This is a genomic window from Paracoccus sp. KR1-242 (assembly GCF_049446195.1).
In the GTDB taxonomy this organism is placed as follows: Bacteria; Pseudomonadota; Alphaproteobacteria; order Rhodobacterales; family Rhodobacteraceae; genus Paracoccus; species Paracoccus broussonetiae.
This window is the reverse complement of record NZ_JBMSED010000016.1, coordinates 1-56,436: the sequence shown is the minus strand read 5'-3', so window position 1 is coordinate 56,436 and position 56,436 is coordinate 1. Positions and strand designations below refer to the sequence as shown.

The window sequence follows — 56,436 nt, the reverse complement described above, 5'->3', positions numbered from 1 at the left end:
AAGGCCGGGTTGGTCGTCTCTTGCCGGGCGATGCCGCGCTCGATCTCGCCCACGGTGATGACCGACAGGTAAACTGTGGCCTCGTCCTGCCGTGAAAGCCAGGACTGGATCTGGGGGCTGCGCTCAGGCCGGCGCAGCGCCGAAAGGACGTTTGTGTCAAGGATCAGCATCGCTCAGAAGGACACGTCCCTTGGCGCGACCTGCGCCCGCGGGGCGGCGTCAGGCTCGGCAGGGAAGTTCGTCAGATGCGTGATGAACGAACCGCGCCGTTCAGTCGCGGCTGCCTGCATCCGGGCATATTCCGCAGCCGAAAGCACGACGACGGCGGGTTTTCCACGACGCGTGACCTGCTGCGGCTGTCCGGCAAGCGCTGCCTCGACCACGGCCGAGAACCGGTTCTTGGCGTCCTGAAGGGTCCACATGGCGTCCTCGATATGCTGGCTAGCTATCTGGCTAGATAGGTGCGGGATGATGCCTTGTCAAGAAAAACGCCCGGCGCAAGGTGGCGCCGGGCGTCTTCACTGCAGATTTTAAGGGCAGGTCAGGATACGCGCAGGCGAAGCTGGCGCGCGAACCACAGGGCTACCATGGTGCAGACTGCACCGGAAAGCAGGTAAAGACCCGCAGCCGGAAGGCCAAGCCAGGCTGCCAGAGCCAATGCCGCCAGCGGCGCGAAGCCCGCACCGAAGAGCCAGGCGAAGTCCGACACGATGGCCGAGCCGGTATAGCGGCGCTGCGGCTGGAACAGCGAGGCGACCGCACCCGAGCTTTGCCCGAAGCTAAGGCCCAGCAGGATGAAACCGACGATCATGTAGATCGCTTCGCCAAGCTGATTGCCAGCCAGCAGAAGGGGTGCGATCAGGCTGAAGATCGCGATGGCGACGGCGCCCCGGAACAGCAGTTTGCGGTGACCAATCCGATCCGCCAGCACCCCAGACAGGATGATCGCGACGAAGCCGAAGGCCGCGGCCAGCGACTCGATCAGCAGGAAGCTGGTCAAAGTCTCATTGGTATAAAGATAGATCCAGGACAGCGGGAACACCGTGACCATGTGGAACAGCGCAAAGCTTGCCAGGGGCACGAAGGCGCCGGCCAGGATCGTCTCGCCTTCGGTCTTGAAGGCTGCACGGAAGCTGGTCGGCTCCAGCTCGTGGTTCTGGAACGCCTCGGTATATTCCGGGGTCACGACGATGCGCAGGCGTGCGAAAAGGGCCACGACGTTGATCGCGAAGGCCACGAAGAAGGGATAGCGCCAGCCCCAGTTCAGGAAATCGGCCTGCGACATGTTCGACAGGAGATAGGCGAACAGCAGGCTTGCCACGATCAGTCCGACCGGTGCGCCAAGCTGGGGCACCATGACGTAAAGGCCGCGGCGACCTTCGGGGGCGTTCATGTTCAGAAGCGAAGGCAGGCCGTCCCACGCCCCGCCGAGGGCAAAGCCCTGACCGATTCGCAGAAGGCAGAGCACGGCGATCGAGATGCCGCCGACCTGATCATAGGACGGGATCAGACCCATGCCGACCGTCGAGGTGCCGAGGATCAGCAGCGCCAGCGTCAGCTTGACGCTTTTGCCATAGTTGCGGTCGATCACCGTGAAGAAGGCCGTTCCCAGCGGGCGTGCAAGGAATGCCAGCGCGAAGACGGCAAAGGACCATAGAGTCGCAGACAACGGATCGACAAAGGAAAAATACCTTTGCGGAAAGACGATGACCGAGGCGATCGCGAAGACGAAGAAATCGAAGAACTCGGACGAGCGACCGATGATGACGCCCACCGCGATATCCGAGGGGGAGACGTGATGACCGGGCGTCGCTTCACGGGGCAGGGTAGAGGTATTGGGAGTGGCTGCGCACATGTCTAGCTCACCTAATCAGGGGCTCCCGACAGCGTAGGGGGCGAGGGGACTTAAGGGCATTTAGTGGCTGCGTTCTTCGTCTGGTCAACGATGATGTTCAAGATGCGCAGGGTGTGGCAAATTGTCCTATGTCTGACGCAGTCACGATCCCTTAGGGGGTTGGCCCCATCTACACCTTCCCAATGCCCCCTCTTCAGGTGAGGTTACGGCTTTCATGCGTATACTCCCCCGCTTGGCGCGCTTTGTCGCGCTTGCTCCCGTTTTCCTGGCACTGTCCGCCTGCAAGTTGGAGGTTCTGAAACCCTCCGGCGATATCGCGGAACGCCAAAAGGATCTGCTTCTGGCCTCGACCGGCCTGATGCTTATCATCATCATTCCGGTGATGGTGCTGATCGTGCTGTTCTCGTGGCGCTATCGCGCTTCGAACCGCAACGCGACCTATAAGCCCGACTGGGACCACTCGACCAAGTTCGAGCTGGTCATCTGGGCAGCACCGCTGCTGATCATCATCTGCCTTGGTGCGCTGACCTGGGTCGGCACGCACCTGCTGGACCCCTATCGTCCGCTGGACCGGCTAAGCGCCAGCCAGCCGGTTCCCGACAAGGACCCCTTCCGGGTTGAGGTCGTGGCGCTGGACTGGAAATGGCTGTTCATCTATCCCGAACAAGGCATTGCCACGATCAATGAACTGGCCGTGCCGGTCGACCGCGAGGTCGAGTTCAGCCTGACCTCTTCTTCGGTGATGAACGCCTTCTACATTCCGGCCATGGCGGGCATGATCTATGCCATGCCGGGCATGGAGACGACGCTGCACGGCGTCTTCAACAATACCGGCGAATATCAAGGCCTTGCCTCGCATTATTCGGGCCACGGCTTCTCGGGGATGCGGTTCAAGACGCACGCGCTTGAACCGGCCGCCTTCGACGAATGGGTGGACGAAGCCCGTGCCGGTGGTGGAATGCTGGATCGTCAGCGCTACCTGGAACTGGAAGCGCCGTCCGAGAACGTGAAGCCGATGTCCTTCGCCGATGTCGATCCCGAGCTGTTCGACCGCGTCGTCAACATGTGTGTCGAGCAGAACAAGATCTGCATGGCCGAGATGATGGCGCTGGACGCGCAGGGCGGAACCGGCCTTGCCGGCACGATCAACGTCGCCCAGCTGACCCATGACAAGAACGTCCGCCGCGGGCTTGCCCGCCCGGTCCTGGGGCAAGAGCCCTTCATGGTCACCAGCTTCTGCACGCCCGCCGACTCGGCCCGCATGTTTGACGACCTGCGCCAGTCGCAGCCGGTCACGCGTGTGGACCAGTCGCCGATGCGCGGCATCGCGCTGCCCCGCCCCGAAAATCGCCTAGGCCTTGGCATCGACATGCCGCGGCTCATCCAGGACGCACGGCGGACCAACGCCGTCGAGCCCCAACTCTGAGCCGGAGTCCCAGATGGCCATTCCAACAAATGTCGAAACCACCTTCCTTCTGGGGCGTCTGAACTGGGACGCCATCCCGAAGGAGCCGATCGTGCTGGCGACCTTCGTGGTCGTCGCGCTTGGCGGCGTGGCGCTGCTTGCCGCGCTGACCAAGTTCAAGCTCTGGGGTTATCTCTGGAAAGAGTGGTTCACCTCGGTCGACCACAAGAAGATCGGGATCATGTACATGATCCTTGGCCTCATCATGTTCGTGCGCGGTTTCGCCGACGCGGTCATGATGCGCCTTCAGCAAGCCATGGCCTTCAACGGGGCCGAGGGCTATCTGAACGCGCACCACTATGACCAGATCTTCACGGCGCATGGCGTCATCATGATCTTCTTCGTGGCGATGCCTTTCGTCACCGGTCTGATGAACTATGTCGTGCCGCTGCAGATCGGTGCCCGAGACGTGTCCTTCCCCTTCCTGAACAACTTCTCGTTCTGGATGACGGTGGGCGGCGCGGTCATCGTGATGATGTCGCTTTTCGTCGGCGAATTCGCGCAAACCGGCTGGCTGGCTTTCCCGCCGCTGTCGGGTATCGCCTATAGCCCGTGGGTCGGCGTCGACTATTACATCTGGGGCCTTCAGGTCGCTGGTGTCGGGACAACATTGTCGGGGATCAACCTGATGGTGACGATCCTGAAGATGCGCGCGCCGGGCATGACCATGATGAAGATGCCTGTCTTCACCTGGACTTCGTTCTGCACGAACATCCTGATCGTGGCCTCGTTCCCGGTCCTGACGATGACGCTGATCCTGCTGACGCTGGACCGCTATGTCGGTACCAACTTCTTCACCAATGACCTTGGTGGCAGCCCGATGATGTATATCAACCTCATCTGGATCTGGGGTCACCCGGAGGTCTATATCCTTATCCTGCCGCTCTTTGGCGTATTCTCGGAGGTCACCTCGACCTTCTCGGGCAAGCGCCTGTTCGGCTATACCTCGATGGTCTATGCGACCGTCTGCATCACGGTCCTCAGCTATCTCGTGTGGCTGCACCACTTCTTCACGATGGGTTCGGGTGCCTCGGTGAACTCGTTCTTCGGGATCACCACGATGATCATCTCGATCCCGACGGGCGCGAAGCTGTTCAACTGGCTGTTCACCATGTATCACGGCCGCGTCCGCTTCGAACTGCCGATGATGTGGACCGTCGCGTTCATGCTGACCTTTACCATCGGTGGCATGACTGGCGTTCTGCTGGCGGTTCCCCCGGCCGACTTCGTGCTGCACAACTCGCTGTTCCTGATCGCGCACTTCCATAACGTGATCATCGGCGGCGTGGTGTTCGGGGTCTTCGCGGCGATCAACTATTGGTGGCCCAAGGCCTTCGGCTTCAAGCTGAACGTCTTCTGGGGCAAGGTCAGCTTCTGGTGCTGGGTCGTGGGTTTCTGGGTGGCCTTCATGCCGCTTTATATCCTGGGCCTGATGGGTGTGACCCGCCGGATGCGCGTCTTCGACGACCCGAGCCTGCAGATCTGGTTCATCATCGCCGGCATCGGTGCCTTCCTGATCGCTTGCGGTATCGGTGCGATGTTCGTCCAGTTCGGCATTTCCATCTGGAAGCGCAACGAACCCGAATACCGCGACGTGACGGGCGACCCGTGGAACGGGCGGACGCTGGAATGGGCGACCTCGTCGCCGCCGCCGGCCTACAACTTCGCCTTTACCCCGGTCATTCACGGGCTTGATGCCTGGGCCGAGATGAAAGAGGCGGGGGCTGCGCGTCCGCAGGCCAGCTACATCCCGATCCACATGCCGCATTACACCGGCTCGGGCGTGGTCCTGGCTGCGCTTTGCACGGTCTTCGGCATCGCGATGATCTGGTACATCTGGTGGCTTGCCATCCTGTCCTTCGTGGGCGTGGTCGGCTACGCGATCTATCACACGTTCAACTACGACCGGGATTACTACGTCCCCGCCGAAGAGGTTCGCGCGGTCGAGAATGCCCGCGACGCCCAATTGGCACAGGGAGCATGATGCGATGAGCACCGTTACCCAAATCCAGGGCCCGGCCGACTATTGGGAGACCGAGCCCCACCATCACCCGGAAGGTGCCTCGACCAATATCGGCTTCTGGGTCTACCTGATGAGCGACTGCCTGATGTTCGCAGTCCTCTTCGCGACCTATGGGGTGCTTCACGGCAACCTTGCGGCCGGGCCGGGTCCGAAGGACCTGTTCGACCTCGAGCTGGTGGCGGTCAACACCGCCATGCTGCTCTTCTCGTCGATCACCTACGGCTTCGCGATGCTTCGCATGGCCCGCGGCGACAAGGCGGGAACGCTGAAATGGTTGGCGATCACGCTGGTCTTCGGCCTGTGCTTCCTGTCGATCGAACTTTACGAGTTCAGCCACATGATCCACGAGGGGGCGGGGCCGCAGCGCTCGGCCTTCCTGTCGGCCTTCTTCACGCTGGTCGGCACCCACGGGCTGCACGTGACCTTCGGTTCGATCTGGCTGGTCACGCTGATGGTTCAGGTCACCAAGTTCGGCCTGACCGCGGCCAACCAAAGGCGCCTGATGTGCCTCAGCCTGTTCTGGCACTTCCTGGACCTGATCTGGATCGGGGTCTTCACCGTCGTCTATCTCATGGGGGTGATCTGATGGCACATTCGCATAACCATCATGGCGCGGACCATGGCGCGCATCACGGCCATGACGACCACCACGATCATGGCAGCTTCAAAAGCTACATGACCGGCTTCGTGCTGGCGGTGATCCTGACTGTGATCCCCTTCGGCATCGTCATGGGCGGGGGCTTCGACAGCCGCGCTCTGACCATCGCGGTGGTCGTGCTGTGCGCGGCGGCGCAGGTGCTGGTCCACATGATCTACTTCCTGCACATGAACAGCTCGTCTGAAGAAGGCTGGACGCTTCTGTCCACCATCTTCACCGTGATGATCGTCGTCATCATGCTGGCAGGTTCGCTGTGGGTCATGTTCCACCTGAACACGAACATGATGCCGCAGATGAACCACGAATTGCAGGTCATGCCATGATATCGCGCGCGGCCCCCCAAGGGCCGCGTCGGTCCAGGTCGCGACTGGCCTGGACCCTGATGGCGCTCGCCTCGACGGTGGGCGTCATTCTGTTTTGCGGACTGGGCATCTGGCAGGTCCAGCGCCTCGCCTGGAAAACCGACCTGATCGCCCGTGTCGAGGCGAGGCTGGCCGCCCCGGCGGTTCCGGCTCCGGCCGAGGCTGATTGGCCGGGGATCGCAAGCGGCCCAGACGAATATCGTCGGGTCGAGGTGACGGGCCAATTCGATTTCAGCCGTGACCGGCTGGTTCAGGCAGTTACGCAGCAGGGACCCGGCTTCTGGGTCATGACGCCCCTGCAAACGGATCAGGGCTGGGCAGTCTGGATCAATCGCGGCTTCGTTCCGCAGGATCGCCGCGAGGCCGCCGACCGAATCCAGCCCAGCGGCGACCAGGCCGTATCCGGACTTTTGCGGATCACGCAGCCTGACGGGGCCTTCCTTCGCTCGAATGATCCCGCGGCGGGCCGCTGGTATTCCCGCGATGTCGAGGCCCTGTCGGCAGATGCGGGCCTTGCCACGCATGCCCCCTATTTCATCGACGCCGACCCAGGGCAGGACCCGCAGGCCCTGCCGGTCGGTGGACTGACGGTGGTCAGCTTTCGCAACAGCCATCTCAGCTATGCGCTGACATGGTTCGCCATGGCCGCAGGTTTGGCGCTTGGCGCGTTCTACGTCCTCAGGGCGGATCGGCGGCTCGGAGACTAAGCCGTTCCCGCGTTTCGGGCGGTGTCAGGTCGTGCAGGAAAGATCTTGCCCAGGTAGACACCGGATAGCTTTCCAGCCGCCGCATCAGGACCGAATGCCTGTCGCGCCGCTCCTCGATCGGCATGGTCAGGGCGCGGGCGATGGCATTTGCAACCTCTTCGACGTCATAGGGATTGACGATCAGGGCCGCGCCCATCTCTTCTGCGGCCCCGGCGAATTGCGACAAGACCAGAACGCCGGGATCCTCGGGGTCTTGCGCCGCGACATATTCCTTGGCCACAAGGTTCATCCCGTCCCGCAACGGTGTGACCAGCCCGACGCGCGCCAGCCGATAAAGCCCGGCCAGAAGGCTGTGGCTGAAGGCGCGGTTGATATAGCGCACAGGCACCCAGTCCAGCGTTCCATAGCTGGCATTCAGGCGACCCGCACGCTCGGCCACCTCCTGCTGGATGCGGTCATAGCCTTCGATCCCACTGCGCGAGGCCGGGGTGATCTGCAGGAAACTGACGCGGTTGTGCAGGCCACCGTGATTGTCCAGAAGCTGCTCGATCGCGCGCAGCCGTTCGGGAAGGCCCTTCGAATAATCCAGCCGGTCCACCCCGATCACCAGATCCCGCTGCCCGAATTGCTGATAGAGGTCGCGAATACGCGGCAGGTTGCGGGCGCGGCGCGCCCGGCTGGCGAATCCTTCGGTATCGATTGAAATGGGATAGTCCCCGATCCGCGTGCCGCGCGGAGGGGTCGTCGCCTCCAGCGTGCCGCGCATCGCTTCGACCGCGTCGCGCAGGTTTCGCACATCCGCGCGGGTCTGAAGCCCGACGACGTCATAGCTGAGCATCGCGGACAGGAAGCAGCGCGCGCGGGGCAGGGCCCGGAACATGTCCTGCGCGGGCCAGGGAATGTGGTGGAAATAGCCGATGCGGTTCTGCACCCCCCTGTCGCGCAGGGCCGAGGCCAGCGGGATCAGGTGATAGTCATGCACCCAGATCAGATCGTCCGGCCGCAGCATCGGCAGCAGCGCATCTGCGAACTTGTCGTTGACCGCAAGATAGCGGTCCATGTCGCCGCGGGAATATTCCAGCAAATCCGCGCGATAATGGCAAAGCGGCCAGAGAACGCTGTTCGAGATCCCTTCATAATAGCCAGCAATATCCTCCTGCGTCAGATCCAGCGCCGCATAGGTGACCCTGCCTTCGACTTGCAGACGGGGCGGTGCGGCCGCATCGTTCGTCTTGCCCGACCAGCCCAGCCACAGGCCGTCCTCATCCTTCAGCGCCGCTTCCAGCGCCACGGCCAGCCCGCCGGCGGCGACACCCTTGCCAAGCGCGGGCAGCCGGTTCGAGACCACGACAAGACGGCTCATACGACGTCCTCCCACCGGCGCGACAGCTTGCTGGCGGCGTTGATGAGACCGACCATTGAATAGGTCTGCGGGAAGTTGCCCCAAAGCGTGCGGCTGGCGACATGGACCCCCTCGGAGAGCAACCCCAGACTGTTGCGCTGTGCCAGCACGGCGGCAAAGATCTCGCGCGCCTCGTCGGTCCGGCCCAGCCTGCTCAGCGCGTCGATGAGCCAGAAGGTGCAGGCGGTAAAGGCGGTTTCGGGCGCGCCGAAATCGTCAGGGGTCTTGTAGCGAAACAAGTGATGTCCCTGCCGCAACTCGGCCTCGATGGCCAGCACTGTGGCGCGATAACGGGGATTGGCGCCGGTCGTATAGCCGATCTCGGTCATCAGCAGCAGGCTTGCGTCCAGATCGTCGCTGCCAAAGGCCATGACATAGCTTTGGCGGGTCTCGCTCCAACCATAGGCTTCGATGGCCTCGCGGATTTTGGCGGCCTCGGCTCCCCAGCGGCTCGCGCGGTCCTCAAGCCCCAGATGGGCCGCGATCCGGGCGAGCCGGTCGCAGGCGCCCCAACACATCATGGCCGAATGGGTGTGGATGCTTTCGCGGGTCCGGAATTCCCACAGCCCGGCATCCGGCGTGTTCCAGCGGGCAACGGCCTGCTCGCCAAGCACCTCCAGCCGGTGGAACAGATCGATCCCGCCAAGCCGTGGCAGGCGTTCGTCAAAAAAGCATTGGCTGACTGCCAGGATGACCGAGCCATAGCCGTCATTCTGGACCTGCACATAGGCCGCATTGCCGCGCCGGACCGGGGCGTTCCCGGCATAGCCCGCAAGCGCGTCGCAGCTTTCCTCGACAATGACGCGTTCATGGCCAAGACCAAAAAGGGGCTGCATATAACCGTCCGGCGACCCGGTGGCGAGGTTCAGGACATATTCGAGATAGTCCTCCATCGTCTTGGTTACGCCCAGACTGTTCAGCGCCTTCACGGTGAAGAAGCTGTCGCGAAGCCAGCAATAGCGGTAGTCCCAGTTTCGTCCCGTGCCCTGGTATTCAGGGATCGAGGTCGTCAGCGCCGCGACGATCCCGCCCGTTTCCTCGTATTCGCACAGTTTCAGGGTGATTGCGGCCCGGATCACGGCATCCTGGTAATCGGGCGGGATCGACAGCGCGCGCACCCAGTCGGCCCAGTAGCTTTGCGTCCGGTCCAGAAAGCTTGCGGCCAGAACCTCGGGCGCTTCGCTGAGCGGTTCATCCGGGCCCAGCAGGAAGACCCGCGGCCGGTCCAGCAGGAACGGCGTCTCGTTCAGCACGAACTCAACCGGGGCCGAGGTGGTCAGCCGCAGCCGCTCTTCACCCAGTTCATAACGCAAGTGGTTCGACCCGCGCCGCACCGTGGCGGAATGGGCGCCATAACCGTGGCGTGGACGAAGGCGCATGGTGATGCGCGGCATTCCCTGCAGTGGTTCGATGATCCGGACCAGCGTGCGGCCCCTGAACATCCGCCCGCGGTCGCGAAAGCGGGCCAGGAAATCAATGATGCGCAGGCTGTTGCCCTGCGCGTCGATCTGCACCGTCTCTAGAATGGCGGTATTGCGGCGATAGCTTTGCCGTGTCTCGGTCAAGTCGTCACAGCGGACGGACCAGACCCCGTCCTGTGGTCCGACCTTGGGTTCCAGCAGACTGCAAAAGGCCGGGTCGCCGTCAAATCGCGGAAGGCACATCCAGACGATGTCGCCGAAGCGGTCGACAAGTGCGGCAGTGGCGGCATTCCCGATGATCCCCAGCTCTAGCGAGGGTTTCACGCTCAGATCCGTCATGCCGCCAACCTTTCGTTCAGCCATGCCGCCAGCGCTTCGGGCCCCGCAAGACGCAGATCGGCGGCAAGAGGAACCTCTCCCATCGCGACGGCAATGCCACCGGCGGCTTGCGCGGCGGCAAGCATGGGAAGGTCATTCAGGTCGTCGCCAAAGGCAATCGGGCGGCGCCCGCGAAAGGCGGGCAGGGTCAAGAAACGGCTGAGCGCGGTGCCCTTGTCATCCCCGGCCGGGCGGATCTCGATCACGCTTTTGCCGGGTTGCAGGGACCAGCCGTCGCCCAGCCGGGCAAGGGCCTCCTGCGCGGCATGGGTCAATGCGGCCTCGGCTTCGGACGCGCCGCGCCAGTGCAGGGCGAAGCCTTGCCGCTTGTCCTCCAGCAGCGCGCCGGGGTGGTCCGCAATCAGCCGTGCCAGATCGGGCAGAAGCGACCGGATGGCCGCCACGCGGGCGGCGACGATGCGGTCCGGGGTCGGCGCGGCATCGGGGAAGTCCATGCCATGCAACCCGGCGACCGGCAGATCCGGCCCGACCAGGGACACCAGTTCGCTGCTTTGGCGCCCGGTGATGATGGCGACCGCACCGCGGGTGCGAAGATATAGTTGGCCAAGATCGCGGCGAAGGCCCGGTGAAAGGACCACATCCTGCGGGCGCGGCGCGATTTCGGCCAAAGTGCCGTCGAAATCAAAGAAAAACGCAAAACGCTCAAGATCGAGCGCACAGAATTCGGCAGTGATATCCTTCAAGCCATCCGTCCTTTCAGATGATGCTCTTGCATGATGACGACGCGCCCGAAGGGGTGCGAGGTTCGGGGTTCGCGACAGACGAGGCGGCACCCACTGCGAAGTAAAGACGGCAGGCGCAGTGGCGGTTCCCGCCGATCCGGGGATGCGGCGGCGCGCGGCCCGCTATTGCCCGATGAATGCCTGCATCTGCGCGGCGAAGGGGCAATTTGACAGCAAGCAGCGGGGCGTATCGGTCGAAGCGATCGCCTAGGCTCTGCCCATCATGAACGGGAAGGGCTATATCATGTTGATGGACCAAGATCAAAAGACCGCGCTCGATCCCCGCTGGCAGGCCGTGATGTCACGCGATCGCAGCGCCGATGGCACTTTCGTCTATGCGGTGCGCACGACCGGCGTCTATTGTCGGCCGTCCTGTGCGTCACGTCGCGCCAATCCCCGGAATGTCGGCTTCTTCGCAAGCCCCGACGCAGCCGAGGCGCAGGGGTTTCGCCCCTGCCTGCGCTGCAATCCGCGCGGCCAGTCCCCGGCGCAGGCCAATGCCGTGCTGGTCGCCGCCGCCTGCCGCATGATCGAAGAGGCCGAGGAGATGCCCTCGACCGAGGATCTGGCCCGGCGGATCGGCCTCAGCACCTTTCATTTTCACCGCCAGTTCAAAGCCGTGACAGGGATGACGCCGCGCCGCTATGGGGCGGCGCATCGGGCGGCGCGGGTCCGCGATGCCCTTGCCTCGGGCGCAAGTGTCACTGCGGCAATTCATGAGGCAGGGTTTGGTTCGGCCAGCCGTTTCTATGATGGTGCCGACAGCGCGATCGGCATGGCAGCATCGGCTTTCCGCAAGGGCGGAGAAGACGCGGTGATCCGCTTTGCGCTGGCCCAAAGCGCGCTGGGGGCGATCCTGGTCGCCAGCACCGACCGGGGCATCTGCGCGATTTCGATGGGCGACGATCCCGAACCTCTGCTGGCCGAGCTGCAGGACCGTTTCCCCAAGGCGCAGCTGATCGGCGGGGATGACGCATTCGAGGCGCTGGTTGCTCGCGTCGTCGCATTTGTCGAGGCGCCGGGGCAGGGGCTGGATCTGCCGCTGGACATTCGCGGGACAGCCTTTCAGCAGCGCGTCTGGCAAGCCCTGCGCGACATCCGGGCGGGCGAGACTGTCAGCTATGCCGAACTTGCCGCGCGGATCGGTTCACCCGCGGCGGTGCGGGCAGTGGCCGGGGCTTGCGCGGCGAACAAGCTGGCGGTGGTGATCCCGTGCCACCGCGTGGTGCGCAATGACGGCGCCCTTTCTGGCTATCGCTGGGGCGTCGAACGCAAGCGCGAACTGCTTGACCGCGAGGCGACGCCCTAGCGTCCGCGCTGCCAGAACAGGGCATAGGCGAGATAAAGCCCGGCCGCGGCAAAGCCCGCGGCCCAAAGCTGTGCGCCGTTAATATACTCAACCCCGGCCCAGGCCAACGGGCCCAAGACGCAAAGCAGGCGTACCCAGAGACGGTCGAAGAAGGGGTTGTTCGGATCAACAAGCATGGCCCTGTCTAGCGCAGTCGGGAACCGGGATGAAGGGGGGCTGCGTTCCAATCTGCCGCTTTCGGAGATTGGCCATGTCGCAAGAACTGCAACGTATTTTCATGGGAGAGCAGGATCCGCTGTTTCTGGCCGAAATCCTGTTCCGCACCTGCATCATCTATTTCTATACGCTGGCGCTGATGCGCTGGATTGGTGGGCGCAGTATCGCGCAGCTTTCGATCGTCGAGTTCCTGCTGGTCATTGCGATCGGCTCGGCGGTCGGAGATTCGCTGTTCTATCCTGACGTGCCGCTGATCCCGGCGATGCTGGCGATCCTGTTGGTCGTGCTGGCCAACAAGCTGGTGGACCTTGCGATCATGCAGTCGTCGCGCCTGACTCGGTTCTTCGAAGGCAGTCCGCAGGTCGTCGTGATCGAGGGGCGCGTCGACCGCCACAAAATCCGCAGCCGCGGGATCGGAGAGCACGAGCTTTACATGAAGCTGCGCGACAAGGGCGTGGACGATCTTTCGCAGGTGTTGCTGGCGGTGCTGGAAACAAACGGCACCGTGTCGGTCCTGGTCCGGTCACGGTCCGAGGTGCCTGCCAAGGGCCTTTATCAACCGCCTGCCCTGCCCGAGGCCGAGCTTGCGGGGGCTGCGGGCATCACCGGATCTGCATCACGGTGATCCGATGCGACGCAGTGGGCCGCTTGCGCTGGGGTCAATTCCGCCGCAGTTTGCGATGCGTCACGGACGCGAGCATATCATGACCCAGCCCCAATTTCCCGGCATCCGCATCGATGCGGCCGAGATCCGCATCGTTCATCTGCCTCTGCTGACCCCCTTTGTCATCTCGACCGGGACGATGACGGACAAGATCTTTCCGCTTCTGACGCTGCGGGGCGATGGATTGGAGGGCTTCGGCGAAGGTGTCATGGACATCCTGCCGGATTATCTTGAGGAAACGCAGGCCGGATCGCTGGCTTTCCTGGAGCAGGCGATCCTGCCGCAGATTCTGGGCCGCAGCTTTGCCTCGCCCGCGGAACTGGCGGCGATCCTTGATCCCTGGCGCGGACACCGGATGGCGAAGGCCATGGTCGAAATGGCGGTCTGGGACATGTGGGCCAAGGCGCTGAACATTCCCCTGACTGCCGCCCTTGGCGGCACCCGCGAGGCGGTCGAGGTGGGCGTCAGCCTGGGCATCGCGGATATCCCCACGACCCTTGAACGGGTCGCGACGGCGGTCGAAGGGGGGTATCGCCGCGTCAAGCTGAAGATCCGCCGTGGCCATGACCTGGAATTGCTGGCCGCAGTGCGCAATGCCTTTCCCACGATCAAGCTGACAGTCGATGCGAATACCGACTATCGCCTGCCGGACCTGCCCCTGCTGAAGACGATGGACCAGTTCGGGCTGGACTATATCGAGCAGCCCCTGGCCTTCGACGACATCGACGACCATTCCCGGATTCAACGTCACTTGCTGACGGCGATCTGCCTGGACGAAAGTATCCGTTCCGCCACCGACGCCCGCAAGGCGCTGGTGGCCGAGGCTGCGCGGGTCATCAACATCAAGGTCGGGCGCGTCGGGGGCTTTGGCCCAGCCCGCGCCATCCACGACCTTTGCGCGGCCTTCGATGTTCCGGTCTGGTGCGGCGGGATGCTGGAATCGGGGATTGGCCGGGCACACAATATCCATCTGGCGAGTCTGCCCAATTTCTCGAAACCGGGCGATACATCTTCCGCAAGCCGCTATTTCAAAAGGGATATCGTCGAGCAGCAACTTGAGGCAGTTGGCGGGCTGATGCCGATACCGCGTCATGGCCCCGGTCTTGGGGTCACATTGGACCGCCCCTATCTCGACAGCGTGACCAGCCAGCGGCAAGACTTCCGGCCATGACCGATATCGTGCTGCGCGAACTGGCGACACTGGCCGAGCTGAAAGCCTCGGAGGATTTCCAGCGTGCGGTCTGGGGTCAGGAAGATCCCGCTGACAATGCCGATCTGATGCTGGCGATCCAGCACGAAGGCGGACTTGTCGCCGGAGCGTTCGAAGGTGCGCGTATGCTGGCCTTCCTGATCGCATTTCCGAGCGCGACTGCGGGCGTCCAGCACTCGCACCGGCTGGGGGTTCTGCCGGAAGCGCGCGGGCTTAGGCTTGGCCTGCGGCTGAAATGGTTCCAGCGTGACTGGTGCCTGGCGCGCGGGATAACGTTGGTTCGCTGGACCTATGATCCCCTGCGCGCCGTCAATGCCAGCCTGAATATTGGCGCATTGGGGGCGACTTCCGGCACATATCTTGAAAACTACTATGGGGTGATGGAGGGGATCAACGCGGGGCTTCCCTCGGACCGGGTCATGGTGGACTGGCAGCTTGACAGTCCCGCGGTGGCGTTTCGGGCTGCCGGAACCAGACCCGCGCCCATGCCGGGGTCCACGCGCATTGCGATCCCTGCCGATCTGGACAGGCTGCTGCTGTGCGACATTGACGCTGCGCTGCTTGCGCGCATGGATCTGCGCAGGGCCTTGACCGACGCCTTTGGCCGGGGCCAAAGGATCACTGGATTCGACAACCGCGATGCGGCCTATCTGCTTTCGGACGCGCAGGCCTGATCCGGGCGCGGGGTCCGGTCCGACGCTGCACCACGAAGGAATGCTGGTAACGATGATGAACCCGATGTCGCTTGCGCAACGGCTTTTGCGCAAGAAGCCGATCAGTCTTTTCGCCGAGCAGGCCGCCGAACAGCGGGGCGCAGAGCTGGGCCGCAGCATCACGCTGTTCCAGTTGACCATGCTGGGTGTCGGCGCGACGGTCGGCACGGGGATCTTCTTCGTGCTCGCCGAACAGGTGCCGACGGCGGGACCGGCGGTGCTGGTTTCCTTTCTGATCGCGGGTTTCGCTGCCGGCCTGACCGCCCTTTGCTATGCCGAGATGAGCTCGATGATCCCGGTCGCTGGGTCCAGCTATTCGTATGCCTATGCCACGATGGGTGAGGGCGTGGCCTTTCTGGTCGCGGCCTGCCTTGTCCTTGAATACGGCGTCTCTGCCGGCGCGGTTGCCGTGGGGTGGAGCGAGTATCTGCACAACCTCATTTTTGTGACGACCGGATTGGAGCTGCCGCGCGCGCTGTTGCACGCCCCGCTTGTCGCCGAGGGATATACGCTGCACCGGGGTGGCGACGGGCTGATCAACCTGCCTGCCGCGTTTCTGGTCTTTCTTTGCTGCCTGCTGCTGATGCGGGGGGCGCGTGAATCCGCCCGTGCCAACGCGATCATGGTGATGGTCAAGCTGGCGGTGCTGGCGCTGTTTATCGTCCTTGCCTTCACCGCCTTTGACAGTGGGAACCTTGTGCCCTTTGCCCCGCATGGCTTTGCGGGGATCAGCGCGGCAGCGGGGTCGATCTTCTTCACCTTCATCGGTCTTGATGCGGTTTCGACCGCGGGGGACGAGGTGCAGAATCCGCGCCGGAATCTGCCGCTGGCGATCATTTTGGCACTGTTCATCGTCATCGGGTTTTACCTTCTGGTCGCGCTGGCGGCGCTTGGCGCGCAGCCTCAAGGCATGTTCGGCGGACAGGAGGCCGGGCTTGCCGTCATCCTGCAGAATGTGACGGGATCGCCGATCCCCGCCGTGATCCTTTCGGCGGGTGCGGTCATCTCGGTCTTTTCGGTGACGCTGGTGGTGCTTTACGGACAGACGCGCATTCTGTTCGCCATGTCGCGCGACGGATTGCTGCCGCCGGTCTTCAGTCGTGTGAACGCCCATACCCGCGTCCCTGCGGTGAACACGGTGATCGTGTCCTGCTTTGTCGGTGCCATCGCGGCCTTCCTGCCCGCGGACATCCTGTGGGACCTGACCAGCATGGGCACACTGACGGCGTTTACCGTGGTGTCGCTTGGCGTCATCATCCTGCGCTATCGCAGCCCCGAGGCGCCGCGCGGGTTCCGCGTGCCGCTGTTCCCGGTGCTGCCGATCCTCAGCATCCTGTGCTGCCTTTACCTGATTTCCAGCCTGCCGATGATTGTCTTCCGCATGACGGCGATCTGGCTGATCCTCGCCGCGGCATTCTATCTGCTTTATGCCTCGCGCAGATCGGTGCTTGAGGGGCGTGACGCTGGGTCAGGCCTGCGCGGGAAGGGCCAGCCGGGCGAATAGCGCCTTTACATATGCGGCAGGGTCGTCTAAATGGCGGCCTTTGGCTCCGCGTGTCCGGAGCGGCGAAGGGTTTGGTTCCCTGCCGCGAAGGGTCTGGTGCCGCTCATCGGGTGTTCGGCACCCCCTTTTCTGGCGAAAACATGACAGAACTTCGTATTGCCGGGCCTTTGGCCGCGGCACTGGCAGCCAAGGGCTATGCCAGCCTGACCTCCGTGCAAGATGCCGTCCTGGCGGATGATACTTCCGGTCGTGACCTGCTGGTCTCGGCCCAGACCGGTTCGGGCAAGACCGTGGCCTTTGGCCTGGCCATGGCACCCGACATCCTGGGCGATGGCGACACCCTGGCGCCCGCCGAGGTGCCACTGGCGCTGGCCATTGCACCGACGCGCGAACTGGCGCTGCAAGTCGCCCGCGAACTGGCCTGGCTTTACGGCGAGGCAGGTGCGCGCATTGCAACCTGTGTCGGCGGCATGGATTACCGCAACGAACGCCGTGCGCTTGAGCGCGGGGCCCATATCGTCGTCGGTACGCCCGGTCGCTTGCGCGACCATATCGAACGTGGCGGGCTGGACCTGTCCGGCCTGCGCGCCGCGGTCCTGGACGAGGCCGACGAGATGCTGGATCTTGGTTTCCGCGAGGATCTGGAATTCATTCTTGAAGCGGCCCCGGCCGAGCGCCGGACGCTGATGTTCTCGGCCACCGTGCCCCCGGCGATCGAAAAGCTGGCCAAGGATTTCCAGCGCGACGCGCTGCGCATTGTTGCGCATGGCGAGGCTCGCCAGCATGGCGACATCGAATACCGTGCGATCAGCGTGCAGACGCGTGACCGCGAACCGGCGATCTTCAACCTGCTGCGGCTGTACGAGGCGCAGACGGCCATCGTCTTCTGCAAGACCCGCGCGAATGTCAGCTATCTGCTGGCACGCATGGCCAATCGCGGCTTCAAGGCGGTTGCGCTTTCGGGTGAGCTTAGCCAGCAGGAACGCAGCCACGCCCTTCAGGCGCTGCGCGACGGTCGCGCGCAGGTTTGCATCGCGACCGACGTGGCCGCGCGCGGCATCGACCTGCCGGGGCTGGAACTGGTGATCCATGCCGATCTGCCGACCAATGCCGAAACGCTGCTGCACCGTTCCGGTCGGACGGGCCGCGCCGGGTCCAAGGGGGTCTCGGCCCTGATCGTGATCGCGCCGGAATACAAGAAGGCGCAGCGCCTGCTGAAATTCGCCAAGATCGAGGCCGAATGGTCCGGTGCGCCCTCGGCGGACGAGGTGCGGGCCAAGGACGACACGCGGATGCTGGAACATCCCGCGCTGCTGGAAGAAGTCGGTGACGATGCCGCGCAGGCGGGGGATCTGATCTCGCGCTTCGGGGCCGAGCAAGTCGCCGCGGCCTTCATCCGGCTGTGGCGCGAAGGCCGCCCCGCTGCCGAGGAACTGGCCGTGATGACCGAGCGCCCGGCGCCGAGCGCCCCGCGCGAACCGCGCGAATTTGGGGATTCGGTCTGGTTCTCGCTTTCCGTCGGCTATTCTGGCCGGGCCGAGGCCCGCTGGCTGCTGCCGAAAATCTGCGAAGCAGGTGGTGTCACCAAGGACGTCATCGGCGCGATCAAGGTGCGTGATCACGAAAGCTTCGTGCAGATCGCTGCCGCCGCCGCCGACCGCTTTGGCGAGGCGACCGAGCTGGAAGAGGGCCTGATGATGGTCCGTCATCCCGGCATGCCCAATTTTGAACGCAGCAGTGGGGCCCCGGCACCCCGTCGCGAAGCGCCCGCCAAGAAGGCCTATCCGAAGAAGAAGCCCGAGGGCTCGTTCGAAAAGCGCCCGCGTGGCGAATGGCGCGAAGAGCAGCCGCAACCCGAAGCCGCCGCCCCGGCTGCCCGCAAGGCGCGTTGGACCACGGCGGAAAAATCGGGCAAGCGCACGAATGACGCGGTGGCCCCCTGGACCAAAAGTAAGCCTGCCAAGGCCGAAGGGAAGGCCGGTTGGGCCAAGCCCGCGCCGCGGCGCAAGGCTGAAACCGGCAAGACCGGCTTTGCCAAGGGTCGCAAGGGATAAAAAAGACGCCCGGCCAATCGGCCGGGCGTTTTTCATTCAGTAGGGCAGGCCGACATAGTTTTCGGCCAGCGCCGTCTGGGCAGCCGTGGAATGGGCAAGGTAATCGACCTCGGCCGCCTGCATCCGCGCCAGGAACGATCCTTCGGCCGGGAAGTGGTGCAGCATCCGTGTCAGCGACCACGAAAAGCGCGAGGCTTTCCACACCCGCGCCAGCGCGGTGGCGGAATAGCCAGCAAGCAGCCCTTCGTCTCCCGCGTAATGCGCGATCAGCGCCTTCGACAGGTAATGGATGTCCGAGGCGGCAAGGTTCAGCCCCTTGGCCCCGGTCGGGGGCACGATATGCGCGGCGTCCCCGGCAAGATAGATGCGCCCCCAGCTCATCGGTTCGGAGATGAAGCTGCGCAGCGGCGCGATGCTTTTCTCGATCGAAGGTCCGGTGACCAGGGTCTCGGCCAGATGCGGGGGCAGGCGCCGCCGCAGCTCGGCCCAGAAGGCGTCATCGCTCCAATCCTCGGCCTTGCCGGTCAGCGGAACCTGCAGGTAATGGCGGCTGAGATTGGCATTGCGCATCGAACAAAGCGCAAAGCCGCGCTCATGCCCGGAATAGACCAGTTCGTCCGCAACCGGCGGCGTATGGGCCAGAATCCCCAGCCAGCCGAAGGGATAGACGTTCTCAAACTCGCGGCGTACCGCCTTGGGGATGGTGTTGCGACTGACACCGTGGAATCCGTCGCACCCGGCGATGAAATCGCAATCGACGCGATGGCTGCGGCCTTGGTGGGTGAAGGTGACATGGGGGGCGTCGCTGTCGGCATCGTGGATCGCGACATCCTCGGCCTCGTGAAAGACGGGCGCGCTGATGCGGTCCAGCTCCTCATACAGGTCGCGCGTGACCTCGGTCTGGCCATAGATGGTGACGGTCTTGCCGGTCAGCTTCTTGAAGTCGATATGAACGGTTGTTCCGTGGGCGGTGATGATGGTCCCGTCATGGACAAAACCTTCCGCCTGCATCCGCGAACCGATGCCGGCTTCGCGCAGCATGTCGCACAGGCCCTGTTCCAGCACGCCCGCCCGGATCCGGGACAGGACATAGTCGCGAGAGCGCCGTTCCAGCACGACCGCATCCACGCCCGCGCGGCGCAGAAGCAATGAAAGCAGCAGCCCGGACGGACCGCCGCCAATGATGCAGACCTGATGGCGCATGATCTTTATCCTCCTCGAGCGGCGAAACCGTGTCGCTCATGATCTGCGGCAAAATGGCGCAAGCCATCCTGCCACGAAATGGACGAGGCGTCGGAAAGATTGGACGGATCGTCAGTCGGTCCCGCCCTGTCGGCGGAAGGCTCCCGGCGAAAGCCCCACGCGCTGCGTGAAGAAGCGGTTGAAATAGGCCGGGTCGTCGAAGCCTGCCATATGTGCGATCTGCGCCACGCTGTTGTCGGTATAAATCAGGTAGCGTTTGGCCTCGAGCAGGACGCGTTCATGCAGGATCTCGGTCGCGGTGCGGCCCGCGCGCAGCTTGCAGGCTGCGTTCAGCCGCGCGGTCGTCACCGCCAGTTCGGCGGCATAGAAGGAGGGCGATCGCTGGTCTCGAAAATGAGCCTCGACCAGTGCGCGATACCGGATCAGTAGATCCTGATCGCGGTCGGCGGGGGCAAGCTCGGTCGGTTCCTGGGCGATGCCAAGCCGCAGGACGATCACCAGAAGCCGCATGAACAGGGCCATGATGGCAGAGCGACGCCCAGGGGCGGACCAGATGAATTCGCGGTGCAGCCAATGGAAGGTATCGATGAGCGCGGGAATGTCGACGCCGGACCCGGTCAGACCCATCACGGCGGGGCGTGCGACGGCAAGAGCCAGCCGCGCATCGGTCGCCGTCGCGGCATTCAGCCAGCCAAGAGCTGCGGTGACGACATAGCCGTCGGTGCCGGGGTCGAATTCGAACTGGTGGACGCAACCCGCAGGCAGGACCAGCACGGCGGGGGCGGGGATCGATTGGCTTCGATCCTCAAGCCGGATGGTTCCGCCGCCGCTTTGGATCAGCATGATCTGCATGTGATCGGGATGAGCATGGGCCTGGATGCGCCAGCCGTTGGGACCGCTGCGGTCCAGGATCGGCTCGACATGCAGGAAGTCCAGTTCGACATCCTGATCCCGGTCCCCATAGAGGTAGTAATGCGGGATACCTGTCTGCGGGGTCCGGGTCATGGCGCGTCCTTGCCCAGGTCCGGCGCCCGAAAAAAATCGGGCGCGGGAGGGGGTCGTTCAGACCTTTTGTTTCATCACCTGCGTCGTGGTGATGGCGATCGCCGCCAGCAGGCCCACGATGGCAAATACATAAAAGCCCCAAGGGTGCCCGACGCCAAGCGAAACCAGCGTTCCGCCCAGCAGCGGACCCGAGATCGCGCCGATCCGCCCGATCCCCGCCGCCATTCCAAGTGCGGTGGCCCGGATCGCGGGCGGGTGGTTCGCAGCCGTATAGGCATAGACCAGCACCTGAGCCGAGAAGACGAAGCAGCCAGTGACGAAGACCAGCGGGTAAAGCGCCAGCGCCGGAACCTTGACGGAAAGCGCGGCAAGGAAACCGGCGCTTGCCAGGAACCACAGGATCGCGGCGGGCTTCAACCCGATCCGGTCGCCGACCTGCCCCGCGACCAGAAGCCCGCAGATGGCGCCGATATTCATCAGAAGCAGCAGGAGCAGGCCCTGTTGCAGCCCGTATCCAGCCTGGATCATCAGCGTGGGCAGCCAGGTATTCAGCGCATAGACCAGCAGCAGCCCCATGAACGAGGTGACCCAGATGCCGATGCTGTTGCGCAGCAGGGGGGCGCGGAACAGTGCGCCTGCGGTTTGCGCCGGAACACCTTCGACCGGGGCAGAGGCGATTTCGATCGAGATGCCGTTGGCGCGGGCGATGGCCTCGGCCTCGTCCCGGCGACCCTTGGCCAACAGGAAGGCGGGCGATTCCGGCAGGTGCATCAGCATCAGCGGCACCAGCACCAGACCGGGAAGCGCGCCGGCGATGAACATGGCGCGCCAGCCCAGGGTGGGCAGCAAGGCCAGCCCAAGCAGCGCGGTCGCAACCGCGCCGACGTGATAGCCCGTCATCACCCGAGTCGAGGCCTTGCCGGCCTGCCCGCGCGAGAACTCTGTCACCAGCGCAATCGCGGTCGGCAGGCAGCCGCCCAGACCAAAACCCGCCAGGAAGCGATAGATCGCAAGCTGAACCCAATCATGGGCAAAGGCGCAGGCGAGGGTCGCCAGCGAAAACGCGGCCACGGCCCAGATCATCGACTTGCGCCGTCCGAAGCGGTCGGTCATCGCCCCGATCAACAGGGCGCCCAGCGTCATGCCGACAAGGCTGATCGTCGAAACGAAGGTCGCCTCGGGCTTGGTCATAAAGGGCGATTCGCCGCCCGTCAGCGTCGGGATCAAGGCGCCGAGTACCACCAGATCGAACCCGTCCAGCACCACCGCGACCCAGCAAAGGCTGGAGATCCAGCCTGCGCCGGCCAGCAGGCGCTTATGTCCATCCGTCACCAAGATGCAGTTCCTCCTCGAATTCCGGAATGCGGAACCGTGCTCCTCGCGCCGGTCCGAACGCGGGGCCACTATCAGCGGGATCGATGGTGGTAAATGGCAAAGCGAGGACGGCAAGCCTGCGCCGGATCGTCGATGGGATGAGGATTCAGGGCCGCTCGCGGGCCACTTCCCGGGCGATTTCCGCGAAATCGGCCAGCCCGGTCGGAGCGCTGCCCTGACGTTGCGTCATCCCGACCGCGCCCGACAGAAAACGCGCTCCGGTGGGCAGGATCGCCAGGTCGCCGCGGTCCAATTCATGCGCCACCACGCCGCGCGAAATGAACCACAGGGCGTCCGAACTGAGGCAGATCCCGCGCCCCAAGGCCAGCGACACTGTCTCGACCGCGGGACGCAACCCGGCAAGGCCGTTCGCGGCAAGATAATCTTCCACCACCGGACGGATAAGTGCGGTGGTGGGGGGAAGAATCACCGGAGAGGCCGCAAGGGCCTCTTGCGCGGGCCGATGGCGAAACGGATGGTCGGCGCGCCCGACGAGCACGACTTCGTCTTCGTAAAGATGGTCGAAGCTCAGACCGGCCATCTCGGCCGCGCCGGGCAGGCGGCCCACGACGAGGTCGACCAGACCTTCGCGCAGCATCCGCATCAGGTGAAAATGGGGACCTGTCTCGACGGCCAGCAGGATTTCGGGCCGCAAGTCGCTGAACCGAAGCACCACGCGCGGCATGAAGCGCGTAGCGACAGTGGGCAGGACGCCGACCCGCAGGGTGCCGCTGACACCGGGACGCAAGGCCGCTGCACCCGCCTCAAGCGCCTGGATGGCGGTCAGTGCGTGGCGTCGAAAGACCGCCCCCCCTTCGGTCAGGACGAGCCTGCGGCCCTGGCGCAGGAACATCGGCTGACCCAGCAGCGCCTCAAGCTCGGCCAAGGTGCGGGACAGGGCGGGCTGGGTGATGCCTTGCGCGCGGGCGACCGCAGACAGACCACCTTCGGCCGCGATGTCCAGAAACGCGCGGATATGGCGCAACTTGACCCCAGGATGCATAGCAGAATGGTTATCCATCATGACCGATTTTGCATTATCCAAGCCGGAACCGTTATGCGAGATTATGGAAAGAGGGAGAGCATCATGCAAGTTCTGACCCGCCCCTGGGGCGCGATGCATTACCGGATTGACGGCCCGGCCGATGGGCCTGTCGTCGTCTTCGCCAATTCGCTGGGCACCGACCTGCGGCTTTGGGACCAGCTTATTGCCGAGATGCCCGAGGTTCGCGCGATCCGCTTTGACAAGCGCGGGCACGGCCTGTCGGACGAAGGCGGCGATTTCGGTGTCGAGGATCTGGCTGAGGATGCCGTCGCGCTGATCGAACATCTTGGCGTTGGCCCCGTCGTTTTCGTCGGCCTGTCGATCGGCGGCATGATCGCGCAGACGCTGGCGGCGCGCCGTCCCGACCTGGTCCGCGCGGCGGTCCTGTCGAACACTGCAGTCCGCATGGGGACAAAGGAAAGCTGGGCCGAGCGCATCGCCGCCGTTCAGTCGACCGGGATCGGCGCAATCGCCGATATCATCATGCAGCGTTGGTTCGCCCCGGTCTTTCGCGCGCGCCCCGAGTTGGCCGCCTGGCGCAACATGGTCCTGCGGACCTCGGCCATCGGCTATGTCGGGGCTTGCCGCGCGCTGGCTTCGGCTGATTTGACCGCGGCGACCAGTAACCTTTCCTTGCCGGTCGCGGTGATCGCGGGCGATCAGGACGGATCCTCGCCCGCCGAACTGGTCAAGGCCACCGCCGACCTGATCCGGGGCGCCGCCTTCCACGTCATTGCCGATGCGGGCCATCTGCCCTGCGTCGAGCAGCCCGCGGCATTCGCCGCGATCCTCCGGGACTTTCTCAGGGAAAATTCGAAATGACCGAACGATTCCATCAGGGCATGGTCACGCGCCGCCGGGTGCTTGGTGACGCCCATGTCGACCGAGCCGAGGCCAACAAGACCGCCTTCGACGAACCCTTCCAGACGCTCATTACCGAAGCCGCCTGGGGTTCGGTCTGGTCGCGCGACACGATCTCGGCCCGTGAGCGCTCGATGTTGACCATCGCGCTGCTGGCCGGGCTGGGTAACGATCACGAACTGGCCATGCATATCCGCGCCACCGCCAATACCGGCGCCAGCAAGGAGGACGTGCTGGATGCCCTTCTGCACGTCGCCATCTATGCCGGGGTGCCGCGCGCCAACCATGCGATCAAGATCGCCAAGGAGACCTTCGCGGAGATGGAGAGCAAGTGATGACCCAGAACAACGAAGTCGACCGCGGGCCCCTGTTCTTCCGCGACCGCGACTGGCACCCCGCCGCCTATACGCCGGGCTACAAGACCTCGATGACGCGTGCGCCGTTCCGGCCGCTGGTCGCCCTTGGCTCGACCCTGAGCGAGGAAACCGGCCCGGCCTTTGGCCATTCGATGGTCGGTAATCTCGACAACAACCTGATCCTGAACTTCACCGGCCAGCCCGCCATCGGCGAACGGATCATCATGCATGGCCGGGTGCTTGACGAAACCGGTCGCGGTGTTCCCAACGTCCTGGTCGAGATCTGGCAGGCCAATGCCGGTGGCCGTTACCGCCACAAGAAGGACGGCTATGCCGCGCCCCTTGACCCGAATTTCGGCGGTTGCGGGCGCACCATCAGCGGTCCCGATGGCTCATACGAGTTCCTGACCGTCCGTCCCGGCGCCTATCCCTGGCCGAACCGGGTCAACGACTGGCGCCCGATGCATATCCACATCTCGGTCTTTGGTTCCGGATTCGGCCAGCGCCTCATCACCCAGATGTATTTCGAGGGCGATCCGCTGATCCAGCGCTGCCCGATCATCAAGACCATCGGAGAGGACCGCGCTATTCAGGCCCTGGTCGCGCCGCTGGACCTGAACAGGGCGATCCCGATGGATTGCCTTGCCTACAAGTTCGACATCGTGCTGCGCGGCCGTCGCCAGTCGTTCTTCGAAAACCGCAAGGAGGGTCTGTGATGCAGAAGCTGGACTATCTGAAGGAAACCCCCTCGCAGACGGCCGGACCTTATGTCCATATCGGCCTGACGCCGAACAAGCTGGGCAACGCGGGCATCTATCCGGTCGATCTGGGCGAAAGCCCGATCCGCGATGGTGCCAAGGGGCAGGCAATCACCATCATCGGGACCGTGCGCGACGGGGCGGGCATGATCCTGCGCGATGCACTGATCGAAAGCTGGCAGGCCGATGCCGAAGGGATCTATCCCGGCAATGACCCGCGCGGCAGGGCGGATCCGAACGTCTCCGGCTGGGCCCGCATCATTGCCGATTTCGACAGCGGTGAATGGACCCTGAAGACGGTAAAGCCGGGCCGCGTTCCCTTTCCGGATGGCCGCATGATGGCGCCGCATGTCGCGCTGTGGGTGGTTGCCCGCGGGATCAACCTTGGCCTTCAGACCCGGATCTATTTCGAGGACGAGGACAACGAGTCTTGCCCGGTCCTGCAACGGATCGAGCATCGCGAGCGCGTGAACACGCTGATCGCCCGGAAAACCGGTGACGGCACCTATCGCTTCGATATTATCCTGCAAGGCGAGAACGAAACCGTATTCTTCGACATGTGAGGACAGGATGGGCGATCTGACGAACCGGCCCTGCATTATCTGCGTGGCGATCACCGGATCGCTTCCGACCAAGGAAAACAATCCGGCGGTGCCGATCACCATCGCCGAACAGGTCGAGTCCACGCAGGAAGCCTTCGAGGCCGGCGCGACGATCGCCCATTGCCATGTCCGTGACGACGAGGGGAAACCGACTTCGGACCCGGACCGCTTCGCCCGCCTCAAGGAAGGGCTGGAGCAGCACTGTCCGGGCATGATCGTCCAGCTTTCGACTGGTGGCCGTTCGGGCGCCGGTCAGGCCAGGGGCGGGATGCTGCCTCTGGCCCCCGACATGGCCTCGCTTTCGGTGGGCTCGAATAACTTCCCCACCCGCGTCTACGAGAACCCACCGGATCTGGTCGACTGGCTGGCGTCCGAAATGATCCGCCACGATGTGAAGCCCGAGATCGAGGCCTTCGATCTCAGCCATATCCTGCAGGCGGCCCGGATGCATGCCGATGGCCGGATCAAGGACCGGCCCTATGTCCAGTTCGTGATGGGCGTGAGGAACGCGATGCCCGCGGATCGCGATGTTTTCGACTATTATATCCATACGGTTCAGCGCCTCTTTGGCCCGGACGCGCCCTGGTGCGCCGCTGGGATTGGTCAGAACCAGATCCAACTGAACGAATGGGCGATCTCGTCCGGTGGCCACGCGCGCACCGGGCTCGAGGATAACGTCCGCCTGGACCGCGACCGGCTTGCTCCCTCGAACGCGGCGCTCGTCAGGCGCGCGGCCGAAATCTGCGACCGGTTCGAACGCCCCGTCGCAAACTGGCAGCAGGCGCGACAGATCCTTGGCTTGCGCCAACCCTTGGCCTGATCCCATTCACGCATTCACTGTTTTGAAAATACCCTCGGGGGGACCGGGGGGCTGACAGCCCCCCGGCTTCAACCGATCCAAAGGACCATATCCATGCCTGCTTCCGCCGCCGACAGTGCCATCTATCGCCAGCTTTTCAGCGACGAGGCCAGCGCCGCGTTGTTCACCGACAGCGCCGAGATCCGCGCCATGCTTCTGGTAGAAGGCGCGCTGGCGCGGGTACAGGGCGGGCTTGGCATCATTCCCGAAACCGCAGCCGCCTATATCGACCGGTCCAGCCGCGAAGTGCAGATCCACCCCTCTGCACTGGCGGTTGAGACTGCGACCAACGGCGTGCCGGTCCCGGCGCTGGTCGCAGCCTTTCGCAAGGCGATGCAGGCCCCGGAACATGCGCAGTTCCTGCATTGGGGTGCGACCAGTCAGGACATCATGGAAACCGCGCTGGCCTTGCGCTTGCGGCGCCTGATCGAGATCTGGGACGACCGGCTTGGCCAGTTGATCCGGTCCCTCGGAGAGCTGGCCGAAACCCATGCCGAATTGCCGATGGCGGCGCGGACCTATGGGCAGGCAGCGACACCGACCAGCTTCGGAGCCGTGGTGGCGGGTTGGGGTCATCCCCTGATGCGGCTTCGGGACCGGCTAGCGGCCTTGCGCCCGCAGTTGGCGACGGTCTCTTTGGGCGGAGCGGCGGGAACGCTCTCCGCGATGGGTCCCGAAGGCCCGGCGGTGCGCTCCGCCCTGGCCGAGGCGCTGGGACTGGCCGATCCCGGCCACAGCTGGCACGCCGAACGCGACCGCATCGATGGCTTTGCCGCCTGGATGGCGGGAGTTTGCGTCAGCCTTGGCAAGATGGGCGAGGATCTGATCCTGATGACCCAGTCGGGGATCGAGGAAATCCGCATCTCGGGTGCCGGTGGATCATCGACCATGCCGCAGAAGCAAAATCCCGTCGGCCCTTCGGTCCTTGTTGCGCTGGCACGGCAATCCGTAGCGCTGGCGGGCGCGATGCAGGGCGCGGGGCTGCACCGGCAGCAACGCGACGGCTCTGCCTGGTTCGTCGAATGGATGACCCTGCCGCAGCTTTGCATTTCGGCCGGCCGCGCGATGGCCTTGGCGCTGGATGTCGCCGGGCGTCTTGCGCCGGACGCGGCGGCGATGGCGCGCGGCATCGATGATGGAACGGGGCTGATCCATGCCGAGGCATTCACCTTTGCCCTGGCCCGGCACATGCCCCGTCCCGAAGCGCAGGCCAGGATCAAGGCGCTGTGTGCCGAGGCAGTGAAGGGCGGCAGCTCGTTGCCAGCATTGGTCGCGCGGGATTTTCCGGCGCTTGACCTGTCCGCAGCGGGTGGCTTGGGCACAGCCCCGCAGGATGCGCGCGATTTCGCGGTGAAGGCGCGGGCCTAGCGCATCGCCCGCCAGATCGACGAAGCAAGGTCGCCAAGATCGCCCAGCCGCGCCAGAACATGTTCGCGGCCAAGCCCCGAGGCGTCCTGTTGCCGGTCGAGCCGTGCCATCAACCTCAGCAGGCGCCGCTTGTGGATGCCGCTCCAGACCTGGACGGGATCGGCGACGATTCCGGCAAAGGTCGTGACCAGCGCGGCCAAGACGGACAGCACGATTCCTGTCAGCACAAGTTCCAGCGTCGAGAATTGCGTCGGGAAAACCGAATACCACATCCCGCCCGCCCAGCTTCCCAGCGCGAAATCCGCGACCGCGTGGGAGTGCGCCCGCATTTCGGCGATGGGGGTGGCCAAGGACAGAACGCCGGGCGTCGCTTGATAGAAGATCAGGAAGCCCGACAGAAGCACGATGATCGAGGTGGTGATCTCAGAAACCGCGTTGCGGGTTTCTGCATAGGATCGGATCGCGCTTTGGATCAGGGGGGCGGGCGCGCGGGGCGCGATCCCTTGCGAATCGAGGCGCGTGAGCAGTTCGGTCAGATCCGACTCGATGCGGCGCGCGACATCGGTGGTCAGGAAGATCTGCCGACGGTCCAGCCAGCTGGCTGCGCCCCGGGCGCCGCAAAGGCGCAACATCATCGCGACGAAGCGCAACAGCAGGAAAACGGGCGACAACGCCACGTTCGCCGGGGCGCGAAGCAGGTCTGCGCCGATTGCTGCGCGATGCAGGGCAAGAGTGCCGCGGATGCCATAGCGGTCAGCGACAAAGCGGCCGATCTCGCTTTCCCGGCGCGTCATCGGCCGGGTATCGGCCGGGGCGGGTGCGGCTGATCCTGGGCGCGCAGGGGGCATGAAGCGGGTTCCTTGGTCTGACGATTGATCCTTCAATCTAGGGAGGTCGGGGACATGTCTCAACCATGCGCGGAAGGCGCGATGGGCGGTGGCGTGGGTGGAGGCAATGCCCGCTTTGTCATCACTTGTACTTCCCAGATCTGATGCACAAGCAAGGCGACGGAGGATTTATCACGTGATTACGAACGCTTACCTGACTATCATCGATCTCTCCGAACTGCCTTCTTGCCGTGATCCCATGCCGAAAACAGGTTTCCAGCACAGGGGCATGAGAGAGGAAAACCATCTTCATTTCTGGAAACTCCTAAATCTCTATATACTCAGTAGTGATTTGATGTATTCTTTCCTCGTAGCCGCGGCGCCCCTTGCGCCTGTCCAAGCTCAACGACGAAAGGACGGACATGACCATTCCCGCTCCGCAAAACATCAAGGTCCTATGGTTCCTGCCGACCCACGGCGACAGCCGTTATCTGGGCACTGCCGATGGTGGGCGGGCAGTGAACCTGCCCTATCTGCGCCAGATCGCGCAGGCGGCAGATTCTCTGGGCTATTATGGCGTCCTTCTGCCGACGGGCCGCAGTTGCGAAGACAGCTGGATCGTCGCCGCCGCTCTGGCCTCCCAAACCGAAAAGTTGCGTTTTCTGGTCGCGGTGCGTCCGGGGCTGCAATCGCCCACATTGGCCGCGCGCATGACCGCGACGTTGGACCGGCTTTCGGGTGGCCGGCTGCTGATCAATGTCGTCACCGGCGGCGATCCGGTCGAGAATGCGGGCGACGGCATCCACCTGAGCCACTCCGAACGCTACGAGGTGACGCGGGAATTCCTGGACATCTATAAGGCATTGCTCGCGGGGCAGACCGTCAATTACGAAAGCAAGCATTTCCGGATCGTGGACGGGAAGCTTCTGTTTCCGGCATTGCAGGAAAACGGGCCGAAGCTGTTCTTTGGCGGCTCGTCGGAGGCGGCGAACGCCGTGGCGGCCAAGCAGGTCGACAAATACCTGACCTGGGGCGAGCCGCCCGAGCAGGTCCGTCACAAGATCGAGGGCGTCCGCCGCCTGGCCGAGGCTGAAGGACGTGAAGTGACCTTCGGGATCCGCCTGCATGTCATCGTCCGCGAGACCGAGGCCGAGGCATGGCAGGCAGCGGACCGCCTGATCAGCAAGCTGGACGATGCCACCATCGCCCGCGCGCAGGAAACCTTCGCCCGGATGGACTCGGTCGGCCAGCGGCGTATGGCCGAACTGCATGGCGGTCGCCGCGACGGGCTGGAGATCAGCCCGAACCTGTGGGCGGGGGTCGGCCTTGTCCGGGGAGGGGCGGGCACCGCGCTGGTCGGCGACGCCGAAACCGTGGCCGAGCGTATCGACGAATACAGGCGCATCGGGATCGATACCTTCATCCTGTCTGGCTATCCGCATCTTGAGGAAGCCTACAGCTTCGGCGAACGCGTGCTGCCGCTGCTGCCGCTGGACCATCCGGTGGCGCAACCCAGCGCGGCCGCGAACATGGGCTCATTTGGCGAGACGGTCGGCAATGACTATCGCCCCGCGGCTGAGCCCATCATGCCGCGCCCGGTTCTGGTGACAGGAGGTTAGGGCATGAACATGATCCAGTCTCCGCGCCTGCGCGTCGTCATCATGGGTGGCGGCTTCACCGGCGCCTCACTGGCCTGGCAACTTGCCGAGATGCATGTGCAGGCGATCGTAACCGTGGTCGAGCCGCGCGCCGAACTGGGCCGGGGCCTGGCCTATTCGACGACCGAGCCCGCGCACCGGATCAATGTCCCGGCGCATCGCATGACGATGGACCCTGACCGGCCCCAGGACTTTGCCGATTGGATCGTCGAGGGACAGGCGCAAGGCCGATTGGACCACGACGCCTCCTCGTTGACCGCGCAGGGCGAGCGTTTCCCGCGCCGCGAGCTGTTCGGCGAATATGTGGCCGACAGGATTGCGCCGCATCTGCGCGCGGGCAGGATCCGGCATATCCGCGCCCGCGTCGGCGATATCGAGCGCGCGCCCGACGGCGCGCTGGTGCTTCTGCTGTCGGACGACAGCCGGATCCGGGCCGATCTTCTGGTGCTGGCCACGGGACATCCGCCGCCGGCGGTGCCGAAGGTTCTGGCCGGGCTGACCGGCGCGCCCGAGCTGATCGCCGATCCCTATGCCCCGGTGCGGATCGCGGGTATCCGCCGCGACGCGCGAGTTCTGGTCCTGGGCGCGGCGCTGGGTTCCGCCGATGTCATCGCGACACTGGACGGGCAGGGGTTCGAAGGCAGCATCACCTGCCTGTCGCGTCACGGTCTGCGGTCTCGGTCGCACGGGATCGTCGCACAGGAAAGCACGCAGGACTTTACCGAGACGCCGATCACCAGCGTGGCCGAGTTGCTGCGTCGGGTCCGCCACGCGATCGTGGACGATCAGGCGCGCGGGCAAAGCTGGCACGCGACGCTGTCCCGATTGCGCACGCAGGGCCAGAAGATCTGGTCCGGGCTGGATGATCGGGCCCGCGCGCGCCTGCTGCGTCACCTGCGCACCTATTGGGACGTCCACCGCTATCGCCTTGCGCCGCAGATCGGCGCCATTCTGGACCGTCTGGAGGATGACGGGCGTCTGGACTATCAGGCCGCGCATCTGATTTCGGCCGAGCGGGAATGGAACGGTGTCCGCGTGACTTGGCGGCGCCGTGGCGGGCAGGATTTGGTCAGCGGCGTCTTTGACCAGATCGTCGTGACCACCGGCCCTGCGCAAGGACGGTGTATCGACTGGAACCCGGCGCTTGCCGCTTTGGCCCGGCTGGGCATGATCGCCCCGGATCCTTTGGGGCTGGGGCTGGCCACAACCGATACCTGCCGCGGCCTGGACGTCAGGGGTCAGGCAAGCGAACGCATTCTGGTCGCCGGACCCCTCGCCCGTGGCCATGTGGGGGAATTGATCGGCGCGCCGGAATGTGCGGCACACGCCCGGTCGATTGCCCGCGAAATCGCCAAACGCGCCATCCTTGCCCCCATTCTGCGGCATTCCGGCCTGTCCGAGGGCCGTGCAGCGAACCCGGCCTGACGGGCTGGAATCACCTCGAACCACAGGAGATCATCATGTCGATCCTGACCATCACCGGTTTTGCCGGAAGCTTTTCTGCGCCCTCGCGCACGCGGGCCCTTGTCGAGCAGGCCGTGGACCTTGCCGCGGACCGCTTCAACGCGGTGGGCCAGGTCTTTGACCTGAGTGAGCTTGGCCCCTCGCTTGGTGCGGCGCGCCAGCTGGGCGATCTTTCCCCCGAGGCGCTGGAGCTTGTCACATCGCTTGTCCGTTCGGACGCGCTGGTGATCGCAAGCCCCGTCCACAAGGGCAGCTACAGCGGCATGTTCAAGCATGTCTTCGACCTGCTCGATCCGGGCATGCTGCACGGCAAGCCTGTTCTGCTGGCGGCCACCGGCGGCGGTGATCGCCACGCGCTGGTGGTTGAACATCAGCTTCGCCCGCTTTTCGGCTTTTTCGAGGCGCAGCCATTGGCCACCGGGGTCTATGTCTCGGACCGGGACTTCGTCGGCGGTAAGCTGGTGGACGAAGCCGCGCGCGCCCGCCTGAGCCGCGCCGTTGGCCAGTTCGCGCCATACCTCAGCGATTATCCTGTCCCGGTGCGAGGCGAGAGTGCCGCGCCGATCCTGCACGCCCTGTAAAAGGATCAAAGCCCATGACCTTTACGACATTCACGCGCCGCACGGCGCTTGGCTTCGGGCTGGCGGCGCTGGCCACCCCGGGCCTGCTGCGGGCAGCACCCGCCACCAAGCTGCGCGTCGGCTGGCAGAAAGGTGGTCTTCTGGGGCTGGTGAAGGGGGCCGGGGCATTCGAAAAGACCTTTGCCGATCAGGGCGTTTCCGTCAGCTGGTCCGAGTTCACCTCGGGTCCGCCGCTGCTTGAGGCCCTGTCGGCGGGGGCACTGGATTTCGGCTATACCGGAAACGTCCCGCCGATTTTCGCCCATGCGGCGCGCGGCAACCTGGTGTTCGTGGGGGCAAGCGAAGGATCCCGTGAAGGCCATGCGATCCTGGTTCCGAAGGACTCGGCCATTCAGTCGCTTGCGGACCTGAAGGGCCAGAAGGTCGCTTTCAAACGCGGCAGCTCGGCCCATTATGCGACGATCAAGCTGCTTCAGACGGCCGGGCTGACGCTGGACGACATCCAGCCGCAGGACCTGTCGCCACCAGACGCGATTGCCGCCTTCGATGCCGGTGCGATTGGCGCTTGGGCGATCTGGGATCCATATTTCGCGATGGCCGAAGCACGCCCGAACACTCGCGTCCTGCAGACGACCGCCATTGTCGAGCCGGATTACGGCTTCTTTTCCGCGAACAAGGATTACGCCAAGGACAATCCGCTTCTGGTTCGCCGCGTGGTCGAGACGATCCGTCAGGTTGGTGAGCAGGGCCAGGCCGATCTGCCCGCCACGATCAAGACTTTCGCCATGGAAACGGGGTTAAGCGAGGCGGTTCTGGAACGCGCGCTGACCCGCAAGGGCGCCGATCTGGGCAAGCAAGGGTTCGTCGAGGACCGGCACGTCACCTATGAACAGGGCGTCGCTGACGAATTCTACAAGCTGGGCATCATTCCCCGCCAGCTTGACATCGCTTCGGTGGTCTGGACCCCGCAAACCTCGAGCTGACGGAGATAGCAGATGAGTCTGACTGACAGCCTTGGTCCCGCCCGGGATCCCAGCGCGGGGTGGCGGCCGCGGCTTCCCAAGGCGGAAAGCCTGCTGCCTTACGCCGTTCCGGCCGCAATCCTTGCACTGTGGGAGATCGCGGGCGCGACCGGCCTGATCGCGGACACGATCATGCCACGCCCGTCGACGATCCTGTCGACCGCGGTGCAAATGACGCTGTCGGGCGAGTTGCTCACCCATCTGGGCGTTTCGGCCATGCGCGCGCTGGCCGGGCTTCTGGTCGGGGGCGGCATCGGCTTTGCTTTGGGCGTGGGAAACGGCGTCTCCCGACTTAGCGAGACATTGACGGATTCGACCCTGCAAATGGTCCGCAACATTCCGCACCTGGCGCTGATCCCCCTGGTCATCCTGTGGTTCGGAATTGGCGAGGGCGCGAAGCTGTTTCTTGTCGCGCTGGGAGTATTCTTTCCAATCTACCTGAACACGCTTTACGGCATCCGCAATGTCGATCCGCAATTGATCGAGATGGGCCGGGCCTATGGAATGACCGGGCGGCAACTGTTCCGGCGGATCGTGCTGCCGGGAGCGCTGCCCTCGATCTTTGTCGGGCTGCGCTATGGGCTGGGGATCATGTGGCTGACGCTGATCGTGGCCGAAACGCTTTCGGCTTCGTCGGGGCTTGGCTACATGGCGATGAAGGCCCGCGAATTCATGGTGCTGGACGTCGTCGTGCTGTCGATCCTGCTTTACGCAGCACTTGGCAAGCTTGCCGATACGCTGACCCGCGCGCTGGAACGCCGCGCGCTGCAATGGAGCCCCGCCTATGCAGGCCGTTAACATCCTGCCCCGCGACATCCCGGTCCCGCCAATGCTGCGCGAGAATACCGGCGTCACCGTAAGGCTGGCGAATGTCTCGCGCAGCTTCGACGGGAACCGCGTCCTGAACAACCTCGACCTTGAGGTTCGGCCGGGCGAGTTCGTGTCGATCGTCGGGAAAAGCGGCTGCGGCAAGTCCACCTTGCTGCGCCTGATCGCGGGGCTGGACCGCCCGACCACTGGCAGCGTGACCGTGGACGGAGTGCCTGCCGAACGGGCCGGAGACCGCCTGCGCATCATGTTCCAGGAACCGCGCCTGCTGCCCTGGGCCTCAGTGGCCGATAATGTCGCGGTCGGCCTGCGCGAAGGGCCCGATCCTACGGCGGTGGAAGGCGCTCTGGCCTCGGTCCAGCTTTCCGACAAGGCAGGGGATTGGCCCGCGCAGTTGTCCGGCGGCCAGCGTCAGCGCGTCGCGCTGGCACGGGCATTGGTCAGTAACCCGAAGCTGCTGGTCCTTGACGAACCATTGGGGGCGCTGGACGCGCTGACGCGGCTGACCATGCAGAACCTGATCCGCGACATGCATGCCAAAGCGGGCTTCACTGCCGTCCTTGTCACCCACGACGTGGCCGAGGCCGTGGCCTTGTCCGACCGGGTTATCGTGCTGGGGCAGGGCGGAATCCTGCACCGCGTCGATATCCTGCGCGTCGGCCCCGTGCGGCGTGGCAGCGCCGAAATCGCCGCTATCGAGGCCGAGATCGTTGACGCGATCTTCGCCGCCTGATCTGCCCTGAAATCCGTCACCGTCGCAACCTCTGCACAAGGATGCGGCAGTGCAGCGGGATCGGATCCTTGGCGCCTTGCCCTGCGTTGCCTTTGACACACGGGGAATGGCAAGGCGGGGGCGGATCCACTGGGCCGGGCATGGAAAAGCGTCTTACGATCGTCATCGTCGAACCCGACAAGGAACGCGCATTGCCCATTGTCGACGGGCTGCGCGAACTGGGTGACCATGACATCCGCATCATCGCCGAGGAAACCGGTCTGGCCCGCCAGATCGCCGAGTTTCGGCCCGATGTCGTGCTGATCGATCTTGCAAATCCCTCCCGAGACATTCTTGAGGAACTGGCGCTGGCCTCTGGCCCGACCGAACGACCGGTCGCCATGTTCGTCGACCGCTCGGACGAGCAATTGACCCGCGCCGCGATTGAGGCGGGTGTATCGGCCTATGTCGTGGACGGGCTGCGCCCCGACCGGATCAAGCCGATCCTGGACGCCGCGATTGCGCGCTTCCACATGTTCCAGCGGATGCGCACGGAACTGGCCGCAACCCGCGCCGCGCTGGAAGAGCGCAAGATCATTGACCGCGCCAAGGCAGTGCTGATGAAAGCGCGCGGGATCGATGAAGAGGCCGCCTATGCGCTGCTGCGCAAGACCGCGATGGATCAGGGCAAGCGCGTGGCCGACATCGCCCAGCAACTGGTGATGGCGGCGGGGCTGCTGACATGCCGCTGACCCGGCTGCGCCTTGGCTATCTGCCGCTGATCGATGCGGCCCCGCTGGTCATTGCGCAGGAAATGGGCTTTGCCGCGGAAGAGGGGTTGCAGCTGGACCTGGTCCGCCTGACGGCCTGGGCTCAAAGCCGCGACATGCTGGGGGCGGGGCTGATCGACGCGGCACATATGCTGGTGCCGATGCCTGTCGGACAGGCGCTGGGGCTGGGTCCGGATCTGCCGGCCTTCGACCTGGTCATGTTCCTGTCGCAGGGCGGTCAGGCCATCGCCGTCAACAACCGGATCGAGCAGCAGTTGCGGGCAATCGCGCATCCTTTCGATTTCGCGGATGCCTTGGCCGCCGGCCGTGCCCTGCGTCGGGTCGTGCCGGGCCGGTTGCGCGTGGGTGTGCCGTTTCCGTTTTCGACGCAGCTGGAGCTGGTCAGCCATTGGCTGCTGGCCAGCGGGTTTGGCGCGGCCGAGCTTGAGCTTGTGACCGTGCCGCCCCCCAAGATGGCCGAGGTCATGGCCGCGGGCGAGGTGGACGCCTTTTGCGTGGGCGAACCCTGGGCCTCATTCGCCGTCGACAGCGGTGGCGCAGCCCTGCTTCTGCCCGGCGCGGCCATCTGGTCGGCGGCGCCGGAAAAAGGACTGGTCCTGCGCCGCGACTTTGCCGACACCCGCCCGGACGAGACTGGCGCGCTGATGCGGGCCTTGTGGCGGGCCGGACGCTGGCTGGACGAACTCGGCCACCGCGCCCTTGCATCTGAAATCCTGTCGCGTCCCGCCTATCTGGACCTGCCCCCTGAACTGGCAGAGCGGGGCTTCGCCGGCAGGCTGATGGTCGCCTCGGGTGGAGAGTTGCGCGAGGCACCGGGGTTCATCGCCTTTCACGCCGGAGCGGCCAGCTTTCCGTGGAAAAGCATTGCGGCGATGATCGCGGACAGGATCGCGCGGCGTCGCGGGCTGGACGTGGCCAAGGCGATGGCGCGCGCGATGCCGCATTTTCGCACCGATCTTTACCGCCAACATCTGCGTCCTGCTGGCGCCGCGCTGCCGGGCGCGTCCCTGCGGCTTGAAGGGGCGCTGTCGCAAGATCGTATCGTCCCGGCGGAAAAGGGGCAGATGATTCTGCGCGCCGACCGTTTCTTCGACGGCTTCACATTCGAACCCCCGGCGGCGCCCTGACCTAGGGCTGATCGTTCGCCGGGCAGTTTGCCGCGAAATCGCGCAATTTCCGTGTCGATCAGATGCCCGATATGCGCGCGCCATGCTGCAATGGCGCGAAAGCTTGCTGCGATGCCGCGATGCTGACATCTTTTGGTCATGGCCCGGCGCAATGGCGCGCCACCGGCCCGCTCGCAAAGATGCGGCATGACTGATCCCGCGAGGACGCGGAATCCCCGAAAGTGTTGACGCCGTGACTGTTCGCCCTTTGGCGGCACGTTCTTTGTTCATCGCTTTCCGACAGCCACTGCACCCCAGTTTTGCCATCGGAGCACCCATGTCCGCCTCGACCGACGATGCCAGCCGCGCGCTGAGTCTTTCAACCACCTCATTCGTTGTCTGTTTTGCCGTCTGGACGATCTTCTCGATCATCGGCATCCAGATCCGCGAAGAGCTTTCCCTGACCGAGACGCAATTCGGCCTGCTGGTCGGGATGCCCATCCTGACCGGGTCACTGGTCCGCATCATCCTGGGCGTCCTGACCGACCGGATGGGTGGGCGCAGCGTCTATACCCTGACCATGCTGGCCGCCTCTTGCGCGACCTTCCTGCTGAGCGGGGCCACCACCTATCCGCAAATGCTGTTGGCCGCGCTTGGTGTCGGCCTGGCCGGAGGATCCTTCGCCGTGGGCGTCGCCTATGTCTCGCGCTGGTATCCCGCGGGCAGGCAGGGCACCGCGCTTGGCATCTTCGGCGTCGGCAATGTCGGTGCGGCGTTCACCAAGTTCCTGGCCCCCTTCGTCATGCTGGCCTGGGGCTGGCAGGCGACCGCGCAGATCTGGGCCGGTGCGCTGGCGCTGACGGCGGTCCTGTTCTGGGTCTTCAGCAAGGATGACCCGGTGACCGTCCAGCGACGCGGCACCCGCGCCCCGTTGCGCAGCCTCAAGGCCGAATCCGCACCGCTGCGAAACCTGCAGGTGTGGCGCTTCTCGGCCTATTATTTCTTCAGCTTCGGGGCATTTGTCGCGCTGGCGCTTTGGCTGCCCCATTACCTGATCGGGGTCTATGGCTTCGGGGTCAAAACGGCGGGCATGGTCGGGGCGGCCTATTCCATCCCCGCCTCGATCTTCCGCGCTTATGGTGGGGTGTTGTCGGACCGGATCGGTGCCCGGACCGTAATGTACTGGACGCTGACCGTTTCGCTGCTGGCGACCGCGATCCTTGCCATTCCCACGGGCGTTCCGACGCCGGTCTTCCTAGCGGTCATCTTTGTCCTCGGCTTTTTTATGAGCCTCGGCAAGGCGGCGGTCTACAAGCACATCCCGACCTATTACCCCCAGAACGTGGGCGCGGTCGGCGGGCTGGTCGGCATGATCGGTGGCTTGGGCGGATTTGTCCTGCCGCTGTTGTTCGGCTGGCTGAGGGACACGACCGGGCTGTGGTCCAGCTGCTTTGCGGTCCTGTTCCTGCTCGTCGCCGCTTGCCTGACCTGGATGCATGTCTCGATCCGCCGACTGAACCGCGCCCCCGCCCTGCAAACCGCCTGAAAGGAAACCAGGCCATGAAAAAGAAGCTAGTGGTCATTGGCGCCGGGATGGCCTCGGGCAGAATGCTCGAACAGCTCTTCGACGCCGCCCCGGATGCCTACGAAGTCACCCTGTTCAACGGCGAGCCGCGCGGGAACTACAACCGCCTGATGCTGTCCCCGGTGTTGTCGGGCGAAAAGACCTATGAGCAGATCGTCACGCATGACGATGACTGGTATGCCGCGCACGGCGTTGATTGCCGCTTTGGCGAGCCGGTGGTCAAGATCGACCGCAAGCGCCGGATCGTCTACTCGAACAAGGGCGGCGCGCCCTATGACGCGCTGGTCATCGCGACCGGCTCGGCCCCCTTCATCATACCTGTCCCCGGCAAGGACCTGCCCGGCGTCGTGGCCTATCGCGACCTCGAGGATACGCAGGCAATGATGGACACGGCGGGCAAGGATGCCGTCGTGATCGGTGGCGGTCTGCTGGGTCTTGAGGCCGCGGCAGGGATGGCGGCACGCGGCGCACGCGTCACCGTCATTCACCTGATGGGCCACCTGATGGAGCGTCAGCTGGACCCCGCCGCAGGCTATCTGCTGCAAAAGGATCTGGAGAAGCGCGGCATTACCGTCCATTGCAAGGGTGCGACCAAGGCGATCCTTGGCACGGACCGCGCCGAGGCCGTGCTGCTGGAAGACGGTACCGTCTATCCCGCCGATCTGGTCTGCATGGCTGTCGGTATCCGTCCGGAAACCCGCCTTGCCAATGACGCGCATCTGGAGGTCGAGCGCGGCATCGTCGTCGATGACGCGATGCGCACCAGCGACCCGCATATCTTCGCCTTGGGCGAATGTGTCGAACATCGCAAGCAGCTGTTCGGGCTGGTCGCGCCGCTTTACGACCAAGCCAAGGTACTGGCGAAAGCCTTGCTGGGTGACGCCGCCGAATTCACCCCGGTCCAGACCGCGACCAAGCTGAAAGTCACCGGCTGCGACCTGTTCAGCGCGGGCGATTTTGCCGAAGGCGAGGGCCGAGAGGACATCGTCTTCCGCGATCCGGGCCGTGGCATCTACAAGCGCCTTGTCCTGCAGGACGACCGCATCATCGGCACCGTCATGTATGGCGAGACCGGCGACGGCAGCTGGTTCTATGGGCTGATGAAGGACGCAACCGACATCAGCGAGATGCGCGAGACCCTGATCTTTGGCCCCGCCTTCCAGGGAGGGTCCAAGCTGGACCCTATGGCGGCCGTTGCAGCCTTGCCGCCTGAGGCGGAGATCTGTGGCTGCAACGGCGTCTCCAAGGGTTCGATCATGGACGCGGTCGCGGGTGGAGCCTGCACGCTGGACCAGATGCGCGCCTGCACCAAGGCCAGCGCCTCTTGCGGCACCTGCACGGGGCTGGTGCAACAGATCATGGCCTTTGCTCTGGGCGGCGAGGTGCAGGACGCCCCTGCCGGCATGTGCAAATGCACCGATCACACGCATGAGGACGTGCGTCGCCTGATCAAGACAATGGGGCTGAAATCCATTCCCGCCGTCATGCAGGAGCTGGGCTGGAAGACGGTCGGCGGTTGCCATTCCTGCCGTCCCGCTCTGAACTATTACCTGCTGGCCGAATACCCGCTGGAGTACAAGGACGACCGGCAGTCGCGTTTCGTCAACGAACGCAACCACGCCAATATCCAGAAGGACGGCACCTATTCCGTCGTGCCGCGCATGTGGGGTGGGGTGACCACTCCGGACGAATTGCGCGCGATCGCGGATGCCGCCGACAAATACAACGTGCCGATGGTCAAGGTGACCGGCGGTCAGCGCATCGACCTGTTGGGCGTCAGGAAGGAAGACCTGCCGCACATGTGGGCCGATCTGAACGAAGCGGGCCTTGTTTCGGGCCACGCCTATTCCAAGGGCCTGCGCACGGTCAAAACCTGCGTCGGCAAGGAATTCTGTCGCGTCGGCACGCAGGATTCGACCGGGCTTGGCATCAAGCTGGAAAAGATCATGTGGGGTTCCTGGACGCCGCATAAGCTGAAACTCGGCGTCAGCGGCTGCCCTCGGAACTGCGCCGAGGCGACCTGCAAGGATATCGGCGTCGTCTGCGTCGACTCTGGCTACAACATATCGATCGGCGGCGCGGCGGGGATGGAGGTCAAGGAAACCGAGCATCTGGCCTCGACCCCCTCCGAGGAAGAAACCATCGAGATCATCCTGGCCGTGACCCAGCTTTACCGTGAGAACGGCAAATATCTGGACCGGCTCTGGAAATGGATGGGCAAGGTCGGTCTTGACTGGATCAAGGCGCAGGTCGTCGATGATCTGGAAAACCGCAAGGCCTTGGTCGAGCGTTTCGAGATCAGCCAGTCGGTCTATCGCACCGACCCCTGGGCCGAGCTGTCCACCCCCGCCGAAACGCCCAAATGGGGCCCCCTTGCAGACCTGACGCTGGAGGCAGCCGAATGACCAGTTTCATCGATATCGGCGCGCTTTCGGATGTGCCCCAGCAGGGCGCGCGCGTGGTGAAAACGCAGCAGGGCTGCATTGCGGTGTTTCGCACCGCCGATAATCGGGTCTTTGCACTAGACGACCGCTGCCCGCACAAGGGCGGCCCGCTTTCCGAAGGGATCGTCCATGGCGATCGCGTCACCTGTCCCCTGCACAACTGGGTCTTTGACATGAATTCGGGTGAGGCGCAGGGCGCAGATTCAGGCGCCGTCCGCACCTATCCGATCCGCGTCGAAAATGGCCGCATCCTGATCAGCGCCGAATTGATGGCCCGCCGGGCAGCCTGAGGAGTCATATCATGTCTTACATCAATCCTTCTGATTTTGCGAAGAAAATGGTCGACGCTGGTGAGGCGAAGGTGTTCATGTCCACCCGCGACACCCTGATCCGCGCCTATATGGCAGGCGCGATCCTCGCCCTCGCCGCCGCCTTTGCTGTGACAGTTACGGTGAACACGGGCAATCCGCTGATCGGCGCGCTGCTGTTCCCGGTCGGGTTCTGCATGCTCTACCTGCTGGGCTTCGACCTTCTGACCGGGGTCTTCACGCTTGTTCCGCTCGCGCTGATCGACCGCCGCCGCGGCGTGACGATGAAGGGGCTATGGCGCAACTGGGGGCTGGTCTTCGCCGGGAATTTCGCCGGTGCCTTCACCGTCGCCGTATTCATGGCAATCATCGTGACCTTCGGGTTTTCCGAGGCTCCGAACGAGGTCGGCCAGAAGATCGGCCATATCGGCGAGGGGCGGACGCTTGGCTATGCCGCCCATGGCGCGGCGGGGATGCTGACCCTGTTCGTGCGGGCCGTCATGTGCAACTGGATGGTCTCGACCGGGGTCGTTGCGGCGATGATGTCCACCAGCGTCTCGGGCAAGATCATGGCGATGTGGATGCCGATCCTGATCTTTTTCTACATGGGGTTCGAGCATTCGATCGTGAACATGTTCCTGTTCCCCGCCGGACTGCTGCTGGGCGGCAAGTTCACGATCATGGACTACCTGATCTGGAACGAAATTCCGACGGTTCTGGGCAATATGGTCGGCGGCCTGACCTTTGTCGGCGCAATGATCTATGCGACCCACTACAAAACCTCACCCGCGCGCATCCCGGATACGGCGGATGAGCAACCTTTGGCTGTCCCCGCCGAGTGAGGGTTGGATATGACGCATCCCGCGAAACCGACAATCCGCACGACCTGCCCCTACTGCGGCGTTGGTTGCGGGGTGCTTGCAAGTACTGATGGTCAGGGTGGCCTGAGTGTCAGGGGCGACCCCGATCACCCGGCCAATCTGGGCAGGTTATGCGTCAAGGGATCGGCCCTTGGCGAGACGGTCGGGCATGGCGGTCGCCTGCTCGCGCCGCTGATAGGCGGGCGGGCTGCCACCTGGGACGAGGCTTTGGACCTTGTCGCCCGCCGCTTTGCGCAGACGATCGCCCGCCACGGCCCGGATTCGATAGCCTTCTACGTCTCGGGTCAGATGCTGACAGAAGACTACTATGTCGCCAACAAGCTGATGAAGGGATTCATCGGATCCGGGAACATCGACACGAACTCTCGTCTTTGCATGGCGTCTTCGGTCGCGGGGCACCGGCGCGCCTTTGGCAGCGATACCGTGCCGGGGCTTTACGAGGATCTCGAGCTGGCCGATACGGTCGTGCTGGTCGGCTCAAACCTTGCCTGGTGCCACCCTGTTTTGTATCAGCGCCTTGCGGCCGCAAAGGAAAAGCGGCCCGGACTGCGCGTCGTGGTGATCGATCCGCGCCGCACCGCGACCTGCGACATTGCGGACCTGCACTTGCGACCCGCGCCGGGTTCGGATGCCGCTCTGTTCAACCTGCTGCTGTCAGAATTGTCGCGCAGATCAATCATTTGCCGTGATGACATCGATAACCTCGAGGATGCGCTGACCGCGGCAAATGCGGTCTCGCCACAGGCCACGGGGTTGGCGCACAGCCAGTTGCGGCAGTTCTACGACCTGTGGTGCGGCAGCGAAAAGGTGGTCACTGTCTATTCACAGGGGATCAACCAATCGGACAGCGGCACCGACAAGGTGAACGCGATCCTGAATTGCCATCTGGCGTCCGGGCGCATCGGTCGGCCCGGTATGGGCCCATTCAGCGTCACCGGCCAGCCGAATGCCATGGGCGGACGTGAGGTGGGCGGTCTTGCCAACATGCTGGCTTGCCACCTGGACATCGAGAACCCCGACCATCGCCGGGCTGTCCGCGACTTCTGGGGCGCACCCGGCATGGCCGAGCGTCCTGGCCTGAAGGCCGTCGACATGTTTCACGCGGTCGAGCAGGGGCGGATCAAGGCGCTATGGGTCATATGCACCAATCCGGCAGCCTCGATGCCCGATGCGGACCGGGTCGCGCGGGCGATTGCCGGTTGCGATTTTGTGGTCGTTTCCGAAACGGCGGCGCAGACCGATACCTCGCGGTTGGCGCATGTCCTGCTGCCCGCCACAGGCTGGGGCGAAAAGGACGGTACGGTCACCAATTCCGAACGCCGCATCAGTCGTCAGCGCCGTCTCATGCCGCCAGCAGGGCAGGCGCGAGATGACTGGCGCATCCTGGCCGAGGTGGGCCGCCGGATGGGTTGGCCCGACGCCTTTGCGTGGAGCGGCCCCGCGCAAGTTTTTGCTGAGCACGCGGCGCTGTCCGGTATCGCGGGTGGGCTGGGCAGCGACTTCGACATCTCGGCCCATGCTGATATCTCGACCACGGATTATGACCGGCTGGAGCCATTTCTCTGGCCACAGGGGGCTGGGAAGCAGGGTGGCCGCTTCTTCGGAGATGGCCGTTTCCACACGCCGTCCGGTCGCGGACGGCTGGTTACCGTCACGCCCCGTGACCCTCAGCCGCTGAACCAGGACTACCCGTTCCGCCTGAATACAGGGCGCATCCGCGACCAATGGCATACGATGACGCGGACCGGCCTTTCTCCACGCCTGTCCCGACATCTGGCCGAACCGTTTCTTGAACTGCATCCGCTAGACGCGGCCCGACTGGGCCTGACCCCCGCCGCGCTGGCCGAGGTGGAAAGCCCGCAAGGCCGCGCCATTCTGCGGGTTCTTGTCACCGAGCGCGTGGCGCAGGGTCATCCCTTTGCGCCGATCCATTGGACCGGAGAGACCGCGCCCGCGGGGCGCATCGGCGCGCTGCTGCCGCCACTGACGGATCCCGTCTCGGGACAGCCGGCGCTGAAATCTGCGCCCGTCGCCATTCGGCCCTTCGTGGCCGCCTGGCATGGCTATGCGGTATCGACCCGACCGGTGCAGCCGCGGTGCGAGTACTGGGCGCGCGCCACGCTTGACCGGGGCGAGCAGGTCGAACTTGCCTCGTCCCGTAAACCGGTGGATTGGCTGGCCGAAGGGCGCGAGATGTTCGGCCTTGATATCGCGCCACTGGTCGTCAGCGACCCCCGGCAGGGTATCCTGCGCCTCGCTTATGTCGCGGACGGGCGGCTTCAGGCTGCGCTTTTCGTCTCTCGTGAGCCTGTGGCGCTTTCCCGTGCGCATCTTTCTTCGGCGCTTGGCGCGGATTGTGGGCCAGAGGTGTTGGCGGGCAGGCCGGGCGCGGACAAACCAGATGAAGGCGCGATCATCTGCGCCTGTTTCGGGGTCGGCGCGAACACCATCCTGCGCGCCATCGCGAGCCAGAGGCTTGTGTCCCTTGAAGATCTGGGCACGGCCCTGCGCGCGGGGACGAATTGCGGGTCGTGCCGGCCAGAGCTGCGGGCGCTTATGGCCGCGGCCCAGCTGAGCGGGTCGGAGACCGACGAGGTGGCGGAACCCCCAAGGCTTTGCGTCGGCGCGGATTGATCCAAGCTTCCCGAGCCGGGCAGCACGCGCGCCACCCGCCATGTCGGGCGCAGAAGGCGGCGCATTTTCGCCCAAGCCGCGGTCCTACTCCAACAGCTGTGGCTGTTCCGATCATGGACAGGTACTTGCCTTGACCGGTCGCATCACGGGCTTGACCCCTGCGATTCCGGTTTCCTGCCCATGCCGGCATTACAGGCAACTAGCGCAGCGGGGCAGGCCGTGCATCGCCGCAACGCCGATCCTCACCAGAATCGAGGTTGCAAACACTATCCGCAACCGGCACTGCAGAATCCAGACTTGGGGGCGGTTAAGAAACGGGAAGCAGATCAACTTGACACGGCCGACCTCATTCCAGTTATCAATTTCCCGTTTGTCACCGCCTCAACTGAAAGTGCTATCAACGTCATGGAAATCTTTACACCCGAGGGGCTGAGCGCCCTGCTCGCGGTAATCGGGATCGATCTGGTCCTGGCCGGGGACAACGCGATCGTCATCGGACTTGCGGCGGCCGGTCTGCCGAAAGAGCAGCGCAGTCGCGCGATCTTCATCGGCATCATAGTCGCCACCGTCATGCGGATCATCTGCGCGATCATGGCGACGCAGTTGCTGCAGATCGTCGGGTTGCTGCTGGCCGGTGGTCTGCTTCTGCTGTGGGTCTGCTGGAAGATGTGGCGCGAATTGCGGGCCAATGCCGCCGAAGAACATGCCGCGGAAGAGGCCTTGGCGGACCGCGACCTGAACCAGGATGGCGTTGTCGGCGGCGGAGCGCCGCAAAAGACATTGATGCAGGCCGTGACCCAGATCGTCATTGCCGACGTTTCGATGAGCATCGATAACGTGCTGGCCGTCGCCGGCGTCGCGCGCGAGCACATGACGGTGCTGGTCGTCGGTCTTGTCCTGTCGATCGCACTGATGGGCCTTGCCGCCAGCTATATCGCGCGGCTTCTGAACCGTCAGCGCTGGATCGCCTATGTCGGGCTTGCGATCATCCTTTACGTCGCACTGAAGATGATCTGGGACGGCGCACATGAGTTGTCGCCGCTGATCCAGCACGCGCTGTCGTCGCACTGACAGGGGCGCACCCGAAGCCAATCGTCCCCGCGGCATATCGCGGGGGCCACACTTGCCCCGGTCTGAGGCTTCAGTTGATCAGCATGACTTGGACATCGGCGACATTGGTGCCGCTTGCCCCGGTGACAAGCAGATCATTTGCGGCCGACAGACAGGCATGGCTGTCGTTGTTTGCAAGCAGGCTCTGAACGTCCAGCCCTGCCGCGGCAATCCGGTCCAGCGTGCCAGGATCGACGATCGCGCCGGCGGCGTCGGTTGGACCATCCCGCCCGTCGGTTCCCGCGGACATGAAGGTCCAAAGGCCGCTCCACCCCCGCATCCCCAGCGCGACGCGCAGCGCCAGTTCCTGGTTCCGGCCACCCTTGCCGTCACCTCGCAGTGTTACCGTCGTTTCGCCGCCAAAGATCAGCGCAGTTGGCCGGTCGGGCGGTGCCTGCCGGGCGGCGGAAACGATCCGTTCTGCGGCATCGGCGACATCTCCGACCAGCTGATCGCTGACGATCCGGCCGGCCCATCCCGGGGCGATGGCGTCCCGCATCGCGCGAAGCGAGATCACGTTGCTGCCGACCAGATAGTTCCGCGCTTGGGGCACCGGGTCGGGTTCTGCGGGGGTGCTCAGCAGGTCGCGGACGGGCAGGGGCAGATCCTGAAGAAGCCCCTTGCCGGAAAGCAGCGCGCGGGCTGCCTGCCGGTCCCCCAGCGGCGGCGAGGTCGGCCCCGAGGCGACCGCTGCCAGGTCGTCCCCGATGACATCCGAAAGGATCAGGCCGACCACGGCGGCGGGGGCTGCGTGACGCAACAAGCCGCCGCCCTTCAGTTCGGAAAGCTGTTGGCGGACCAGGTTCATCGCGGAAATATCAAGCCCGCTTGCCAGCAGGATCGCGGTAACGGCCTGCTTGTCCTGCAGCGTCAGCGGCGCGCGGGGCGCGGGAACCAGGGCCGAGCCGCCCCCCGAAATCAGCGCATAGACGCGATCGTGCGGACCAGTGGCGCTGGCGAGCAGGGCCATGATCCGGCGACTGGCTTCCAGCCCGTCCTCGTCCGGGTCGGGATGGCCCGCGGTCAGGACGACCGCACCGGGAACCGTCGCTTCGTTTCCGCGATGCGTTACGGCCAGGGCAGAGACCGGATTGCGGACATGGTTCATCGCCTCGGCCAGCATTGCTGGGGCGGCCTTGCCGATCGCGACCAGATGGCTGCGACCGCCATCGTCGGGGTCCGGGTGGCGCTGGAAGTGCCTTCGCACCGCCAGCGCCGGGTCAGCGGCCGCAATGGCGCAGCCGTAAAGCCGCTGCGCCATGGCCCGCATGTCACGGACGTGATTGCTCACGCGGCGATCTGCCGGGCCTTCTGGACCAGCACCTCGGCCTGCCGGATCGAGGCATAGTCGATCAACCGTCCGTCCAGCGAAACTGCGCCCTTGCCCTCGGCCTCGGCCTTGGCCATGGCGTCCAGGATGCGCTGCGCTCGTTCCACTTCGGCGGTCGACGGGCTCATCACCTCGTTCGCCAGCGCGATCTGGCTGGGATGGATCGCCCATTTCCCTTCGCAACCCAGCACGGCGGCGCGATAGGCGGCGGCCTTGTAGCCTTCGGGATCCGAGAAGTCGCCAAAGGGACCATCGACCGGGCGCAGGCCATTGGCGCGCGCCGCGACGACCATGCGCGACAGTGCGTAATGCCACATGTCGCCCCAATGGACATTGCGGGCGCCGTTGGCATCCGCATCGGTCAGGACCGAGTAGTGCTCGTTCGCCCCACCGATCACCGTCGTGCGGGCGCGGGTGCTGGCGGCATAGTCGGCGACGCCGAAATGCAGGCTTTCGTTCCGTTTCGAGGCAGCGGCGATCTCGCTGACGTTCTGCATCCCCAGCGCGGTCTCGATGATGTGCTCGAAGCCGATGCGCTTCTTGAAGCCCTTGGCGTCCTCGATTTGGGTCACCATCATGTCGACTGCATACACGTCGGCGGCGGTCCCGACCTTGGGAATCATGATCAGGTCGAGTCGTTCACCGGCCTGTTCGACCACGTCCACGACGTCGCGATACATGTAATGCGTGTCGAGGCCGTTGATTCGGATCGACATGGTTTTGTTGCCCCAGTCGATCTCGTTCAGGGCCTTGATGATGTTCTTGCGCGCCTGCGGTTTTTCATCCGGGGCGACCGCGTCCTCCATGTCGAGGAAGATCACGTCGGCGGCGGAATCCGCTGCCTTTTGAAACATTTGCGGTTGGCTGCCGGGCACCGCGAGTTCGCTGCGGTTCAGGCGTGCGGGGGCTTGTTCGACGGAGAAGAAACTCATGGCCAGATGCTCCTGCCGGAAAGGGAATGTGCTCAAGAAAAAGGCGGCAATGCTTTCCGGTCAAGAAAATAATTTTCCCAGAAGTCATCTTTCGCCTTCGGCACCCTCTCTGTGTTCACCGGTTTCCGACAGTTTTCCACCCGTACGATTGGAGTAGTAGAAGGCGATCGCCTGGGCCCGGCTTTTCACCGAAAGCTTGTCGTAAAGGTTCGACAGGTGGAACTTTACCGTGTTCATGGTGATGCCCAGTTCGCGCGACAATTCTCGATTGGTCAGTCCCTTGGACAAGGCCGCCAGCATGTCCAGTTCGCGTCGCGACAGGGTCTGAAGCGGGTTCCGCTGCAACTCGCGCACGTCCAGATAGGGAAAGACCATCTTGCCCGCGGCGACCGCGATGCAGGTGTCCAGTAGCGTCTCGACCGGGTCGCTGCGCGATACGAATCCCGCCGCCCCCGCCGCCAACGCGGCCAGGTGCACGTCAGTGGATTGCTGGCCATAGATCACCATCCGCGGCGCGTCGGCCTGTTCGCGCAACAGGCCCAGCAGCTTGGCCCCACCCATTGCGGGCAGTGCCCAGTCGATGATCCCGACCTGTGCCGGCACGCGCGAGACATTCGCGAGAAATCCTTCGGCCGAAGCCGAGGTCGCCAGCAGAGAGAATCGCGAGTCGCGCTGAAACAGTTCGGACATCGCCGACATGACCAGCGGATTGCTGTCCGCGATGGCGATAGTCACGGCCTGTTCAAGACTGTGGACGGTTCGGATCATGGAATTGGCACCCTTTGGCTTAGGTCGAAAGTCGGAAGCTAGCGCAAAACGTCTTTGGGCCTGCTCGTGCGGGTGGGAAAATGCCCACCCGAAAGGATACCCGAAGGCAGGGTAATCTTCCGTTGTGAGATTTGTCGAGAGGTGTTTCCTTTTGTTAAAGATAATTAATCAACAGGAAACATCATGGCTGAAGTGATCGTCTTTCCGCAGCTTGAAATTCCCGACACCATTGCGGCCGGTCCCGGTCCGGGGAACACGGACCCGCGCGTGCTGCAGCGCTTTGCCAGCGCAGGCATGGCCGACCATATGCAGGCCGACGTGCTGCGCGGCATGGTCGAAAGCAAATTGATGCTGCGCGAGATCATGGGCACCGCGAACGTCCACACCTTCGGCGTCGCCGGAACGGGGTGGAGCGGGCTGGACTGCCTGTTCAGCGCCGTGCTGCCCGGCGACAAGGTCGTGGTCTTCGTCAATGGCACCTTCTCGGGCGTCGACGGGCTTACGCTGCGGATGAAGGCCGCGACGGCCGAGGAACTGGCGGCGAGCCCGCTGGACCCGAAACCGGCTTCGGTCACTGTCGTTTCGGTGCCGCATGGGCAGTCTGTCACCGGCGAGATCGTTCAGGCGGCGCTGGCCAAGCACCAGCCGAAATGGGCGGCGATGACGCATTGGGAAACCGGTTCGGGTCGGATCAACGATCTGCGCGGGTTCTCGGATGCCTGCCAGGCGTATGATGTGATGGGGCTGATCGATGCCGTGTCCTCCCTGGGGGTCGAAGATTTCCGCATCGACGATTATCCCGGCGTGGATGGCTGGGCCTCCTGTCCGCAAAAGGGGATCTGCTGTCTTCCGCTGACCTATGCGCCGGTGTCCTTCACCGACCGTTATATCCAGAACTTGCGCCAGACGGGCTGCCGGACCTTCGTGCACCACCCCATTCTTGAGGCGCGTCACTGGGGCATCATCGATGGCAAGGATGCCGAAAAGGGCGTCTATCACCGCACCCACAGCGCCTATGCGGTGGCCGCTTTCCACGAAGCCCTGCGCATCACGCTGCAACAGACCGTCGCGGGCCGCGCCAAGTCCTATGCCTTCCACGAGGCGGCGCTGCGCGACGCGGTGACGGCGGCCGGCTGCAAGGTCACGTCGAACATGACATCGCTGGTCGTGCTGAACCTGCCGGACAGCCTGAAGGGCCGCGAGATGGAACTGGTGCAAGCCTGCCGGGCCAAGGGTTTTGGCATCTGGCCGACGCTTTCCGAACCGGTGCAGGTGCGGATCGGCATCCTGAACCTGCTGAACCAGCGCGCCATCACGGACATCGTCACGCGCTTCGTCGGCGCCATGAACGAGATGGGGGCCGGGATCGACATGAAGCAGATCGGTGAACGGCTCGAGGAACAATATCAGGCGGCTGTCGCGGCGGAATAAGCGCGCCTTTGGGAGGAGGCGAAAATGGATATTCACGAATACCAAGCCAAGGAAATTCTCAGCCAGTTCGGCGTCGGCATCCCGCAGGGCGCGCTGGCCTATAGTCCCGAACAGGCCGCCTATCGGGCACGCGAAATCGGCGGCGAGCGTTGGGTCGTCAAGGCGCAGGTTCATGCCGGCGGGCGTGGCAAGGCGGGCGGCGTCAAGCTTTGCGACAGCGACCACGAAATCCAGGCCGTGACCGAGAACATGTTCGGGCAGAAGCTTGTCACGCATCAGACCGGTCCCGAGGGCAAGGGCATCTACCGCGTCTATGTCGAGGCTGCGGTCCCCATCGCCCGCGAAATCTATCTGGGCTTCGTCCTGGACCGCGCCACGCAGCGCGTCATGATCATCGCCAGCAGCGAAGGCGGCATGGAGATCGAGGACATCTCGGCCGAAAGCCCCGACAGCATGATCCGCGCGGTCGTCGAACCCGCCGTCGGCCTGCCAGAGTTCCAGTGCCGCGAGATCGCTTTCGCCCTGGGCATCAAGCCGGGCATGATCCAGCAGATGGTGCGCACGCTTCGCGGCTGCTATCGCGCCCTGCGCGAACTGGACGCCACCATGGTCGAGGTCAACCCCCTTGTCCTGACCAGCGATGACCGCGTGCTGGCGCTGGACGCGAAGATGGCCTTCGACAACAACGCGCTGTTCCGCCATCCCCAGATCATGGAGCTGCGCGACAAGTCGCAGGAAGACCCGCGCGAATCCCGCGCTGCGGATCACGGCCTGTCCTATGTCGGCCTTGACGGCAATATCGGCTGCATCGTGAACGGCGCGGGCCTGGCGATGGCGACGATGGACACGATCAAGCTGGCGGGCGGAGAGCCTGCGAACTTCCTGGACATTGGCGGCGGCGCCACGCCCGAACGTGTTTCTCGCGCGTTCCGGCTGGTCATGTCCGACAAGAACGTCCAGGCGATCCTGATCAACATCTTCGCGGGCATCAACCGCTGCGACTGGGTAGCCGAAGGCATCGTACGCGCGCTCAGGGATGAGCCGATCGACGTGCCGGTCGTCGTGCGCCTTGCCGGCACCAATGTCGAGGAAGGGCAGAAGATCCTTGCGCAAAGCGGCCTGCCGCTGATCCGCGCCACCACCCTGATGGAGGCTGCCGAACGCGCCGTGCAGGCATGGCGCGCGGACACGAAACGCAACCCGAACCTGAAGGTGGTCTGATGAGCATTTTCCTTGAACGCGAAACCCGTGTGATCGTCCAGGGCATCACCGGCAAGATGGCCCGCTTCCACACCAAGGAAATGCTGGATTACGGCACCAATGTCGTCGGGGGCGTCGTGCCCGGCAAGGGTGGCGAGAAAGTCGAAGGGGTGCCGGTTTTCAACACCGTCAAGGAGGCGGTGGCCGAAACCGGGGCCGAGGCGACGCTGGTTTTCGTGCCCCCGCCCGCCGCTGCCGACAGCATCATGGAGGCCGCCGATGCGGGCATCCGCTACTGCGTCTGCATTACCGACGGTATCCCGGCCCAGGACATGATCCGCGTCAAACGTTATATGTACCGCTATCCCAAGGAGCGGCGGATGATCCTGACCGGGCCGAACTGCGCCGGTACGATCAGCCCCGGCAAGGCAATGCTGGGCATCATGCCGGGCCATATCTATCTGCCGGGGAATGTCGGCATCATCGGTCGCTCGGGCACCCTGGGATATGAGGCGGCCGCCCAGCTGAAAGAGCGCGGGCTTGGTGTCTCGACCAGCGTGGGGATCGGGGGGGATCCGATCAACGGCTCGTCCTTCCGCGATGTGCTGGCGCATTTTGAGAAGGATGACGAGACCCACATCATCTGTATGATCGGCGAGATCGGCGGTCCGCAGGAAGCCGAGGCGGCGGAATACATCCGCGACCATATCAGCAAGCCGGTGGTGGCCTATATCGCGGGGCTGACCGCCCCCAAGGGGCGGACCATGGGCCATGCCGGTGCGATTATCTCTGCCTTCGGGGAAAGCGCTTCGGAAAAGGTCGAGATCCTGACAGCGGCGGGCGTGACCATGGCCGAGAATCCGGCCGTGATCGGCGAAACCATCGCCCGCGTCATGCAATAGGGGGCAGTGATGGCAGCAAAACCCCGAGTCCTTGTAACGCGCCGCTGGCCGGCGGCCGTCGAAGCGCGCCTGGGTGAGATCTTCGACGTGCGGCTGAACACCGACGACACCCCCATGCGGCCCGAGGATTTTCGGGCCGCGATGCGGGAGTATGATGCCATCCTGCCGACCGTGACCGACAAGATCGGCCCCACCGCGCTGGAGGTCGACAGCCCTCAGACGCGGATCCTCGCGAATTTCGGCGTAGGCTACAGCCATGTCGATCTGGAGCAGGTGAACCGGCATGGCATCGTCCTGACCAACACGCCCGACGTGCTCAGCGAATGCACCGCCGATCTGGCGATGACCCTGCTGCTGATGGTCGCCCGCCGCGCCGGCGAGGGCGAGCGTGAGTTGCGGGCCGGGAAATGGACCGGCTGGCGGCCAACCCATCTTGTCGGCACCAAGGTTTCTGGCAAGACGCTGGGGATCGTGGGCTATGGCCGCATCGGCCAGGAAATGGCGGCGCGTGCGCATCACGGCTTTGGAATGAAAATCCTGGCCTATAACCGCAGCCCGATCGCACCTGAGGTGCTGGCGCGCTGCAATGCCACGCAGGTCGACAGCCTGGATGAGCTGATGCCGCTTTGCGACTTCATCTCGCTTCACTGTCCGGGCGGGGCCGAGAACCGGCACCTGATCAATGCGCGGCGGCTGGGGATGATGCGGTCCGATGCCTTCCTGATCAACACCGCGCGCGGCGAGGTCGTGGACGAGACCGCCTTGTCCCAGGCGCTGTGGTTCGACGCCATCGGCGGTGCCGGGCTGGACGTCTTCGATGGAGAGCCGCGCATCAATCCCAGCCTACGTGACTGCGACAAGCTGGTGATGCTGCCGCATCTGGGCAGCGCCACCCGTGAAGCGCGCGAGGCCATGGGCTTTCGGGTCATCGACAACCTTGAGGACTTTTTTGCAGGACGCCGCCCGCGCGACAGGGTGAACTGATGCAGGGCGGGGCTCAACGCATCGGACCCCGCCCGCCGGAAGACACGCCATGCACCTATGGCGACAGGCTTCGGGCCGAGATGGACACGCTGTGGCGCAAGGTGATTTCCCGCCGCGCGCCGGGAATTCTGCCGCTTCTGTCGGGGCAGGGGGGCGATCTTTCGCAAAGCCGGGACGTGACAGCCTGCCTTCAGGCATTGAACATCCGGTTCCACCTGCTGAAGATCATAGACGAGAACATCGCCATCCGCTCTCGCCGCCTGGTCGAGGAGCATGAGGGTCCTGCCGCGGTCGAGGGCAGCTTTGCCCGCGTGCTGGACGCCTGTCCCCCGATGTCGCCCGAGGTATTCTGGCGCGGTCTTCAGGGCCTTTGCGTCGGCCCGACCCTGACCGCGCACCCGACCGAGGCCAAACGCGTCACCGTTCTTGAAATCCACAGGCGCATCTCTCGCTTGCTTGCCGCGCTGGAAAACCAGCGGGGGGCTGCTGAAAGGGCCGAGATCATCGAGGATCTGGAAAGCGAGATCGACCTGCTCTGGCTGACCGGCGAACTGCGTCGCCAGCGCCCAACCCCCGTCGATGAGATCGAATGGGGCCTGCAATTCTTTCGCGACAGCCTGTTCGACGCCGTGCCCAATCTGGTGCGGCGCTTCCGGGACGCGGTGGCGCCCGAACACGGCCTGCCCGATCAGGCTGGACCGCTGGTTCGCTTTCATTCCTGGATCGGTGGGGATCGCGACGGCAATCCGCATGTCACGGTTGAAACCACCCGCACCGCGCTTGGCCTGTCGCGGCAGGCTGCACTGGACCGTTATCGTCAGGGGCTTGAGGTGGCGGCACGCCAGCTCAGCATCAGCAGCGCCATTTCCAGCCTGTCGGTCCAGACCCGGAACAGCCTGCAATCGATCATCGACGCGGCGCCCTTGCCCCCGGATCAGGCGCGCCGCAATCCGGGAGAACTGTTCCGCCAGGCGCTCAGCGCCATTGGCCGCCGCATTTCGGCGACCCCGGATGGCCCGGCCTATGCCCATGTCCGGGACTATATCGCCGAGCTGCGCAAGATCGAGGCGGCCTTGGGCAGCATCGGCGCCGACCGGCTGGCCGAGCGTCTGATCCGGCCCTTGCGCTGGCAGGCCGAGGTGTTCGGCTTTCGCACCGTCACGCTGGACATACGACAGAACTCGTCGGTGACGACCCGCGCTCTGGCCTCGATCTGGGGCTTGTCGGGACCGTCGCCGGACTATGGCAGCAAGGAGTGGTCGCGGCGCCTGCGGGCCGAGCTTGCGCAGGACGAACTGCCCGGCCTGGATCGTGACCGTCTGACGCCCGAGGCGGTTGAGCTGCTGGACCTGCTGGCCCTGATGCGCGAAGTCCGTTTCGGTGCGGACCCGCTGGCCATCGGGCCGTTCATCCTGTCGATGACCCGGTCCTGTGATGACCTGCTGGGGGTGTTCCTGCTGGCGCGCCACGCCGGTTTTGGCCCCGAGCGGCTGGACCTGCGCGTCGTGCCGCTGTTCGAGACCATCGCGGATCTGCGCGCCGCACCCGCGATACTTGAAGAGCTGCTCCGCGTTCCGATCGCCCGCCGCAGCCTGGAATCCGAAGGCCGCCGCATTGAGATCATGCTGGGCTATTCCGACAGCAACAAAGATGGCGGCTTCCTGTGCGCCAGCCGCGAACTGGAAAAGGCGCAGCGCAGCATCGCGCGGGTCCTGGCCTCGCATGGGCTGCTGCCGATCTTCTTCCACGGTCGCGGCGGCTCGGTGAGCCGCGGGCAGGCGCCGACGGAACGCGCCATCGCCGCCCAGCCGAGTGGCACGGTCAATGGCCGGCTGCGCACGACCGAGCAGGGCGAGGTCGTCTCCTCCAAATTCGCCAACAGCGGAACCGCTCAGTATGAGCTGGAACTGCTGGCCTCATCCGTGATGGCCCAGTCCCTTGCAAGCGCGGTCGAGCCGGTGCACCCGGAATTCAACGATACGCTGGAAGCGCTGTCCGACATGTCCTGCACCGCCTATCGCGGATTGCTGGGCAGGCCCGGCTTCATCGACTATTTCAACCAGGCCAGTCCCGTCGAGGAACTGACCATGCTGAAGATGGGCTCGCGCCCGGCCCGCCGTTTCGGCGCGCAAAGCCTGGACGATTTGCGGGCGATCCCTTGGGTCTTTGCCTGGTCGCAGAACCGGCATCTGATTTCGGGCTGGTATGGTTTCGGCTCGGCCATCGCGACTTTCCGGCGCTTTCGCCAGGCCGAGGGCGACGCGCTTTTGCGCCGCATGTTCCAGGAATCCCGCGTCTTCCGCCTGATTGTGGACGAAACCGAAAAGTCGCTGTTTCACGCCGACATGGAGGTCGCCGCCCGCTATCGCGCGCTGGTTCTGGATGCCGAATCCGGCCGCGACATCTTTGGACGCATCCGGCAGGAATACGAAGACAGCTGCGCGGCGGTCATGTTCCTGACCGGTGTCGGTGCCATTGGCCAGCGCTTCCCGAACATGTCGGCGCGGTTCGAGCGTGTGCGCGCCGAACTGGACCGCGTCCACGACCTGCAGATCAAGCTTTTGCGCGACAATCGCAATCAACCCGGACAAGGCGTGCCGGTCGCCCTGATGCAGACGATGAACTGCATCTCGGCCGCGCTCGGCTGGACCGGATAACCGATCATGGGAGAGAATGCATGAACCAGATCAAGCCTGCCGGATTCTTCACCGAGACGCTGGACAGCCGGGACCCCGAGATTTTCGGCGCGATCCGGCAGGAGCTGGGTCGCCAGCGCGACGAGATCGAGCTGATCGCGTCCGAGAACATCGTCTCGCGGGCGGT

General features: G+C 64.4%; 51 protein-coding genes and 1 pseudogene (1 of these 52 only partly in view). 37 read left to right on the top strand and 15 right to left on the bottom strand.

Annotated elements, in window-relative coordinates; all coding sequences use genetic code 11:
• The 3 genes from ACO2Q4_RS21220 to ACO2Q4_RS21210 all read right to left on the bottom strand — a co-directional run.
• Positions 1-170, bottom strand: the beginning of a protein-coding gene (locus tag ACO2Q4_RS21220; protein WP_311761038.1) for a type II toxin-antitoxin system VapC family toxin. 247 nt of this gene lie to the left of the window's left edge; 170 of the gene's 417 nt are visible here — the first part of the coding sequence; the start codon lies at positions 168-170; its stop codon lies beyond the left edge, outside the window.
• A 3-nt stretch (positions 171-173) separates the two neighbouring features.
• Entirely contained in the window at positions 174-422 is a 249-nt protein-coding gene (locus ACO2Q4_RS21215; RefSeq protein WP_311761039.1) for a type II toxin-antitoxin system Phd/YefM family antitoxin, read from the bottom strand.
• A gap of 119 nt (positions 423-541) precedes the next feature.
• Complete coding sequence (locus ACO2Q4_RS21210) at positions 542-1,855, bottom strand: MFS transporter (protein WP_311761040.1); 1,314 nt, start codon at positions 1,853-1,855, stop codon at positions 542-544.
• 214 nt (positions 1,856-2,069) lie between these two features.
• Between ACO2Q4_RS21210 and cyoA the strand changes: the two genes are divergently transcribed.
• From cyoA to ACO2Q4_RS21185, 5 genes are read left to right on the top strand one after another with little or no spacing between them, the layout of a single operon-like run.
• The gene (cyoA, locus tag ACO2Q4_RS21205; RefSeq protein ID WP_423321755.1) at positions 2,070-3,281 is read left to right on the top strand and encodes a ubiquinol oxidase subunit II; all 1,212 of its coding nucleotides are present in this window, start codon (positions 2,070-2,072) and stop codon (positions 3,279-3,281) included.
• 13 nt (positions 3,282-3,294) lie between these two features.
• Entirely contained in the window at positions 3,295-5,304 is a 2,010-nt protein-coding gene (gene cyoB / locus ACO2Q4_RS21200; RefSeq protein WP_311761042.1) for a cytochrome o ubiquinol oxidase subunit I, read from the top strand.
• 4 nt (positions 5,305-5,308) lie between these two features.
• Positions 5,309-5,929, top strand: coding sequence for a cytochrome o ubiquinol oxidase subunit III (gene cyoC / locus ACO2Q4_RS21195; RefSeq protein WP_395135470.1), 621 nt, complete (start codon positions 5,309-5,311; stop codon positions 5,927-5,929).
• Entirely contained in the window at positions 5,929-6,324 is a 396-nt protein-coding gene (cyoD, locus tag ACO2Q4_RS21190; RefSeq protein ID WP_311761044.1) for a cytochrome o ubiquinol oxidase subunit IV, read from the top strand. Before cyoC ends, cyoD begins: the two co-directional genes overlap by 1 nt.
• Positions 6,325-6,383: 59 nt before the next feature.
• Entirely contained in the window at positions 6,384-7,070 is a 687-nt protein-coding gene (locus ACO2Q4_RS21185) for an SURF1 family protein (RefSeq protein ID WP_423321752.1), read from the top strand.
• Here the strand turns inward: ACO2Q4_RS21185 and ACO2Q4_RS21180 are convergent.
• From ACO2Q4_RS21180 to otsB, 3 genes are read right to left on the bottom strand one after another with little or no spacing between them, the layout of a single operon-like run.
• Positions 7,042-8,433, bottom strand: coding sequence for an alpha,alpha-trehalose-phosphate synthase (UDP-forming) (locus ACO2Q4_RS21180; RefSeq protein ID WP_423321750.1), 1,392 nt, complete (start codon positions 8,431-8,433; stop codon positions 7,042-7,044). The two genes, ACO2Q4_RS21185 and ACO2Q4_RS21180, sit on opposite strands and share 29 nt — an antisense overlap.
• Positions 8,430-10,232, bottom strand: coding sequence for a glycoside hydrolase family 15 protein (locus ACO2Q4_RS21175; protein WP_423321748.1), 1,803 nt, complete (start codon positions 10,230-10,232; stop codon positions 8,430-8,432). The genes ACO2Q4_RS21180 and ACO2Q4_RS21175 overlap by 4 nt, the downstream gene beginning before the upstream one ends.
• The gene (gene otsB / locus ACO2Q4_RS21170) at positions 10,229-10,975 is read right to left on the bottom strand and encodes a trehalose-phosphatase (protein WP_395135475.1); all 747 of its coding nucleotides are present in this window, start codon (positions 10,973-10,975) and stop codon (positions 10,229-10,231) included. Before otsB ends, ACO2Q4_RS21175 begins: the two co-directional genes overlap by 4 nt.
• 283 nt (positions 10,976-11,258) lie before the next feature.
• On the opposite strand from otsB, the gene ada reads away from it, so the two are divergent.
• Positions 11,259-12,323 (top strand): bifunctional DNA-binding transcriptional regulator/O6-methylguanine-DNA methyltransferase Ada, encoded by a 1,065-nt coding sequence (ada, locus tag ACO2Q4_RS21165; protein ID WP_423321746.1) that lies wholly within the window; start codon positions 11,259-11,261, stop codon positions 12,321-12,323.
• On the opposite strand, the gene ACO2Q4_RS21160 is transcribed toward ada, so the two are convergent.
• The gene (locus ACO2Q4_RS21160; RefSeq protein ID WP_311761050.1) at positions 12,320-12,499 is read right to left on the bottom strand and encodes a hypothetical protein; all 180 of its coding nucleotides are present in this window, start codon (positions 12,497-12,499) and stop codon (positions 12,320-12,322) included. The two genes, ada and ACO2Q4_RS21160, sit on opposite strands and share 4 nt — an antisense overlap.
• Positions 12,500-12,573: 74 nt before the next feature.
• Between ACO2Q4_RS21160 and ACO2Q4_RS21155 the strand changes: the two genes are divergently transcribed.
• The 5 genes from ACO2Q4_RS21155 to ACO2Q4_RS21135 all read left to right on the top strand — a co-directional run bounded on the left by ACO2Q4_RS21155 (position 12,574) and on the right by ACO2Q4_RS21135 (position 18,684).
• The gene (locus tag ACO2Q4_RS21155) at positions 12,574-13,164 is read left to right on the top strand and encodes a DUF421 domain-containing protein (RefSeq protein ID WP_423321744.1); all 591 of its coding nucleotides are present in this window, start codon (positions 12,574-12,576) and stop codon (positions 13,162-13,164) included.
• A gap of 79 nt (positions 13,165-13,243) precedes the next feature.
• The gene (gene menC / locus ACO2Q4_RS21150) at positions 13,244-14,374 is read left to right on the top strand and encodes an o-succinylbenzoate synthase (RefSeq protein WP_423321742.1); all 1,131 of its coding nucleotides are present in this window, start codon (positions 13,244-13,246) and stop codon (positions 14,372-14,374) included.
• Positions 14,371-15,087: a GNAT family N-acetyltransferase gene (locus ACO2Q4_RS21145; protein ID WP_423321740.1), complete on the top strand. Its 717-nt coding sequence runs from the start codon at positions 14,371-14,373 to the stop codon at positions 15,085-15,087. The genes menC and ACO2Q4_RS21145 overlap by 4 nt, the downstream gene beginning before the upstream one ends.
• A gap of 52 nt (positions 15,088-15,139) precedes the next feature.
• The gene (locus ACO2Q4_RS21140) at positions 15,140-16,630 is read left to right on the top strand and encodes an amino acid permease (RefSeq protein ID WP_423321738.1); all 1,491 of its coding nucleotides are present in this window, start codon (positions 15,140-15,142) and stop codon (positions 16,628-16,630) included.
• A 140-nt stretch (positions 16,631-16,770) separates the two neighbouring features.
• Positions 16,771-18,684, top strand: a complete 1,914-nt coding sequence (locus ACO2Q4_RS21135; RefSeq protein WP_423321736.1) for a DEAD/DEAH box helicase — start codon at positions 16,771-16,773, stop codon at positions 18,682-18,684.
• Positions 18,685-18,720: 36 nt separating this feature from the next.
• Here ACO2Q4_RS21135 and pobA read toward each other — a convergent pair whose 3' ends face one another.
• The 4 genes from pobA to ACO2Q4_RS21115 form a co-directional block, all read right to left on the bottom strand.
• Positions 18,721-19,887: a 4-hydroxybenzoate 3-monooxygenase gene (gene pobA / locus ACO2Q4_RS21130; RefSeq protein WP_423321734.1), complete on the bottom strand. Its 1,167-nt coding sequence runs from the start codon at positions 19,885-19,887 to the stop codon at positions 18,721-18,723.
• 111 nt (positions 19,888-19,998) lie between these two features.
• Complete coding sequence (locus tag ACO2Q4_RS21125) at positions 19,999-20,892, bottom strand: helix-turn-helix domain-containing protein (RefSeq protein ID WP_423321732.1); 894 nt, start codon at positions 20,890-20,892, stop codon at positions 19,999-20,001.
• 57 nt (positions 20,893-20,949) lie between these two features.
• The gene (locus ACO2Q4_RS21120) at positions 20,950-22,224 is read right to left on the bottom strand and encodes an MFS transporter (RefSeq protein ID WP_395135485.1); all 1,275 of its coding nucleotides are present in this window, start codon (positions 22,222-22,224) and stop codon (positions 20,950-20,952) included.
• A 148-nt stretch (positions 22,225-22,372) separates the two neighbouring features.
• Positions 22,373-23,251, bottom strand: a complete 879-nt coding sequence (locus ACO2Q4_RS21115) for a LysR substrate-binding domain-containing protein (protein WP_423321729.1) — start codon at positions 23,249-23,251, stop codon at positions 22,373-22,375.
• A 102-nt stretch (positions 23,252-23,353) separates the two neighbouring features.
• Between ACO2Q4_RS21115 and pcaD the strand changes: the two genes are divergently transcribed.
• From pcaD to ACO2Q4_RS21085, 6 genes are all read left to right on the top strand, one after another.
• Positions 23,354-24,133, top strand: a complete 780-nt coding sequence (pcaD, locus tag ACO2Q4_RS21110; protein WP_423321728.1) for a 3-oxoadipate enol-lactonase — start codon at positions 23,354-23,356, stop codon at positions 24,131-24,133.
• A complete protein-coding gene (gene pcaC, locus ACO2Q4_RS21105) occupies positions 24,130-24,507 on the top strand; it encodes a 4-carboxymuconolactone decarboxylase (RefSeq protein WP_395135489.1) in 378 nt (125 codons plus the stop codon). The genes pcaD and pcaC overlap by 4 nt, the downstream gene beginning before the upstream one ends.
• A complete protein-coding gene (gene pcaH / locus ACO2Q4_RS21100) occupies positions 24,507-25,244 on the top strand; it encodes a protocatechuate 3,4-dioxygenase subunit beta (RefSeq protein ID WP_311761062.1) in 738 nt (245 codons plus the stop codon). The genes pcaC and pcaH overlap by 1 nt, the downstream gene beginning before the upstream one ends.
• Positions 25,244-25,849, top strand: coding sequence for a protocatechuate 3,4-dioxygenase subunit alpha (gene pcaG / locus ACO2Q4_RS21095; protein WP_395135491.1), 606 nt, complete (start codon positions 25,244-25,246; stop codon positions 25,847-25,849). The genes pcaH and pcaG overlap by 1 nt, the downstream gene beginning before the upstream one ends.
• A 7-nt stretch (positions 25,850-25,856) precedes the next feature.
• A complete protein-coding gene (locus ACO2Q4_RS21090) occupies positions 25,857-26,708 on the top strand; it encodes a 3-keto-5-aminohexanoate cleavage protein (protein ID WP_423321725.1) in 852 nt (283 codons plus the stop codon).
• 93 nt (positions 26,709-26,801) lie between these two features.
• Positions 26,802-28,115 carry a class-II fumarase/aspartase family protein gene (locus ACO2Q4_RS21085; RefSeq protein ID WP_423321723.1) on the top strand — a complete coding sequence of 438 codons (1,314 nt, stop codon included), beginning with the start codon at positions 26,802-26,804 and terminating at the stop codon, positions 28,113-28,115.
• Here ACO2Q4_RS21085 and ACO2Q4_RS21080 read toward each other — a convergent pair.
• Entirely contained in the window at positions 28,112-28,963 is an 852-nt protein-coding gene (locus tag ACO2Q4_RS21080; RefSeq protein WP_423321721.1) for a DUF6635 family protein, read from the bottom strand. The two genes, ACO2Q4_RS21085 and ACO2Q4_RS21080, sit on opposite strands and share 4 nt — an antisense overlap.
• Positions 28,964-29,388: 425 nt before the next feature.
• On the opposite strand from ACO2Q4_RS21080, the gene ssuD reads away from it, so the two are divergent.
• From ssuD to ACO2Q4_RS21010, 14 genes are all read left to right on the top strand, one after another.
• Positions 29,389-30,561, top strand: coding sequence for an FMNH2-dependent alkanesulfonate monooxygenase (ssuD, locus tag ACO2Q4_RS21075; RefSeq protein WP_423321840.1), 1,173 nt, complete (start codon positions 29,389-29,391; stop codon positions 30,559-30,561).
• Positions 30,562-30,564: 3 nt separating this feature from the next.
• The gene (locus ACO2Q4_RS21070; protein ID WP_423321719.1) at positions 30,565-32,025 is read left to right on the top strand and encodes an FAD/NAD(P)-binding protein; all 1,461 of its coding nucleotides are present in this window, start codon (positions 30,565-30,567) and stop codon (positions 32,023-32,025) included.
• Between the two features lie 35 nt (positions 32,026-32,060).
• The gene (locus tag ACO2Q4_RS21065; RefSeq protein ID WP_311761069.1) at positions 32,061-32,645 is read left to right on the top strand and encodes an NAD(P)H-dependent oxidoreductase; all 585 of its coding nucleotides are present in this window, start codon (positions 32,061-32,063) and stop codon (positions 32,643-32,645) included.
• A gap of 14 nt (positions 32,646-32,659) precedes the next feature.
• Positions 32,660-33,628: an aliphatic sulfonate ABC transporter substrate-binding protein gene (locus ACO2Q4_RS21060; protein ID WP_423321718.1), complete on the top strand. Its 969-nt coding sequence runs from the start codon at positions 32,660-32,662 to the stop codon at positions 33,626-33,628.
• A gap of 12 nt (positions 33,629-33,640) precedes the next feature.
• Positions 33,641-34,465, top strand: a complete 825-nt coding sequence (locus ACO2Q4_RS21055; protein ID WP_423321717.1) for an ABC transporter permease subunit — start codon at positions 33,641-33,643, stop codon at positions 34,463-34,465.
• The gene (locus ACO2Q4_RS21050) at positions 34,452-35,228 is read left to right on the top strand and encodes an ABC transporter ATP-binding protein (protein WP_395135500.1); all 777 of its coding nucleotides are present in this window, start codon (positions 34,452-34,454) and stop codon (positions 35,226-35,228) included. Before ACO2Q4_RS21055 ends, ACO2Q4_RS21050 begins: the two co-directional genes overlap by 14 nt.
• 140 nt (positions 35,229-35,368) lie before the next feature.
• Positions 35,369-35,959: an ANTAR domain-containing response regulator gene (locus tag ACO2Q4_RS21045; protein WP_311761073.1), complete on the top strand. Its 591-nt coding sequence runs from the start codon at positions 35,369-35,371 to the stop codon at positions 35,957-35,959.
• Positions 35,950-37,125, top strand: a complete 1,176-nt coding sequence (locus tag ACO2Q4_RS21040) for an ABC transporter substrate-binding protein (protein WP_423321714.1) — start codon at positions 35,950-35,952, stop codon at positions 37,123-37,125. Before ACO2Q4_RS21045 ends, ACO2Q4_RS21040 begins: the two co-directional genes overlap by 10 nt.
• Positions 37,126-37,441: 316 nt before the next feature.
• The gene (locus ACO2Q4_RS21035) at positions 37,442-38,650 is read left to right on the top strand and encodes an MFS transporter (RefSeq protein WP_423321712.1); all 1,209 of its coding nucleotides are present in this window, start codon (positions 37,442-37,444) and stop codon (positions 38,648-38,650) included.
• A gap of 14 nt (positions 38,651-38,664) precedes the next feature.
• Positions 38,665-41,094, top strand: a complete 2,430-nt coding sequence (gene nirB / locus ACO2Q4_RS21030) for a nitrite reductase large subunit NirB (RefSeq protein WP_423321710.1) — start codon at positions 38,665-38,667, stop codon at positions 41,092-41,094.
• Complete coding sequence (nirD, locus tag ACO2Q4_RS21025) at positions 41,091-41,423, top strand: nitrite reductase small subunit NirD (protein WP_311761077.1); 333 nt, start codon at positions 41,091-41,093, stop codon at positions 41,421-41,423. Before nirB ends, nirD begins: the two co-directional genes overlap by 4 nt.
• An 11-nt stretch (positions 41,424-41,434) precedes the next feature.
• A complete protein-coding gene (locus ACO2Q4_RS21020) occupies positions 41,435-42,283 on the top strand; it encodes a formate/nitrite transporter family protein (protein ID WP_423321708.1) in 849 nt (282 codons plus the stop codon).
• Between the two features lie 9 nt (positions 42,284-42,292).
• Positions 42,293-44,956: a molybdopterin-dependent oxidoreductase gene (locus ACO2Q4_RS21015; protein WP_423321706.1), complete on the top strand. Its 2,664-nt coding sequence runs from the start codon at positions 42,293-42,295 to the stop codon at positions 44,954-44,956.
• 405 nt (positions 44,957-45,361) lie between these two features.
• On the top strand, positions 45,362-46,027 hold the full coding sequence (locus tag ACO2Q4_RS21010; protein WP_311761080.1) for a TerC family protein: 666 nt from the start codon (positions 45,362-45,364) through the stop codon (positions 46,025-46,027).
• 70 nt (positions 46,028-46,097) lie between these two features.
• Here ACO2Q4_RS21010 and ACO2Q4_RS21005 read toward each other — a convergent pair whose 3' ends face one another.
• The 3 genes from ACO2Q4_RS21005 to ACO2Q4_RS20995 form a co-directional block, all read right to left on the bottom strand.
• On the bottom strand, positions 46,098-47,357 hold the full coding sequence (locus tag ACO2Q4_RS21005; RefSeq protein ID WP_395135507.1) for a glycerate kinase type-2 family protein: 1,260 nt from the start codon (positions 47,355-47,357) through the stop codon (positions 46,098-46,100).
• Complete coding sequence (locus tag ACO2Q4_RS21000) at positions 47,354-48,328, bottom strand: HpcH/HpaI aldolase/citrate lyase family protein (protein ID WP_311761082.1); 975 nt, start codon at positions 48,326-48,328, stop codon at positions 47,354-47,356. The genes ACO2Q4_RS21005 and ACO2Q4_RS21000 overlap by 4 nt, the downstream gene beginning before the upstream one ends.
• Positions 48,329-48,412: 84 nt before the next feature.
• Positions 48,413-49,096 (bottom strand): response regulator transcription factor, encoded by a 684-nt coding sequence (locus ACO2Q4_RS20995; RefSeq protein WP_311761083.1) that lies wholly within the window; start codon positions 49,094-49,096, stop codon positions 48,413-48,415.
• Between the two features lie 183 nt (positions 49,097-49,279).
• Here ACO2Q4_RS20995 and ACO2Q4_RS20990 point away from each other — a divergent pair, with 183 nt between their 5' ends.
• From ACO2Q4_RS20990 to glyA, 6 genes and pseudogenes are all read left to right on the top strand, one after another.
• Positions 49,280-50,527: an aminotransferase gene (locus ACO2Q4_RS20990; protein WP_423321703.1), complete on the top strand. Its 1,248-nt coding sequence runs from the start codon at positions 49,280-49,282 to the stop codon at positions 50,525-50,527.
• A 24-nt stretch (positions 50,528-50,551) separates the two neighbouring features.
• Positions 50,552-51,748 carry a malate--CoA ligase subunit beta gene (locus ACO2Q4_RS20985; RefSeq protein WP_311761085.1) on the top strand — a complete coding sequence of 399 codons (1,197 nt, stop codon included), beginning with the start codon at positions 50,552-50,554 and terminating at the stop codon, positions 51,746-51,748.
• Entirely contained in the window at positions 51,748-52,629 is an 882-nt protein-coding gene (gene sucD, locus ACO2Q4_RS20980) for a succinate--CoA ligase subunit alpha (RefSeq protein WP_311761086.1), read from the top strand. Before ACO2Q4_RS20985 ends, sucD begins: the two co-directional genes overlap by 1 nt.
• Positions 52,630-52,638: 9 nt before the next feature.
• Positions 52,639-53,613, top strand: a complete 975-nt coding sequence (locus ACO2Q4_RS20975) for a 2-hydroxyacid dehydrogenase (protein WP_311761087.1) — start codon at positions 52,639-52,641, stop codon at positions 53,611-53,613.
• Positions 53,613-56,270 carry a phosphoenolpyruvate carboxylase gene (locus ACO2Q4_RS20970; protein WP_423321700.1) on the top strand — a complete coding sequence of 886 codons (2,658 nt, stop codon included), beginning with the start codon at positions 53,613-53,615 and terminating at the stop codon, positions 56,268-56,270. Before ACO2Q4_RS20975 ends, ACO2Q4_RS20970 begins: the two co-directional genes overlap by 1 nt.
• A gap of 20 nt (positions 56,271-56,290) precedes the next feature.
• Positions 56,291-56,436, top strand: a pseudogene (gene glyA, locus ACO2Q4_RS20965) (serine hydroxymethyltransferase); the annotation flags it as partial.

Excerpts from the sequence above, each read along its gene's own strand:
- ACO2Q4_RS21215 (WP_311761039.1), bottom strand. The coding sequence starts at position 422 with ATGTGGACCCTTCAGGACGCCAAGAACCGGTTCTCGGCCGTGGTCGAG.
- ACO2Q4_RS21210 (WP_311761040.1), bottom strand. The coding sequence starts at position 1,855 with ATGTGCGCAGCCACTCCCAATACCTCTACCCTGCCCCGTGAAGCGACG.
- cyoA (WP_423321755.1), top strand. The coding sequence starts at position 2,070 with ATGCGTATACTCCCCCGCTTGGCGCGCTTTGTCGCGCTTGCTCCCGTT.
- cyoB (WP_311761042.1), top strand. The coding sequence starts at position 3,295 with ATGGCCATTCCAACAAATGTCGAAACCACCTTCCTTCTGGGGCGTCTG.
- cyoC (WP_395135470.1), top strand. The coding sequence starts at position 5,309 with ATGAGCACCGTTACCCAAATCCAGGGCCCGGCCGACTATTGGGAGACC.
- cyoD (WP_311761044.1), top strand. The coding sequence starts at position 5,929 with ATGGCACATTCGCATAACCATCATGGCGCGGACCATGGCGCGCATCAC.
- ACO2Q4_RS21185 (WP_423321752.1), top strand. The coding sequence starts at position 6,384 with ATGGCGCTCGCCTCGACGGTGGGCGTCATTCTGTTTTGCGGACTGGGC.
- ACO2Q4_RS21180 (WP_423321750.1), bottom strand. The coding sequence starts at position 8,433 with ATGAGCCGTCTTGTCGTGGTCTCGAACCGGCTGCCCGCGCTTGGCAAG.
- ACO2Q4_RS21175 (WP_423321748.1), bottom strand. The coding sequence starts at position 10,232 with ATGACGGATCTGAGCGTGAAACCCTCGCTAGAGCTGGGGATCATCGGG.
- ada (WP_423321746.1), top strand. The coding sequence starts at position 11,259 with ATGTTGATGGACCAAGATCAAAAGACCGCGCTCGATCCCCGCTGGCAG.
- ACO2Q4_RS21160 (WP_311761050.1), bottom strand. The coding sequence starts at position 12,499 with ATGCTTGTTGATCCGAACAACCCCTTCTTCGACCGTCTCTGGGTACGC.
- ACO2Q4_RS21155 (WP_423321744.1), top strand. The coding sequence starts at position 12,574 with ATGTCGCAAGAACTGCAACGTATTTTCATGGGAGAGCAGGATCCGCTG.
- menC (WP_423321742.1), top strand. The coding sequence starts at position 13,244 with ATGACCCAGCCCCAATTTCCCGGCATCCGCATCGATGCGGCCGAGATC.
- ACO2Q4_RS21145 (WP_423321740.1), top strand. The coding sequence starts at position 14,371 with ATGACCGATATCGTGCTGCGCGAACTGGCGACACTGGCCGAGCTGAAA.
- ACO2Q4_RS21140 (WP_423321738.1), top strand. The coding sequence starts at position 15,140 with ATGATGAACCCGATGTCGCTTGCGCAACGGCTTTTGCGCAAGAAGCCG.
- ACO2Q4_RS21135 (WP_423321736.1), top strand. The coding sequence starts at position 16,771 with ATGACAGAACTTCGTATTGCCGGGCCTTTGGCCGCGGCACTGGCAGCC.
- pobA (WP_423321734.1), bottom strand. The coding sequence starts at position 19,887 with ATGCGCCATCAGGTCTGCATCATTGGCGGCGGTCCGTCCGGGCTGCTG.
- ACO2Q4_RS21125 (WP_423321732.1), bottom strand. The coding sequence starts at position 20,892 with ATGACCCGGACCCCGCAGACAGGTATCCCGCATTACTACCTCTATGGG.
- pcaD (WP_423321728.1), top strand. The coding sequence starts at position 23,354 with ATGCAAGTTCTGACCCGCCCCTGGGGCGCGATGCATTACCGGATTGAC.
- pcaC (WP_395135489.1), top strand. The coding sequence starts at position 24,130 with ATGACCGAACGATTCCATCAGGGCATGGTCACGCGCCGCCGGGTGCTT.
- pcaH (WP_311761062.1), top strand. The coding sequence starts at position 24,507 with ATGACCCAGAACAACGAAGTCGACCGCGGGCCCCTGTTCTTCCGCGAC.
- pcaG (WP_395135491.1), top strand. The coding sequence starts at position 25,244 with ATGCAGAAGCTGGACTATCTGAAGGAAACCCCCTCGCAGACGGCCGGA.
- ACO2Q4_RS21090 (WP_423321725.1), top strand. The coding sequence starts at position 25,857 with ATGGGCGATCTGACGAACCGGCCCTGCATTATCTGCGTGGCGATCACC.
- ACO2Q4_RS21085 (WP_423321723.1), top strand. The coding sequence starts at position 26,802 with ATGCCTGCTTCCGCCGCCGACAGTGCCATCTATCGCCAGCTTTTCAGC.
- ACO2Q4_RS21080 (WP_423321721.1), bottom strand. The coding sequence starts at position 28,963 with ATGCCCCCTGCGCGCCCAGGATCAGCCGCACCCGCCCCGGCCGATACC.
- ACO2Q4_RS21070 (WP_423321719.1), top strand. The coding sequence starts at position 30,565 with ATGAACATGATCCAGTCTCCGCGCCTGCGCGTCGTCATCATGGGTGGC.
- ACO2Q4_RS21065 (WP_311761069.1), top strand. The coding sequence starts at position 32,061 with ATGTCGATCCTGACCATCACCGGTTTTGCCGGAAGCTTTTCTGCGCCC.
- ACO2Q4_RS21060 (WP_423321718.1), top strand. The coding sequence starts at position 32,660 with ATGACCTTTACGACATTCACGCGCCGCACGGCGCTTGGCTTCGGGCTG.
- ACO2Q4_RS21055 (WP_423321717.1), top strand. The coding sequence starts at position 33,641 with ATGAGTCTGACTGACAGCCTTGGTCCCGCCCGGGATCCCAGCGCGGGG.
- ACO2Q4_RS21050 (WP_395135500.1), top strand. The coding sequence starts at position 34,452 with ATGCAGGCCGTTAACATCCTGCCCCGCGACATCCCGGTCCCGCCAATG.
- ACO2Q4_RS21045 (WP_311761073.1), top strand. The coding sequence starts at position 35,369 with ATGGAAAAGCGTCTTACGATCGTCATCGTCGAACCCGACAAGGAACGC.
- ACO2Q4_RS21040 (WP_423321714.1), top strand. The coding sequence starts at position 35,950 with ATGCCGCTGACCCGGCTGCGCCTTGGCTATCTGCCGCTGATCGATGCG.
- ACO2Q4_RS21035 (WP_423321712.1), top strand. The coding sequence starts at position 37,442 with ATGTCCGCCTCGACCGACGATGCCAGCCGCGCGCTGAGTCTTTCAACC.
- nirB (WP_423321710.1), top strand. The coding sequence starts at position 38,665 with ATGAAAAAGAAGCTAGTGGTCATTGGCGCCGGGATGGCCTCGGGCAGA.
- nirD (WP_311761077.1), top strand. The coding sequence starts at position 41,091 with ATGACCAGTTTCATCGATATCGGCGCGCTTTCGGATGTGCCCCAGCAG.
- ACO2Q4_RS21020 (WP_423321708.1), top strand. The coding sequence starts at position 41,435 with ATGTCTTACATCAATCCTTCTGATTTTGCGAAGAAAATGGTCGACGCT.
- ACO2Q4_RS21015 (WP_423321706.1), top strand. The coding sequence starts at position 42,293 with ATGACGCATCCCGCGAAACCGACAATCCGCACGACCTGCCCCTACTGC.
- ACO2Q4_RS21010 (WP_311761080.1), top strand. The coding sequence starts at position 45,362 with ATGGAAATCTTTACACCCGAGGGGCTGAGCGCCCTGCTCGCGGTAATC.
- ACO2Q4_RS21000 (WP_311761082.1), bottom strand. The coding sequence starts at position 48,328 with ATGAGTTTCTTCTCCGTCGAACAAGCCCCCGCACGCCTGAACCGCAGC.
- ACO2Q4_RS20995 (WP_311761083.1), bottom strand. The coding sequence starts at position 49,096 with ATGATCCGAACCGTCCACAGTCTTGAACAGGCCGTGACTATCGCCATC.
- ACO2Q4_RS20990 (WP_423321703.1), top strand. The coding sequence starts at position 49,280 with ATGGCTGAAGTGATCGTCTTTCCGCAGCTTGAAATTCCCGACACCATT.
- ACO2Q4_RS20985 (WP_311761085.1), top strand. The coding sequence starts at position 50,552 with ATGGATATTCACGAATACCAAGCCAAGGAAATTCTCAGCCAGTTCGGC.
- sucD (WP_311761086.1), top strand. The coding sequence starts at position 51,748 with ATGAGCATTTTCCTTGAACGCGAAACCCGTGTGATCGTCCAGGGCATC.
- ACO2Q4_RS20975 (WP_311761087.1), top strand. The coding sequence starts at position 52,639 with ATGGCAGCAAAACCCCGAGTCCTTGTAACGCGCCGCTGGCCGGCGGCC.
- ACO2Q4_RS20970 (WP_423321700.1), top strand. The coding sequence starts at position 53,613 with ATGCAGGGCGGGGCTCAACGCATCGGACCCCGCCCGCCGGAAGACACG.